Origin of the sequence: Methylobacterium sp. J-092 (genome assembly GCF_022829325.1) — a bacterium.
Taxonomy (GTDB): domain Bacteria; phylum Pseudomonadota; class Alphaproteobacteria; order Rhizobiales; family Beijerinckiaceae; genus Methylobacterium.
Genome location: NZ_JAKSXU010000067.1, coordinates 1 through 54,901 on the forward strand (window position 1 = coordinate 1; position 54,901 = coordinate 54,901).

The 54,901-nt window shown below is 68.8% G+C and carries 56 protein-coding genes, 2 tRNA genes and 4 pseudogenes; 32 read left to right on the top strand and 30 right to left on the bottom strand.

The features are described 5' to 3' along the window. The first annotated feature begins 472 nt into the window (after positions 1-472). Positions 473-1,135: a CatB-related O-acetyltransferase gene (locus MKK60_RS06070; RefSeq protein ID WP_243984376.1), complete on the top strand. Its 663-nt coding sequence runs from the start codon at positions 473-475 to the stop codon at positions 1,133-1,135. A gap of 589 nt (positions 1,136-1,724) precedes the next feature. Here MKK60_RS06070 and MKK60_RS06075 read toward each other — a convergent pair. The 7 genes and pseudogenes from MKK60_RS06075 to MKK60_RS06105 form a co-directional block, all read right to left on the bottom strand. Next, the gene (locus MKK60_RS06075) at positions 1,725-2,717 is read right to left on the bottom strand and encodes an IS481 family transposase (protein ID WP_243984378.1); all 993 of its coding nucleotides are present in this window, start codon (positions 2,715-2,717) and stop codon (positions 1,725-1,727) included. A 147-nt stretch (positions 2,718-2,864) separates the two neighbouring features. Continuing rightward, positions 2,865-3,107 carry a hypothetical protein gene (locus tag MKK60_RS06080; RefSeq protein WP_243984381.1) on the bottom strand — a complete coding sequence of 81 codons (243 nt, stop codon included), beginning with the start codon at positions 3,105-3,107 and terminating at the stop codon, positions 2,865-2,867. 142 nt (positions 3,108-3,249) lie between these two features. Further along, on the bottom strand, positions 3,250-4,053 hold the full coding sequence (locus tag MKK60_RS06085) for an ABC transporter permease (protein WP_243984383.1): 804 nt from the start codon (positions 4,051-4,053) through the stop codon (positions 3,250-3,252). Positions 4,054-4,471: 418 nt separating this feature from the next. Continuing rightward, a pseudogene (locus tag MKK60_RS06090) lies at positions 4,472-5,093 on the bottom strand (transposase); the annotation flags it as partial. A gap of 264 nt (positions 5,094-5,357) precedes the next feature. Then, positions 5,358-6,395, bottom strand: a pseudogene (locus MKK60_RS06095) (IS3 family transposase); the annotation flags it as partial. Positions 6,396-6,404: 9 nt separating this feature from the next. Beyond that, on the bottom strand, positions 6,405-7,217 hold the full coding sequence (locus MKK60_RS06100) for an IS5 family transposase (protein WP_243984385.1): 813 nt from the start codon (positions 7,215-7,217) through the stop codon (positions 6,405-6,407). A gap of 88 nt (positions 7,218-7,305) precedes the next feature. After that, positions 7,306-7,435, bottom strand: a pseudogene (locus MKK60_RS06105) (IS3 family transposase); the annotation flags it as partial. 294 nt (positions 7,436-7,729) lie between these two features. Between MKK60_RS06105 and MKK60_RS06110 the strand changes: the two are divergent. The 5 genes and pseudogenes from MKK60_RS06110 (at position 7,730) to MKK60_RS06125 (ending at position 10,734) form a co-directional block, all read left to right on the top strand. Beyond that, entirely contained in the window at positions 7,730-7,921 is a 192-nt protein-coding gene (locus tag MKK60_RS06110) for a hypothetical protein (protein ID WP_243984387.1), read from the top strand. Between the two features lie 65 nt (positions 7,922-7,986). Beyond that, the gene (locus MKK60_RS28420; protein WP_279603997.1) at positions 7,987-8,385 is read left to right on the top strand and encodes an IS5 family transposase; all 399 of its coding nucleotides are present in this window, start codon (positions 7,987-7,989) and stop codon (positions 8,383-8,385) included. A 54-nt stretch (positions 8,386-8,439) separates the two neighbouring features. Further along, positions 8,440-8,757, top strand: a complete 318-nt coding sequence (locus MKK60_RS28425) for a transposase (protein ID WP_279603998.1) — start codon at positions 8,440-8,442, stop codon at positions 8,755-8,757. A gap of 50 nt (positions 8,758-8,807) precedes the next feature. Next, positions 8,808-9,761, top strand: a complete 954-nt coding sequence (locus tag MKK60_RS06120) for a glycosyltransferase family 2 protein (protein WP_243984390.1) — start codon at positions 8,808-8,810, stop codon at positions 9,759-9,761. A 215-nt stretch (positions 9,762-9,976) separates the two neighbouring features. Then, a pseudogene (locus MKK60_RS06125) lies at positions 9,977-10,734 on the top strand (IS5 family transposase). Between the two features lie 324 nt (positions 10,735-11,058). On the opposite strand, the gene MKK60_RS06130 reads toward MKK60_RS06125, so the two are convergent. Further along, a tRNA-Gln gene (locus MKK60_RS06130) sits at positions 11,059-11,133 on the bottom strand. Positions 11,134-11,208: 75 nt separating this feature from the next. Here MKK60_RS06130 and MKK60_RS06135 point away from each other — a divergent pair. Both MKK60_RS06135 and MKK60_RS06140 read left to right on the top strand, forming a co-directional pair. Continuing rightward, positions 11,209-11,949, top strand: a complete 741-nt coding sequence (locus MKK60_RS06135) for an SDR family oxidoreductase (RefSeq protein WP_243984392.1) — start codon at positions 11,209-11,211, stop codon at positions 11,947-11,949. A 157-nt stretch (positions 11,950-12,106) separates the two neighbouring features. Beyond that, positions 12,107-13,723, top strand: coding sequence for a peptide chain release factor 3 (locus tag MKK60_RS06140; protein WP_243984394.1), 1,617 nt, complete (start codon positions 12,107-12,109; stop codon positions 13,721-13,723). Positions 13,724-13,754: 31 nt separating this feature from the next. Here the strand turns inward: MKK60_RS06140 and MKK60_RS06145 are convergent, their stop codons facing one another. Further along, a complete protein-coding gene (locus MKK60_RS06145; protein WP_243984396.1) occupies positions 13,755-14,207 on the bottom strand; it encodes a response regulator in 453 nt (150 codons plus the stop codon). A 121-nt stretch (positions 14,208-14,328) separates the two neighbouring features. Continuing rightward, complete coding sequence (locus tag MKK60_RS06150; RefSeq protein WP_147725060.1) at positions 14,329-14,796, bottom strand: BLUF domain-containing protein; 468 nt, start codon at positions 14,794-14,796, stop codon at positions 14,329-14,331. A 240-nt stretch (positions 14,797-15,036) separates the two neighbouring features. Here MKK60_RS06150 and MKK60_RS06155 point away from each other — a divergent pair, with 240 nt between their 5' ends. The 4 genes from MKK60_RS06155 to MKK60_RS06170 all read left to right on the top strand — a co-directional run bounded on the left by MKK60_RS06155 (position 15,037) and on the right by MKK60_RS06170 (position 20,718). Then, complete coding sequence (locus MKK60_RS06155) at positions 15,037-16,470, top strand: flagellar hook protein FlgE (protein ID WP_243984399.1); 1,434 nt, start codon at positions 15,037-15,039, stop codon at positions 16,468-16,470. A gap of 45 nt (positions 16,471-16,515) precedes the next feature. After that, the gene (gene flgK / locus MKK60_RS06160) at positions 16,516-18,363 is read left to right on the top strand and encodes a flagellar hook-associated protein FlgK (RefSeq protein WP_243984401.1); all 1,848 of its coding nucleotides are present in this window, start codon (positions 16,516-16,518) and stop codon (positions 18,361-18,363) included. Between the two features lie 10 nt (positions 18,364-18,373). Continuing rightward, entirely contained in the window at positions 18,374-20,191 is a 1,818-nt protein-coding gene (locus MKK60_RS06165; RefSeq protein WP_243984403.1) for a hypothetical protein, read from the top strand. Positions 20,192-20,397: 206 nt separating this feature from the next. Continuing rightward, positions 20,398-20,718 carry a porin gene (locus MKK60_RS06170; protein ID WP_243984405.1) on the top strand — a complete coding sequence of 107 codons (321 nt, stop codon included), beginning with the start codon at positions 20,398-20,400 and terminating at the stop codon, positions 20,716-20,718. Between the two features lie 5 nt (positions 20,719-20,723). Here the strand turns inward: MKK60_RS06170 and MKK60_RS06175 are convergent, their stop codons facing one another. From MKK60_RS06175 to MKK60_RS06185, 3 genes are read right to left on the bottom strand one after another with little or no spacing between them, the layout of a single operon-like run. Further along, entirely contained in the window at positions 20,724-21,197 is a 474-nt protein-coding gene (locus MKK60_RS06175) for a hypothetical protein (RefSeq protein WP_243984408.1), read from the bottom strand. After that, entirely contained in the window at positions 21,187-21,567 is a 381-nt protein-coding gene (locus tag MKK60_RS06180; RefSeq protein ID WP_243984410.1) for a rod-binding protein, read from the bottom strand. The genes MKK60_RS06175 and MKK60_RS06180 overlap by 11 nt, the downstream gene beginning before the upstream one ends. Before the next feature lie 35 nt (positions 21,568-21,602). Beyond that, positions 21,603-22,733: a flagellar basal body P-ring protein FlgI gene (locus MKK60_RS06185; RefSeq protein WP_243984412.1), complete on the bottom strand. Its 1,131-nt coding sequence runs from the start codon at positions 22,731-22,733 to the stop codon at positions 21,603-21,605. 238 nt (positions 22,734-22,971) lie between these two features. Here MKK60_RS06185 and MKK60_RS06190 point away from each other — a divergent pair, with 238 nt between their 5' ends. From MKK60_RS06190 to MKK60_RS06200, 3 genes are all read left to right on the top strand, one after another. Further along, complete coding sequence (locus tag MKK60_RS06190) at positions 22,972-23,397, top strand: flagellar assembly protein FliX (protein ID WP_243984415.1); 426 nt, start codon at positions 22,972-22,974, stop codon at positions 23,395-23,397. Positions 23,398-23,545: 148 nt separating this feature from the next. Next, positions 23,546-23,622 (top strand) — tRNA-Arg (locus MKK60_RS06195). A gap of 296 nt (positions 23,623-23,918) precedes the next feature. Further along, positions 23,919-24,221 carry a hypothetical protein gene (locus MKK60_RS06200; protein WP_147859572.1) on the top strand — a complete coding sequence of 101 codons (303 nt, stop codon included), beginning with the start codon at positions 23,919-23,921 and terminating at the stop codon, positions 24,219-24,221. Between the two features lie 25 nt (positions 24,222-24,246). Here the strand turns inward: MKK60_RS06200 and MKK60_RS06205 are convergent, their stop codons facing one another. Then, a complete protein-coding gene (locus MKK60_RS06205; RefSeq protein WP_243984418.1) occupies positions 24,247-24,681 on the bottom strand; it encodes a hypothetical protein in 435 nt (144 codons plus the stop codon). A gap of 96 nt (positions 24,682-24,777) precedes the next feature. Continuing rightward, entirely contained in the window at positions 24,778-25,101 is a 324-nt protein-coding gene (locus tag MKK60_RS06210; protein WP_243984420.1) for a hypothetical protein, read from the bottom strand. 193 nt (positions 25,102-25,294) lie between these two features. Between MKK60_RS06210 and MKK60_RS06215 the strand changes: the two genes are divergently transcribed. Further along, positions 25,295-25,534 carry a hypothetical protein gene (locus MKK60_RS06215; protein ID WP_147724686.1) on the top strand — a complete coding sequence of 80 codons (240 nt, stop codon included), beginning with the start codon at positions 25,295-25,297 and terminating at the stop codon, positions 25,532-25,534. A gap of 10 nt (positions 25,535-25,544) precedes the next feature. Here MKK60_RS06215 and MKK60_RS06220 read toward each other — a convergent pair whose 3' ends face one another. Further along, positions 25,545-25,787, bottom strand: a complete 243-nt coding sequence (locus MKK60_RS06220) for a DUF6894 family protein (RefSeq protein ID WP_243984422.1) — start codon at positions 25,785-25,787, stop codon at positions 25,545-25,547. 173 nt (positions 25,788-25,960) lie between these two features. Between MKK60_RS06220 and MKK60_RS06225 the strand changes: the two genes are divergently transcribed. The 5 genes from MKK60_RS06225 (at position 25,961) to MKK60_RS06245 (ending at position 29,997) form a co-directional block, all read left to right on the top strand. Beyond that, positions 25,961-26,467: a GAF domain-containing protein gene (locus MKK60_RS06225; RefSeq protein WP_243936612.1), complete on the top strand. Its 507-nt coding sequence runs from the start codon at positions 25,961-25,963 to the stop codon at positions 26,465-26,467. A gap of 158 nt (positions 26,468-26,625) precedes the next feature. Further along, positions 26,626-26,901: a hypothetical protein gene (locus MKK60_RS06230; RefSeq protein WP_147724692.1), complete on the top strand. Its 276-nt coding sequence runs from the start codon at positions 26,626-26,628 to the stop codon at positions 26,899-26,901. A gap of 235 nt (positions 26,902-27,136) precedes the next feature. After that, complete coding sequence (locus MKK60_RS06235; protein WP_243984425.1) at positions 27,137-28,321, top strand: YihY/virulence factor BrkB family protein; 1,185 nt, start codon at positions 27,137-27,139, stop codon at positions 28,319-28,321. Between the two features lie 61 nt (positions 28,322-28,382). Then, entirely contained in the window at positions 28,383-28,814 is a 432-nt protein-coding gene (msrB, locus tag MKK60_RS06240) for a peptide-methionine (R)-S-oxide reductase MsrB (RefSeq protein WP_243984427.1), read from the top strand. A 265-nt stretch (positions 28,815-29,079) separates the two neighbouring features. Continuing rightward, positions 29,080-29,997: a hypothetical protein gene (locus MKK60_RS06245; RefSeq protein WP_243984429.1), complete on the top strand. Its 918-nt coding sequence runs from the start codon at positions 29,080-29,082 to the stop codon at positions 29,995-29,997. 89 nt (positions 29,998-30,086) lie between these two features. On the opposite strand, the gene MKK60_RS06250 is transcribed toward MKK60_RS06245, so the two are convergent. Then, positions 30,087-30,512 carry a L,D-transpeptidase gene (locus tag MKK60_RS06250; protein WP_243934567.1) on the bottom strand — a complete coding sequence of 142 codons (426 nt, stop codon included), beginning with the start codon at positions 30,510-30,512 and terminating at the stop codon, positions 30,087-30,089. 258 nt (positions 30,513-30,770) lie between these two features. Here MKK60_RS06250 and MKK60_RS06255 point away from each other — a divergent pair, with 258 nt between their 5' ends. The 8 genes from MKK60_RS06255 to MKK60_RS06290 all read left to right on the top strand — a co-directional run bounded on the left by MKK60_RS06255 (position 30,771) and on the right by MKK60_RS06290 (position 40,324). Next, positions 30,771-32,162 (top strand): dicarboxylate/amino acid:cation symporter, encoded by a 1,392-nt coding sequence (locus MKK60_RS06255; protein WP_243948967.1) that lies wholly within the window; start codon positions 30,771-30,773, stop codon positions 32,160-32,162. Beyond that, positions 32,159-33,085 (top strand): ROK family protein, encoded by a 927-nt coding sequence (locus MKK60_RS06260; RefSeq protein WP_243984433.1) that lies wholly within the window; start codon positions 32,159-32,161, stop codon positions 33,083-33,085. Before MKK60_RS06255 ends, MKK60_RS06260 begins: the two co-directional genes overlap by 4 nt. Before the next feature lie 69 nt (positions 33,086-33,154). Beyond that, positions 33,155-34,165, top strand: a complete 1,011-nt coding sequence (locus MKK60_RS06265; RefSeq protein WP_243984435.1) for an ArsR/SmtB family transcription factor — start codon at positions 33,155-33,157, stop codon at positions 34,163-34,165. A 56-nt stretch (positions 34,166-34,221) separates the two neighbouring features. Next, on the top strand, positions 34,222-35,142 hold the full coding sequence (gene metF, locus MKK60_RS06270) for a methylenetetrahydrofolate reductase [NAD(P)H] (protein WP_147840880.1): 921 nt from the start codon (positions 34,222-34,224) through the stop codon (positions 35,140-35,142). 167 nt (positions 35,143-35,309) lie between these two features. Continuing rightward, positions 35,310-39,062, top strand: a complete 3,753-nt coding sequence (metH, locus tag MKK60_RS06275) for a methionine synthase (protein ID WP_243984438.1) — start codon at positions 35,310-35,312, stop codon at positions 39,060-39,062. A 64-nt stretch (positions 39,063-39,126) separates the two neighbouring features. Further along, positions 39,127-39,381 (top strand): antitoxin, encoded by a 255-nt coding sequence (locus MKK60_RS06280; RefSeq protein WP_243984440.1) that lies wholly within the window; start codon positions 39,127-39,129, stop codon positions 39,379-39,381. Further along, positions 39,381-39,782: a type II toxin-antitoxin system VapC family toxin gene (locus MKK60_RS06285; protein ID WP_243984442.1), complete on the top strand. Its 402-nt coding sequence runs from the start codon at positions 39,381-39,383 to the stop codon at positions 39,780-39,782. Before MKK60_RS06280 ends, MKK60_RS06285 begins: the two co-directional genes overlap by 1 nt. Positions 39,783-39,877: 95 nt before the next feature. Beyond that, entirely contained in the window at positions 39,878-40,324 is a 447-nt protein-coding gene (locus tag MKK60_RS06290; protein ID WP_147728159.1) for a hypothetical protein, read from the top strand. A gap of 4 nt (positions 40,325-40,328) precedes the next feature. Here the strand turns inward: MKK60_RS06290 and MKK60_RS06295 are convergent, their stop codons facing one another. Then, a complete protein-coding gene (locus MKK60_RS06295) occupies positions 40,329-40,562 on the bottom strand; it encodes a hypothetical protein (RefSeq protein ID WP_243934574.1) in 234 nt (77 codons plus the stop codon). Between the two features lie 179 nt (positions 40,563-40,741). Here MKK60_RS06295 and fae point away from each other — a divergent pair, with 179 nt between their 5' ends. Next, a complete protein-coding gene (fae, locus tag MKK60_RS06300) occupies positions 40,742-41,281 on the top strand; it encodes a formaldehyde-activating enzyme (protein ID WP_147728265.1) in 540 nt (179 codons plus the stop codon). Between the two features lie 9 nt (positions 41,282-41,290). Here the strand turns inward: fae and MKK60_RS06305 are convergent, their stop codons facing one another. From MKK60_RS06305 to MKK60_RS06330, 6 genes are all read right to left on the bottom strand, one after another. Beyond that, entirely contained in the window at positions 41,291-41,674 is a 384-nt protein-coding gene (locus MKK60_RS06305) for a hypothetical protein (protein ID WP_243984444.1), read from the bottom strand. Positions 41,675-41,698: 24 nt separating this feature from the next. Further along, positions 41,699-41,917, bottom strand: coding sequence for a Uma2 family endonuclease (locus MKK60_RS06310; protein WP_243984447.1), 219 nt, complete (start codon positions 41,915-41,917; stop codon positions 41,699-41,701). Between the two features lie 65 nt (positions 41,918-41,982). Then, the gene (locus MKK60_RS06315; RefSeq protein WP_147728264.1) at positions 41,983-42,420 is read right to left on the bottom strand and encodes a hypothetical protein; all 438 of its coding nucleotides are present in this window, start codon (positions 42,418-42,420) and stop codon (positions 41,983-41,985) included. 53 nt (positions 42,421-42,473) lie between these two features. Beyond that, the gene (locus tag MKK60_RS06320; RefSeq protein ID WP_243984449.1) at positions 42,474-45,797 is read right to left on the bottom strand and encodes an error-prone DNA polymerase; all 3,324 of its coding nucleotides are present in this window, start codon (positions 45,795-45,797) and stop codon (positions 42,474-42,476) included. After that, entirely contained in the window at positions 45,794-47,365 is a 1,572-nt protein-coding gene (locus MKK60_RS06325) for a Y-family DNA polymerase (protein WP_243984451.1), read from the bottom strand. The genes MKK60_RS06320 and MKK60_RS06325 overlap by 4 nt, the downstream gene beginning before the upstream one ends. Continuing rightward, positions 47,289-48,065 carry an ImuA family protein gene (locus MKK60_RS06330; RefSeq protein WP_243984453.1) on the bottom strand — a complete coding sequence of 259 codons (777 nt, stop codon included), beginning with the start codon at positions 48,063-48,065 and terminating at the stop codon, positions 47,289-47,291. Before MKK60_RS06330 ends, MKK60_RS06325 begins: the two co-directional genes overlap by 77 nt. 239 nt (positions 48,066-48,304) lie before the next feature. Between MKK60_RS06330 and MKK60_RS06335 the strand changes: the two genes are divergently transcribed. Next, positions 48,305-49,159, top strand: a complete 855-nt coding sequence (locus tag MKK60_RS06335; RefSeq protein ID WP_243984455.1) for a collagen-like protein — start codon at positions 48,305-48,307, stop codon at positions 49,157-49,159. A 182-nt stretch (positions 49,160-49,341) separates the two neighbouring features. Here the strand turns inward: MKK60_RS06335 and MKK60_RS06340 are convergent, their stop codons facing one another. Together MKK60_RS06340 and MKK60_RS06345 are read right to left on the bottom strand one after the other, a co-directional pair. After that, positions 49,342-50,025 (bottom strand): spermidine synthase, encoded by a 684-nt coding sequence (locus MKK60_RS06340; protein ID WP_243984458.1) that lies wholly within the window; start codon positions 50,023-50,025, stop codon positions 49,342-49,344. Next, positions 50,022-51,308 (bottom strand): TIGR03862 family flavoprotein, encoded by a 1,287-nt coding sequence (locus MKK60_RS06345; protein WP_243984461.1) that lies wholly within the window; start codon positions 51,306-51,308, stop codon positions 50,022-50,024. Before MKK60_RS06345 ends, MKK60_RS06340 begins: the two co-directional genes overlap by 4 nt. A gap of 212 nt (positions 51,309-51,520) precedes the next feature. Here MKK60_RS06345 and MKK60_RS06350 point away from each other — a divergent pair, with 212 nt between their 5' ends. Continuing rightward, on the top strand, positions 51,521-52,537 hold the full coding sequence (locus MKK60_RS06350; protein WP_243984464.1) for a TerC family protein: 1,017 nt from the start codon (positions 51,521-51,523) through the stop codon (positions 52,535-52,537). A gap of 9 nt (positions 52,538-52,546) precedes the next feature. Here the strand turns inward: MKK60_RS06350 and MKK60_RS06355 are convergent, their stop codons facing one another. From MKK60_RS06355 to MKK60_RS06370, 4 genes are all read right to left on the bottom strand, one after another. Next, positions 52,547-52,834: a hypothetical protein gene (locus MKK60_RS06355; RefSeq protein ID WP_243984466.1), complete on the bottom strand. Its 288-nt coding sequence runs from the start codon at positions 52,832-52,834 to the stop codon at positions 52,547-52,549. 40 nt (positions 52,835-52,874) lie between these two features. Next, entirely contained in the window at positions 52,875-53,621 is a 747-nt protein-coding gene (locus MKK60_RS06360; RefSeq protein ID WP_243984468.1) for an N-acetylmuramoyl-L-alanine amidase, read from the bottom strand. After that, positions 53,618-54,361 (bottom strand): J domain-containing protein, encoded by a 744-nt coding sequence (locus MKK60_RS06365; protein ID WP_243984470.1) that lies wholly within the window; start codon positions 54,359-54,361, stop codon positions 53,618-53,620. Before MKK60_RS06365 ends, MKK60_RS06360 begins: the two co-directional genes overlap by 4 nt. A gap of 226 nt (positions 54,362-54,587) precedes the next feature. Continuing rightward, positions 54,588-54,806, bottom strand: a complete 219-nt coding sequence (locus MKK60_RS06370) for a hypothetical protein (protein ID WP_243934587.1) — start codon at positions 54,804-54,806, stop codon at positions 54,588-54,590. Positions 54,807-54,901 lie beyond the last annotated feature (95 nt).

Below are 54,901 nucleotides of genomic sequence, written 5' to 3' on the forward strand. Positions count from 1 at the left end.
GCCGGCCCCGTCGGGCTGGCGCTGCTGGCCCTGGTGATCTTCGGCGGCCTGGCCCTGTGGCTGTTCGTGCGCCGCCACGAGACGCGGCTGCTCGCCGAAGCCGAGCGCGCGATCCCCGGCCCGCTCGCCTGAGGCCTCAGCCTCGTTCCTCCCTACCTCAGCCCGCCCGGCACCAGCCGCGGGGGGCTCCATGTGCTTGGACCCTCTCGCCGCACGTGCCACACGGTCGCGATCGCGGTAAGCACCCCGTGAAACCTTAGAGCCCGCTGGCCCCGTGCCGCGCGGGCATTTTTGTCCGGCGCCCGACTTGCAAAAAAGAATGATCAGGTTCTAATTCGATTTGTTCGGACCGGGACGCTTTTGGCGCCGTACCAGGCTTGACAATAATCTGTCTGCGGAGGGGCAACCCGTGTTTATAGGGCAGGACCAATCCTGGGTTAATGGCCGGGCTGATCTAGAGCCGCCCTGCCACATGTTTCGCGGATTTGCCGCATATCCAAGGCAACGTATTGGTGCATACTCCTATTCTTGGTCACACATTACGCCAGAAGTTGGAGAAATTGGACGATATTGCTCAATCGCGGCTGACGTCCAGTTCGGCCACACAGAACATCCCACTCGCTGGATATCTACATCAAGCTTTACCTATGATAAGAGCTTTATGGGGCCAAACAGTTCCGAGGGTATACAGTGCTCCCGCTATACGCCTGCCATGTTGCCTGTCGAAAAGAAGCGCGCCCCTATCATTATCTGTAACGATGTTTGGATCGGTATGCGTTCTTACGTCCGGGGCGGAGTTACACTGAATAATGGATGTATAGTTGGCGCAAATGCTGTGGTCACAAAGGACGTGCCAGCTTACGCCATCGTCGTCGGCAATCCGGCCCGAATCGTCGGCTACAGGTTCGAGAATGCGATAATCGCAGAGCTGTTGGCTCTAAAGTGGTGGGATTATAGTTTTACTGATTTCGAGGGGGTTGATGTTACCCGCCCTGACGCAGCTATCGAGCAAATTCAAAATCTATTAAAATCTGGCATGCAGCCCTATCGACCAATGTTGAGGAAGCTTGCTGGCGATAGCCAGCGCATATGGGACGTTGACGAGACCGAAATTCCTACCATGATCTCCAACTAGAAAATGAAGAGTGCTTCCGCGATAACAATGTCCAGCATGCTTGATGAACTCGGCGCAAAAAAGGTAGCTTGAAGGTATGATTCGAGAGATTGCTTCACCGATCAAACGAGTAACGATTCCGCTGAAATGAACTTGGAAGCCCGCTTCCTTTAGAAATGAAGGCACTCAGCTTCGGTGCGGGGTTTCTGCTCATCAATTTAAACGATTTGCCGGTCGGCTCAGTCGAGGGCGCGAACGAGTGAGGACGACGCTTCAAGCTAGAGCACCACGCTCAAGATGCAGCTCGTGAGCTATCCCGCGCGGGACTGGTCGTTCTCACTTTACCCGAGGGCGAGGTGCCCGGGGCTTCAGCGGTTGGTCTGACGTCGCGCGGCGATACTGTCCTTAAGATGTATCATCCGCGTCAGCATTTCCGCAAGCTGCCGAATCCCGGTGTCCGCGCGCTTCAAACAATGACGCGATCTCGGTCCGATGGCGTAGCATAGCAATTGCCGAGCCCTCTTAAACCCGCCCGGCACTGGCCGCGGCGGGCTTTTTCGTGCCCGCGCCCTACCGCGGGGCCTGCCATACCGGCACGCAGCCGAGTGGGCTAGATGTTTGGTCCCGGCATTTGGTGGAGCGGGTTTGACCTGAAGCGACTGGGCTCGGCGGCCCATGCTTTGCAGATGGCCTCGTAGGGCGTGAGACCCCGCAGGGTCTTCAGGCGGCGGCCGCAATTGTAGGCGCTGACGAAGTCGGCCAGATGGGCGCGGAGCTTGTCGTGGCTGTCATAGTGGTAACGCTTGACCGTCGCGTCCTTGATCGTGCGGTTCATTCGCTCGACCTGCCCATTCGTCCAAGGGTGCCGCGGCTTGGTCAGGCGATGGTCGATATCGTTGCGGGCACAGGCGGACTCGAAGCTGTGCGCTCGGAAGGTTTCTCCAGCTGCAATCGCCTCCTTGATGATGGAGGCGGCCGAGGCAACGTTGCCGGGTGTCGTGAAGTGGGTGCCATTGTCGGTGAGCACCGTGTGCACCTTGTAGGGCACCGCCTCGATGAGATGGCGGAGGAAGTCACCCGCAACCCGCCGCGTCGCCTTCTCGTGCAGCTCGACGAAGGCGAACTTGGTCGTGCGGTCGATGGCGACGAGCAGGTAGAGCCGCCCTTCCGCCGTGTGGACCTCGGCCAGATCGATATGGAAGTAGCCGAGCGGGTAGGCCTTGAAGCGCGACCGCTTGGGTTTGTCACCGTCGACCTCCGGCAATCGGCTGATGCCGTGTCGCTGCAGGCAGCGATGCAGCGATGAGCGGGTCAGGTGTGGGATCGTGGCCTGGAGCGCGTAGAGGCAGTCGTCAAGGGGCAGGAGTGTGTGACGCCGAAAGGCGACCACCACCGCCTCGTCCTCGGGTGACAGCACCGTCGAGCGAGGATCCTTCGGCCCGGTGCGCTGATCGGCGACCGAGGTCCGCTGCCGCCACTTGGCGACCGTCTTCTGGTTGATCCCGTAGCGCTTCGAGAGGGCCCTCAGGCTCGCTTGACTATGCTGGATCGCTCGACGGATCGCCTCAGTCGTCGTGGCGCTGCCGTGAAGAACCTGGCCCAAAGCGCGTCCCTCCACTACGGCGTGAAGACTGCACCATCAAACCCCGGGATCAAACATCTAGCAACCTCGGCGCCCTAGCTTCAGCTGGAGCGCCCTTTATGCGTCTACGGCCTACCGCGCGGCCTGCCACACCGGCAGGCCAACAGGTCACCCCGGCCGGTCCCGGCGGAAGGTCTGGTTTTCGCACCAGATCCAGGTGTCGCCGATCGCCTCGTCGCGGCGCGCGTTAATCATTGAGCCGCCGCAGTAGTCTAAGCGGACCGCGTCGACGGTCGGATGCACGCCGAACAGGTCCGTCGCGGTCCAACCGAGGGTGACGGCTTCCTCACCGAACCGGTCGAGGAAGTCGATCGCGACCTCGCGCTTCTTCTCCCAGCGCGGCCCGATCATGCCGAGGCATGGCGACGTAAGTGGTTCGACGAGGTGTCTAACCGTTGGATACGGAGGACGCCTCGTAAGCCAATCGCTACAACTATGCAGATATTGCGGTCTGAACAGCTCCAATTTCGTGTGATCGCACCCGACGCCAGAGCTAGGTTCTCTTTCGAACGACGTGCTTTTCCAACAATAGTCCGATCGTTAGGAGCGAAAGCGAAAACAAAATAATATAGAAGTAATCGATTGTAACCGGCAGATCGGGATAATATCCGAGCCTAACCCATTCGATGATACCGACGACGGGGCTATACTTAAGTAGGCTATAAATCTGATCCGGAAGAAAATTCGGCAGGAACATGACGCCGCTCGTGACGTAAATCACGATCGTGAACAGGACGCTTCCCATCATCCAGGCCGGGAAAAAGGCGATGATGCTGACGTTGATCGTTCCGAACCCGATGCCGAGCAGGATGGCTGCGAGATAGCCGCACATCGATGTGAACGGATCGATTGGCACAGGATTGACGCCAACTATCACCAGGATTGCAAACACCGTGAGCAAACCGAGGAATCCCGTCACGATCTCGACGAGGATACGGGAGAAGATGACGTCGAAGAGCTTGACCTGAGGGTAGTAGGTCAACGGGCGGTTCGCCATGACGGCCTTCATGACCTCGCGCGAGACGTACTGGAAAACGAGCGCCGGCACCGCACCGCTAGCGAAGAACAACGCGCGGCTGTCACCGATCGGAGCAGGAACGTTGCGCGTCACGTAGATCAGCACGAGCATGAACACGTGCACCACCGGCCAGAGTACGACGATCATGTAGCCCCAATGCGAGCCGCCGAAGCGCGTGCGCATGTCCCGCAACATCAGCGCGTGCAGAACATGGAGGTAGGACTCCATCTGGCTTCTTTGGGGCGGTCTGGAGATCACTTCCCGGTCGGTCGTGGACATGACGTCTCCTAGTTTTCGTGCGCCATCATCCCAATCGAAAGCGCCAAAATTATGGGATCGCAAAAGGCGTCGCCTGGGGTACTGCGCCGGCCGGACGTCGATGTAACAAGCACGACCAACGCGCGCATCGACTTCGGGTGCGCGGAGAGGTGCAACCCGAGGGGATTAATCGCAGTGGCGCGCTGAGTTTCCAGAGCACGCCCGCGGACGGACGACTCATCCGCCACGCTCGACCTGATCCGTCAACGCCCGCGCAGTGATCTGTGCGACCGCGATTCCTTCCTCACGCGAGAGGCGCTTGGTGTTCATCCGCCGGTCAGGCTCGGCGCACACATAGACGTAGAAGATCACCCGCCCGGCCCGGTCGATCACCTGGACCGGACTCGTCGCTGATCTTGATGCGCAGAGGTAGGCGGAGTGCAGCTTCAACGAGCGTCGCCATCGCCTGCAAGTCGCGCATCCGTGTCCGCAGGACGTCCAGACGCTCCGCGATGCGCACCTTGCGCACGCTCGCGACCCCGTCCTCCTGGCGGTCGGCGGTGTCGAGGGCGACGAGGTAGCGTGCAATGCTCGCCTCGACTTGCTCGATGCGGCGCTGGACTACGGCCAGGGTAAAGTTGCGGTCGGGTGTGTCCAACGCTTTGAAGCGGCTGCCTTCGAGCCACGACGCCACCGACCAGCAGGCCTATTTGGCGGTATAGCACTACGAACTGACGGCAGGAGGCCTGGATCGCTGGACCGTTGTCGCGGCGGAAGTCGGCGTTGGTCTTTAAGTCGGGGGTGAGGCGGCCGGTCAGCCACATCAGTTCGACGTTGCGGCCGACCTCGCGCGCCAGACGGCGTCTGGAGGCGACCTGGTTGAGGTAGCCGTAGAGGTAGAGCTTCAGTAGGGTCACGGGATAATAGCCAGGCCGACCCGGCTCGGCAGGCACGACACCAGAAAAATCAAGCACCGCGAGATCGAGTTCATCGACGAATACGTCCACGACGCGCACCGGATTGTCCTCGGACAAACAGTCGTCCAGCCGGTTCGGCAGCAGCGAGACCTGATGGTGATCCGCACCTCAAGCGAACCCGGCCATCCAAGCCTCCACCGTCACACAGAGATTATCAGGACCCCCATGTTCTCTAACAGCCTCAGTGGGAAGCGGACCCCGAATCTTCGTCCTGAAGCAGACGTTCTGCCGGTGACCTAATCTGGTCATCACATCGGTTTTAAACCACATTCGGAGGCAGTCGTTCAGCCAAAAAGCCAGCGCCGAGCATTCTGGCCTGCCCCGTTCGGTGTTTCGGGTTCGAAGTTCGTGCATTGTCGGTCGTGTGACGATGGCAGAACGAGTCGACGGCACTGATCCGCTCGGTTCGGTTGGCCAGGTGACAACCACTGGAGCAGGCGGCTGGTAGCCGAGCGACGAGTGCGGCCGGATGCCGTTGTCGTGCTTCCGCCATTGCTCGATTACGACGCTGGCCTCCTTGAGGATGTAGAACACCTCGCTGTTGAAGAGTTTATCGCGCAGCTTCGCGTTGAAACCTCTCGCAATACCCGTTGTCCCACGGACTGCCCGGTTCGATGTAGGCAGTCGTCAATCCCACCGCCGCGATCCAGTCCTGTACGGCCTTAGCAATGAACTCCGGCCTGTTGTCAAAACGGATATGCCTTGGCACTCCGCACAGACTGAATAGGTCCGAGAGCACGTCGATCACGTCGAGGGCCTTCAGCTTGCGGGATACACGGATGGCGAGGCACTCGTGCGTGAACTCGCTGCGCGGTCCTTCGGTTCATCGATGACGTTCAACATCCGGTACTTGCGTCCGTTGTGGGTGCGGTGCTCAACGACGTCGTAGGACCAGACGTGGTCAGGTCGCTCCGGCCGCAAGCGAAGGCACGAGCCATCGTTGAGCCAAAGGCGTGCCCGCGTTGGCTGGCGAGCCGGGACCTTGGGCCCCTCGCGCCGCCAGATGCCCTCATACTGAGCTTGTCGAAGGATCGACCCGCTTCACGTTCACCGTCCAGCCATCACGCCGGAGCAGGGCCGTGATTCGACGGTAGCCGTAGCGCCCGTACTGCAGCGCCAGAGCGACGATGGCGGCCGTCAAAGCAGCCTCGTCCTCAATCACGACGGCGACCTTGCGCTGGGTCGAACGATGTTGGCCCAGGACACCGCAGGCGAAGCGTTCCGACACACCGTGTTCGGCAATGACGTAGTCGTCACATGCCCGGCGGCGAGCCGGGCTCATAAGTTTCCCGAGGCTGCCTCCTTCAGGATGAGCTTCTCCAGGGTCAGATCCGAGATCGCCCAACGAAGACGCTGATTCTCCGTCTCCAGAGACTTGAGAGTCCGTCCGATAAGTCATGAGGCGCGTCCCAGCCGTCGAACGAGGATCATGACGGCAGCGGCGTAGAGGAAGGCCTGGGCCGAGGCGAGGGTCGCCTCCGGGTCTTTCCAAAGGCGACGGTTGCGGCTGATCCAGCCAAAGAAGCGTTCGACCACCCATCTGCGCGGGTGCACGGCAAAGCCGACTTGATCCTTGGGTTTGCGCACGATGTCGACGGTGATGATCGTTGCAGTCGCGGGCCTGTCGCCGGCACAGCCTGCATCGGCGAAGGCCTTGGCGATGAACGGGAAGGTCCGCCGCGACAGGCGCAGCACCGGTCCGGCCCCATCGCGATCCTGCACGTCGGCGGGCTGTGGGTCGAGGACGAGAGCGCGTCCGTCCGTGTCAACCAGGGCCTGACGCTTGCGGCCTTTAATCTTCTTTCCGGCGTCGTAGCCCCGCGGGCCACCGCTCTCGGTGGTCTTCACGCTCTGGCTATCGAGCACCGCGGCGGTGGGTGAGGCATGCCGACCAGCCCGTTCGCGGTCGGCCATGACGAGCGTGTGGTTGATCCGGCCGAACAGGCCGTCGTCGCGCCAGCGCGCGAAGTAGCCGAACGTCGTGCTGCGTGGAGGAAGATCCTTCGGGATCAGCCGCCATGCAATGCCGCCGCGCAGCACGTAGAAGATGGCGTTCAGGACCTCCCGCGTCGTCCAGACTGGCGGGCGGCCACATGGCGCCGGCTCCGGCATCAGAGGTGCGATCACCGCCCACTCGGCATCTGTCAGGTCGGTTTCATAGCGCAGGCCCGCACGGCTATGCTGCCGCCGGGTGGTCGGGGTCCACATGGCAGATCCAGGTCAGGTTTCAGCACCCTTCTGGAATCACTGCCATCCCGGCCACTCAACCCCTGCCTCAGCCCCTTATCGGACGGGCTCTGAGCCGCTTGACCTTATCGCCCTTCAGGCCACCGAACTCCGAACGCCAGCGATAATACGTGACTTCCGTCACCTCGATGGAGCAGCTTGGCGACGATCTCTTCCGCCGTATGATTCTTCCGTACCATGACAACATCCTCCACATGGCTCGAAGCCATACCTCAGGGAGGACCACTTTTCAGGGGGCAGGCCAATCCTCGCTGCGCGAGTGATGGCGGCCGGTTTGTACGCGGTCGTCCTCTACGTCTACGGTCCGGTTGCGTGGCGCGCTGTGGAAGAACGATCCGATCTCGAGCGACTATCTAATCGTGGGGATTTGGCTGTCCTTCGGCTCTCACCTCAGGCAGACGACCTATAGCATCGCCTAAAGCCTCGCGCCCTCGGACTGGGTCCTTAACAACGAAATCGTCTCGTTCATCATCATGGGCCCGGTCGTCGGTGCCGCGCTCCACATCGACGCACAAGGTAGTCTTGATGGGCAGGTGCCCAGGCGTAATCGCATTGAACTAGGCATCGGCGTTGGGATCGCAACGCTCGTCGTCGGCCTGCTGCTGGTCACCCGGCCCGACATCCGTCCGCTGATCGAACGGACCCGCTCCTACATCGGCAGCTAGGGCATGTCATCGTTTGAACGGATTGGCTTCGCTAGCGTTTTCATTTCTTTGATGCAGGAGGGACGATGCTGAGCGACGCCCAGTGGTTTGAACTGGAGCCCTTGGTCGAGGCCTGCCGGCCCAAGGCCAAGACGCCCCCACAGGATCTCAGGCGCACACTCTCAGCCATCCTCTGGCGGCATCAGAACGGGGCCAAGTGGCGGGCCATTCCAGAGGATCTGGGGCCGTGGTGGCGCGCGGCGCAGATCTTCATCCGCTGGTCGCGTGCTGGCGTCTGGGAGCGGCTGCTCGGCCTCGTGCAAGAGCAGGGCGTCCAGCTTGGTATGGTGTTCCTCGATGGCACCAACGTGCGGGCGCACCAAAAGGCGGCTGGGGCTACCAAAAGGGGGGATCTGGGGCCGAGCGAGACGCTCGTGAAGCGCTTGGCCGCTCACGTGGCGGCTATGGCTCCAAGGCTTGCGTGATCGCCGACGGGCAGGGTCGCGCCATCGCCTTCCGGCTGGCACCCGGTCAGGCTCATGAACTGCCTCACGCCGTCCCCCCTGCTCGACCAACTGACGGGCGTGCCCAAGTGGGTCGCCGGGGACCGCGGCTACACCAGTCACGCCTTTCGCCAGCACATCTGGAACATCGGCGCGCGACCGGCGATCCCACCTCAGCGCAACGAGGCGCCCGTCGCGTGCCCAGACTGGATCTACAACAACCGCAGTCAGGTCGAGCGCCTCTGGGCCAGGCTCAAGGAATGGCGTGCCATCGCCACCCGCTACGAGAAGACCGCCGCCAGCTTCATGGGCGTCCTCTCCCTCGCTGCAGCCCTCGATTGGCTCGAGCGATGACACGCCCTAGTCCACACCGGCGCGCTACGCGGCATCGGCGAGCCGCCGGCATGAAGTCCGGCCCCGAAGGCGCTATCACCGCCGGCTACCACGGGATGGCGGCTCTCGACGGCGCAATCGCTGTGCTGTTGCTGGTGGCGATCATTCAGGATGTGATCGCCTACGGCGCACCCGCTCCCAATGCGAATGCCGGTAGCCGGCACAGTCGACGATGTGCGATATGCGCGCAGTCCATGATTCTGCGAATGGAGCCCTGCGTGATCGGATTAGTGCTCACCATGCATACGCACGACCCCGAGCGTTTGATGCAAAGTGTGCGTGAGAGCGGTGAGGCCGTTCGCTGGTACATCTTTCTGCACAAGCACAATCCAGCATTGGAAGATAAGCTAAAGTCTTTTGCTGCGGCCAACGATGCGCAACTCTACCTTTATCGCGAGAACCGAGGGCTTTCCCGAAGCTGGAACGAGGGCATCCATCAGTCGATGCAGGACGGGTGCGAGCTGACATTCGTTTTGAACGACGATCTGCATTTTGTGCCGGGCGGTTTCGACGCTTTCGTTTCGCATCTACGCGAAGCCAAAGGGTGGTCTTTAGGGTTTATCAATGGGCTTGAGATCGGAGGGGCATCCGCTGGCCAAGTCATCGTTCAAGGTATGGCCTGCTTCGCCATCAGCCACGTGTGTACGGACACGGTGGGATACTTTGACGAGACATTCGTGCCGGCATACTACGAGGACATCGACTATCTGCGCCGCATGCGTCTGGCCGGATGTCAGCAAACCTTCGCTCCAGGCGTGCTGGGAGAGCACTTGCGGATGACGACGCTGGGGTTGAACCCCGATCTCCAAGCCTCCATGAGCGATTGGCACAGCCGAAACGAGGTATACTACACCCGCAAATGGGGACCGCTTCACCACGAGTACTACGACACGCCCTTTGGCGATCCGTCGCTTGGACTTTGCATCGAGTGGTCATCTCGCGCGGACCCGTACCCGGGCCGCTGATCGCTGGCGCCCGGCCTCCATTCTCGCAGAAACGCACCCCGCCCGGCATCGGCCGCGTCGAGCTTTTTGTTTGCTTAAGCCAAGTTGTCGCTGAATGTACGATACGCTCTGAAATTGAGAACAAGGACATCATGAGCGTCATTAGGTCGCGAACTCATAACGGCTGGCACGGTCGCTCGCCCTGATCGTTGATCCTCCAGCATGGAGGATTGTGAATGGCGCGGTTTGACCTGACGGATGCGGAGTGGGCGGCGATCGAGCCGGTTCTGCCGACGGATGTGCGCGGCAAGGATCGGGTGGACGACCGGCGGGTGCTGAACGGCATTTTCTGGCGGTTGCGCACGGGCGCGCCCTGGGCCGACATCCCGGCGCGCTATGGTCCGCACACGACGTGCGGCAACCGCTTTCGGCGCTGGCGCAAGCGTGGGATCTGGGATCGTCTTCTGAAAGCCGTGTCAGAGGCTTACGAGGGTGACCTGCAGATGATCGACGCCACCAGCGTGCGGGTGCATCAGCATGCGGGCTGCGCCAAAAAAAAGACGACCGATCCCGTGGCATGGGTCGCTCGCGCGGCGGCCTGACGAGCAAGATCCACGCTCTGGTCGATGCCGAGGGCCGACCCATCGCCCTCAAGATCACCGAAGGCCAAGCGCATGACGGTCGGGCCGCCGACGACATGCTCGGCGATCTGGGACCTGGGCAGACCCTCCTGGGGGATCGGGCCTACGACAGCGACGCGCGGCGCGAGCGCTTGGCCGAGCAGGGGGCCTGAGCGAACGTGAAGCCGGTGCCCAACCGCAAGAACGTGCCGGCCTTCAGTGCCATCCTGTACAAGTACCGCAATCTGGTCGAGCGGTTCTTCAGCAAGAGCAAACACTTCCGTGCGGTCGCAACACGGTACGACAAGGCCCCGGAAAACTTCCTGGCCAGCGTCAAGCTCGCAGCCGTCCGCGTCTGGCTCAGGACTTTATGAGTCCGCGACCTAGCATGGCAGCTGGCCTTCACCGCGGCTGCAAGATCTACGGTGTACCCGCTCGCGAACCGGAACAGGCTCACGGTCGGGTCGCGCATGAACACGTCGACGGCGGCGTTGACCTCGTCGGAGGCGATCGTCCTGGCCTTGATGAGGTCGCCGGTCGTTGGGTCTGCCATGGGGCGATCGTAAGTCGAGACGGGGGAGGGCGCTACCGTGACCAGCTCTGCGACTGTGCCGACATTCGTGCGGCCGCAAAACATCTTCTGTTCCGTGTTGACCGATTTGTCCTTGCTGCTAAACCCTTGCCGGGCTTGCAGTCCTTGGCTGGGGCGCCAGGATTCGAACCTGGGAATGGCGGTACCAAAAACCGCTGCCTTACCACTTGGCGACGCCCCACCAGAGGACGGCGCTGTCTAGACGCGGATGCGCGGACAGGCAACTGGTTTGACGGGGGCGGTGGAGAGGCGCGCGATGGGCGGCAGGGTGGCTTTGGTGACGGGGGCGGGGTCCGGCCTCGGGCGGGTCGTGGCGATGGCGCTCGGGCGGGCCGGCTATGCCGTCGTGCTGGCCGGGCGGCGGCGCGCGGCTCTGGACGCGGTGGCGGGCGAGATCGGCGCGGCGCTCGTCGTCGAGACCGACGTCACCGATCCGGCCTCGGTGGATCGGCTGTTTTCCCGCGTGGCGGCGGCGCATGGCCGGCTTGACCTTCTATTCAACAATGCCGGGATCTTCACGCCGGCCGCCGCCATCGACGCGGTTTCGCTCGAGGATTGGCGCGCCAGCGTCGACACCAACCTCACCGGCGCGTTCCTGTGCACGCAGGGGGCGTTCCGGATGATGAAGCAACAGGATCCCCGCGGCGGCCGGATCATCAACAACGGCTCCGTCTCGGCCCACGTGCCGCGGCCGCACTCGGCGCCCTATGCGGCCACCAAGCACGCGATCACCGGGCTGACGCGCGCGACCTCGCTCGACGGGCGGCCCCACGACATCGCCTGCGGCCAGATCGACATCGGCAACGCCGCCACCGAGATGACCAACGGGTTCGCCGCAGGCGTCCGGCAGGCCGACGGGTCGATCCGGCAGGAGCCGGTGATGGATGCGCGGCACGTCGCCGAGGCCGTTCTCTACATGGCCGGGTTGCCGCTCTCGGCCAACGTCCAGTTCATGACGCTGACCGCCACGGCGATGCCGTTCATCGGCCGCGGCTGAGCCGGTCGCTTCGCCAGCGCGTCTTTGCCAAGCGGCGGCCGGGCGCCTAGAGGAGGGCGCAAAGGTCGGTCGCCCCGTTCGAAGGGTGTGCAGGCCCGCCCGAAACTCCACGACACCGACCCCGGATGCGGGTCCGAGAGCCGTTTTGACGATGCCGATGCAGCCGCAGACCAAGACCGAGGCGAGACCGCCCGCCGATCCGGTGGCGCGGCGGCGCACCTTCGCGATCATCTCGCACCCGGATGCCGGCAAGACCACGCTGACGGAGAAGCTGCTGCTGTTCGGCGGCGCGATCCAGCTCGCGGGCGAGGTCAAGGCCAAGCGCAACCGCGTCTCGACCCGCTCGGACTGGATGGGCATCGAGAAGGAGCGCGGTATCTCGGTCGTCACCTCGGTGATGACCTTCGAGTACGGCGACTGCGTCTTCAACCTGCTCGACACGCCGGGCCACGAGGATTTTTCCGAAGACACCTATCGCACCCTCACGGCGGTCGATTCCGCGGTGATGGTCATCGACGCCGCAAAAGGCATCGAGGCGCGGACGCGAAAACTGTTCGAGGTGTGCCGGCTGCGGGACATCCCGATCGTCACCTTCGTGAACAAGCTCGACCGCGAGGCGCGCGAGTCCTTCGAGCTTCTCGACGAGATCGAGAAGACGCTGGCGCTCGACGTCGCGCCGATCACCTGGCCGATCGGCCGCGGCCGCAACTTCGCCGGCACCTACGAGCTCGGCGGCAACCGGGTCCGCCGCTTCGACGCGGCCGACGACGCCGGGACGGAAGCGGTCGCCGGCTTCGCCGATCCGCTGTTCGACCGGCTGCTCACCGAGAACGGCGAGGCCGATGCCTGGCGCGAGGAGGTCGAGCTCGCCGAGGGCGGGCTGAAGGCCTTCGATCTCGAGGCGTTCCGCGAGGGCCATCTCTCGCCCGTCTTCTTCGGCTCGGCCCTGCGCAATTTCGGCGTGCGCGACCTCATCGACGGGCTCGCCCGCTTCGCGCCGCCGCCGCGCGGGCAGGATTGCGACAAGCGCACCGTCGCCCCGACCGAGCCGAAGATGACCGGCTTCGTCTTCAAGATCCAGGCGAACATGGATCCGAACCACCGCGACCGCATCGCCTTCATGCGGGTCTGCTCCGGCCAGCTCCGGCGCGGGATGAAGGCGAAGCTCGTGCGCACCGGCAAGCCGATGTCGCTCTCGGCCCCGCAATTCTTCTTCGCGCAGGACCGCGCCATCGCCGACGAGGCCTTCGCCGGCGATGTGGTCGGCATCCCGAACCACGGCACGTTGCGCATCGGCGACACGCTGACCGAGGGCGAGGACATCGTCTTCCGCGGCGTGCCGAGCTTCGCCCCCGAATTGCTGCGCCGGATCAAGCTCACCGACGCGATGAAGGCGAAGAAGCTGCGCGAGGCGTTGCAGCAGATGGGCGAGGAGGGCGTCGTCCAGGTCTTCGTGCCGCAGGACGGCTCGGGCGCGATCGTCGGCGTGGTCGGCGCGCTGCAGCTCGACGTGCTGAAGGAGCGGCTCCAGGGCGAGTACGGCCTGCCGATCGACTACGACGCGACGCGCTTCTCGGTCTGCCGCTGGGTCGCGTCGGATTCGGAGGCCGAGCTTGACAAGTTCATCGATTCGCACGGCTCGGCCATGGCGAAGGACCTCGACGGCGCCCCGGTGTTCATGGCGACCACCGCCTTCTCGCTGCGCTACGAGGAGGAGCGCTACCCGGCGGTGCGCTTCACTGATATCAAGGACTACCAGAAGCGCCAGGCCTGAGCGCCGGCGCGGATCGGCCGCCGGCGCAGGATCAGTACTTGCCCAGCATCGGGAAATCGACGCTGAGCGTCGATTCCGAGGCCATCGGCGCCTCGCGCTTGCGCGGCTTGCGGTTGAGGACCTGCTTCAGCTTGGTCTTCAGCACCGCCATGTCGAACGGCTTGAGGATGAAGGCGTCGGCCCCGGCCTGGTGGGCGACGTTGATGTCCTCGAAGTTGAACGACGTCTCGGTCAGGATGAAGGGTGTGTTCATCAGCGCGTCGTCGGCGCGGATCTCGCGCAGCAGGCTGATGCCGTCCATCGGCTCCATGTCGAGGTCGGAGATGACGAGGGCGTATTTCCGCTCGCGCAGCCGCTCCAGCGCCACGACGCCGTCGGTCACGCCCGCGACATCCGGGAAGCCGATGCGATTCATCAGCATCACGATGAGGCGCAGAAGCTTTTCCTGGTCGTCAATGATGAGGATCGGTGGCGTCTCGGTCATGACATCGTCTGCGGCATGGAGCGGGCCGTGGGTTCAAGGTCCGATCGCGAGATTGGGTGAAAGGGATGAAAAAACTGCTCTCTTCCATCCCGGAGATTGCACCGGAATGAAATGACCCGCCTTAGATGAAGAGGTGGTCGATGCCCTGCTTGGACATCTCCTCGGCCTGAAGCGCGAGCGCCAGCGCGTGGATCGAGCTCGCCTTGGGCGTGCCGCGCTGGAACATCGGCAGCAGGTTCGCCTTGGCGAAGTGCGGGTCGGTCGTCGACGAGCGGATGCTGCTGCGGCAGGAATTGACGAACTCGCGCTTGGTGATCTCGCGCCATTCGCAGATCTGCACGTCGCGGTGGCGGTCGTCGGCGAAGATGCGGTTGAAGGTCTCGTGCACCGAGGTGCGCTCGCCCTCGATCACCTGCGCGGCGAAGTTCTGCTCCACCAGCAGGAAGCTGGTGATCACCGAGAACTCGTTCTTTTTCTGCGCGTGCCGGGTGATCTCGCCGACCTGGCCGGTGCGGACCTGCACGTCCGACGACAGGGTCAGGCGCGAGAAGTAGATCAGGTGGACGAGGCTCGTTCGCTTGGCACGCATGTGGGTCCCGAGTCCCGCGGACGACGTCGGGTTCTACCGCGCCAACGATAAGGGCCGGTAAACGCTGCCGCAGCCGGCAGAAGCTGCCGGGTCGGCGGACCGGAACGGTGGGTTTCTGCCGGGTTCGGCGACGGCGGCTCAACGATATCAAGGGCTTGGCCCTGGCACGGCGGTTGCGCGCCGATCCCCGATCAGGCGACCGCCACATGCGCGTCGCCGACCCGGGAAAGACGGCGCGCCATGGACATCTTCACCGCGTTGCAGACGGCGGTCTCGGGCCTGAAGGCCCAGTCCTACGCCATCGACAACATCTCCGGGAACATCGCGAACTCGCAGACCACCGGGTACAAGCGCATCGACACGAGCTTCGTCGACCTGCTCGCCGAGCAGACGCCGAAGCATGAGGTCGCCGGCACGGTGCTGGCCCAGTCGCAGCTGACCAACAGCCTCCAGGGCAACATCGCCTCGTCGACCGTCGCGACCAACATGGCGGTCAACGGCGACGGGTTCTTCACCGTCCAGGCCAAGACCGGGGACGCCAACGGGCAGGCCGCCTTCTCCGGCACGCCGGTCTATACCCGGCGCGGCGACTTCGCCCCGGACAAGGACGGCTTCCTCGTCAACGGCGCCGGGAGCTACCTGCAGGGCCAGAACTACGATGCGGTGACGGGCCAGGTCTCGAGTTCCGGCCCGATCAAGATCGCCAACCAGACGCTGGCGGCGAAGCCGACCACCACGATCACCTACGGCGCGAACCTGCCGGCGACGCCGGCCACGACCAACGCGTCCAAGGCCGGCGGATCCGCGCTCTACACGCCGGAGGACGCCAACGGGCTCCCGGACACCAGCGCGCTCGTCACCGCGACCGACGGCACCGCCACGGCGAACAAGCAGGTCAGCGCCGGAAACGCTCCCGCGTTCGTCAACAGCAGCATCGCCGGCCCGTCGCTGACCGCCTACACCACGACCGGCGCACCGGTTCAGGTCACCACCCGCTGGGCGAAGATCCAGGACGCCAAACTCGCGGATGCGACCACGACGCCGGCGACCGCGGCCCAGCCGGCGATCTGGAACCTGTTCTACGCCGCCGACAGCTCGGCCGACCAAACCAAGAGCGCCTGGACCAACGCGGGCAGCGGCTTTACCTTCGACAGCAGCGGACAGCTGATCCAGCCCTCCGGCGGCGACGCGACGATCACCGACATGACGGTGAACGGGACCAATCTCGGCAGCATCAACATCGCCTTCGACAAGACCACGCTGACCCAGTACGCCGCCGCGTCCGGCGCGGTGACCACGAACGCCCTTACGCAGGACGGCTACGCAGCCGGAACCCTGAACTCCGTCTCGGTCGGGACCGACGGCAGCATCATGGCCGCCTTCTCGAACGGCTCCTCGGTGAAGCTCGCCTCGGTCGGCATCGCGCGCTTCATCAATCCGGACGGGCTCAAGCCGCTGTCGAACGGGACCTACGCGCAGACGCTCGATTCGGGCGTGCCGCTGGCCGGCCTCGACGGGTCCACGATCGTGGGCGCCAGCGTCGAATCGTCGAACACGGACATTGCAAGCGAATTTTCAAAGATGATCGTCACCCAACAGGCGTACTCGGCCAACACGAAGGTGATGTCGACCGCGCAGACGATGATGTCGGACCTGCTCAATATCATCCGCTGAGGTCATGTCATCCGCACGCGGCAGTGAGAGAGGACCTCCGGCGCCATGGCTCTGAACGCCCTCCAGACGGCCACCGCCGGCCTCAAAGCGACGCAGACCGCCATCGGTCTGGTCTCGCAGAACGTCGCCAACGCGAGCACCGCCGGCTACGTCAAGCGGACGATCACCACAATCTCGTCCGGCGTCGGCAATTCCGGCGTGTCGACCGGGACGATCACGCGCAGCTTCGACGCCGCCGCCCTGAAGCAGCTCCGCCTCGAGACCGCCGGCTCCGCCTATACCAGCACCAGGGCCGACATCGCGGGGCAGGTCGACACGCTGTTCGGCACGCCGGGCAGCGCGACCGCGCTCGACGGTTTGGTCAACACCTTCACCGGCTCGCTTCAGACCTTGGCCGCGAACCCGACCTCGGCCGCCGCCCGCACGACGGTGCTCAACGCCGCCTCGGGCCTCGCCGGCAGCATCAACGGCATCGCGACGAGCGTCCAGGCCCTACGCAGCGGCATCGAGGCGAGCCTCGGCACCCAGACCGCCAGCGCCAGCACGCTGCTGAGCGGCATCGCCGCCCTCAACGTGAAGATCCAATCGACCACGGACGATTCCACCCTGGCCGACCTGCAGGACCAGCGCGACCAGAAGATCACCGAGCTGTCCGGCTACCTCGACATCCAGACCGCCGACCAGCGCGACGGCACCGTCTCGATCTCGACCAGCTCCGGCGTGAACCTCGTCGCCGGCGGCACGGCGGCGACGCTCAGCTTCGACGGCCGCACCACCCTCGGGCCCAACTCGGCCTATTCGAACGATCCATCGAAGCGCAGCGTCGGCACCATCACGGCGACGACGCCCGGCGGCGGCAAGATCGACCTCGGCGAGCCGGGCGTGCTGCGCTCCGGATCGATCGCCGCCAACCTCGAGCTGCGCGACACGACGCTGCCGCAGGTGCAGCGCCAGCTCGACGACCTCGCCGCCGGGATGGCAAGCGCGCTCACCGACACCAGCACGACCGGCACCGCCAGCGGCGCGGGCACGGCGATCGACCTCACCGGGATGCAGCCCGGCAACACGCTGACCCTCACGGTGAAGGCCGCGAACGGGTCGATGCGCAACGTCATCCTGATCGCGTCGAAGGGCGACTCGACGTCGGTCGACCCGAGCCTGACCGACGACGGCACCGCGCTGGCGCAGACCTTCGACGTCACCAAGGGTCTCGCCGGCGTCCAGCTTGCGCTGGGGAAGCTCGGGGGCGGCTATGGCTCGGCGCTGTTCGCGACCGCCAGCGGCGCGACCGTGACGGTGTCGGGCAGCGGCGGTATCAGCGTGGTGGCCGCCACGGCGACGAAGACCGCCCCGACGAGCGCGACCGACTTCTCCACCGCCTACCCGCAGATCGCGCTGTTCGTCGACGGATCGGGCAAGGGCCTGTTCACCGGGTCGTTCGATGCCGGCTCGCAGCTCACCGGCTTCGCGCAGCGCATCACCGTCAACCCGGCCCTCGGCGCCAACACCGCGGCGCTGACTGCGCCGGGACCGGCGCACACCGGGTCGAGCGCCACGCGGGCGCAATTCGCCTACGACGCGCTGACCACCGCGCAGCAGACCTTCTCGTCGTCGAGCGGGATCGGCGGGGTCGCCGCGCCCTACGCGACCAGCGTGACGAGCTTCGCGCAGGACATCATCGCCGCGCAGGGAGCGGCGGCGGCCAACGCGTCCAGCCTCGATTCGGGCCAGAGCGTCGCGCTCTCGACCGCTCAGGGCCGGTTCGCGAAATCGGCCGGCGTCAGCGTGGACGAGGAGATGTCGAACCTCATCGCCCTGCAGACCGCCTATTCCGCGAACGCCCGGGTACTCACCGCCGCCCGCGACATGCTCGACACCCTCCTGCGGATCTGAGGGACAGCCCATGACGACGATCAGCCCCTTCGCCGCCGGCAGCTACCTGACGACGCGGTCGACCTCGCAGCTCCTCGCGATGAAGAGCCAGCTCGACGCCCTGACGACGCAGCTCTCCACCGGGCGCACGGCGGAGACCTATGGCGGCCTCGGCGCGGGGCGGAGCAGCAGCCTCACGGCGCGCGCCACGCTGAGCGCGCTCGACGGCTACGATGCCGGGATCGACGCCGCGCAGACGCGGGTCCAGCTGGCCTCCACCAGCCTGCAGCAGATCACGACGCTGACGAGCGACCTGCGCCGCGGCATCGCCACGAATCCCCAAGGCGTCGGCACCACCGTCACCGCCCAGCTCGGCCGGGCCGACCTCGACGGCGCCGTCGACGCCCTGAGCCAGAGCTCGGCCGGGCAGTACCTGTTCGGCGGCCGGACCACCGACACCGCGCCGGTGAAGTCGACCGACATCATCCTCAACGGCGACAGCACGACGACGCCGAAGCAGGACGGCCTCGCGACCCTGGTCGCGCAACAGAAGGCGGCCGACCTGGGCTCCGCCGGGCTCGGCCGGCTCCAGCTCGGCGCGACCAGCGCCGGCAACACGTTCCAGCTGTCGGAGGACCAAGCCGACACCACCGGCGAGACGCGCGCGAATTTCGGGTTCCGCCTCGTTTCGGCGACCGCCACCGGCGCGATCACGGCCGCCGCGACGAACACCGCCACGCCCGCGACGGTGACCGGGCTCGATCATGCGCCTGCAGCCGGAGAGAGCTTCCGCGTCACGGTCAATCTCGCCGACGGCAGCCAGAAATCCTTCGACCTCACGGCGTCCGCATCCGTCCCGGCGGGTTCGACCACCGCGTTCGGCCTGTTCGGATCGCCTGCCGCCGCCGCCGCCGGGCTGAACGCTTTCGCCGCAACGCAGGGCGGCACCGTCGCCAGCGTCCAGAGCGGCAACACACCGGCCCTGAACGCGACCTTCGGCGGCGGCGCCTATGCGGCCTACGACATCGGCCTGTCGGGCCAGCCCAAGGTCGGCGACAGCATCACGATCGAGCTGGCGCTGCACGACGGCACCAAGACCAGCGTGACGCTCACCGCGGCGGCGAGCGGCACCACGGCCACGACCGGCACCTTCGCCATCGGCGCCGACGCGGCAACCACCGCGGCCAACATGAAGACGGCGCTGGCCACCGCTTTGGGGGCGGCCGCCGCCGGCCCGCTCTCGGCCAGCTCGACCACCCGCGCCGCGGAGGACTTCTTCTCGGCCTCGACCGCCTCCGGCCAGACGCCCAAGCGCATCGATACGTCCGGCGCGACGCCGACCTACAAGGACGCCGCCTCGACCAACACCGTGATCTGGTACCAGGGCGACGCCGCGAGCACCGATCCGCGCGCCACCGCCTCGGTCCGTGCCGGCGCCAATCTCGACGTCCCGGTCGGCGCGCGCGCCAACGAGGTGCCGATCCAGAAGGCGCTCGCGGGCTTCGCCGCGCTCGCCGTCGACGGCATGGCCGATCCGAGCGGCAGCACCGTCACAGGCCGGTACGCGGCCCTGACGAGCCGGACCTCCACCCTCCTGGGCAAGGCCTCGGACGATCCGAGCCTCGAATCGATCGCCGTCGATTTCGGCCTGGCCGCCAGCACCCTGACCTCGGCAAAATCCCAGAACGCGGCGACGCGGCTGACGCTGCAGAACACCGTCGACGGCGTCGAGAGCGCGCCGATCGAGGAGGTCGCCTCCAAGCTGCTGGAGATGCAGAACCGGCTCCAGGCGAGCTACCAGATCACCTCGTCGCTCTCGAAGCTGTCGCTGGTGAACTACATGAGCTGACGCCGGCGCAGCGGGACGGATTGATCGTCCTCGATCCGGCGGGCTATCCTGCTTCGACATGGCGCGGGCACCCGCCCGCTCACCATCGGATCGCGCACGCCCCCGCATGGCCCGACGCGCTGGGCAGGGGACGTGCGGGCCGATCGAACCGCCCAGGGGCCGCGATGCGTGAACAGGGAAGGCCGGCGGCGGGGCAGGGCCTCATCATGCGATCGCATCGCATCGCCGGCGTCATCCTGATCGCCGCGATCGGGCTGTCGCCGTGCGAGGCCCGCGAATGGGAGAAGGCGCCGCCCAAGGCGACGTCTCAGCCGTGCCCGGGATACGGCAGCGGTTTCGTGCGTGCACCGGGCAGCGCGACCTGCATGCGCCTGTCGGGCCGCGTCCGCGCCGGAGCCGACCTGAGCGCCGGCCGCAAGGTCGCCGTCGCCCCGATGGCGGCGGGGCGCTTCGCGATCGACACCCGCACCGAATTCGATCTCGGGCCGGTCCGCACCTTCGTCCGGATCGGCAACGGACGGCCGTGACAGATCTACAGGGTGCGTGAGAACGAGAGCGGCTCGCTGGCGTTGCCGCGGCCGTAGGGGGAGGGCGCCCGCGACGGCTGGCCGTAGACGCTCGGGGTGTTGGCGCGGCCGAGGTCGGCGGCGAGCGACTTGATCAGCCCCTCGGAGACCGTCCGCGCCGTGCCGAGCACCGCCTGGTTGGCCTCGACGGCCTGCGCGAAGCGACGATGGGCGCCCTTCAGCAATTCGACGCCCGCCGGCGCGAAGCGCGCCAGCGCGACCGCGTTGGCCTTGGCCACCTCGAGCCCCTGAAGGTAGGCGCCTGCCAGGGCCGCCTTGGCCTCCGCCTCGGCCAGACCCTCGCGCAGGCGGCCGACGCGGACATGGCCGGTCTCGGCGGTGAGCACGGATTCCAGCGCCTGCATGGTGGACATCACCTCGGCGACGAGGGCGTCGGCGCCGGCACGGTCGGAGACGCGGAAGGCGGGATTAAGCGGCATGGGCCGCCCCCGCGCCGGCAGCGGCGCCGCCCTGCATCTTCATCATCTCGGAAAACACCTGGTTGGCGATGCCGACGCCGCCGCTCTTCATGATCTGGCCGGCATATTCCTTGGTCAGCATCGAGCGGTAGACGCCGCCGCCGGTGCCGTTCTCCCCGAGGGGCCCGTCGGTCCCCTCCGACTGGGTCAGCCGGTCGAGGGACGATTCCAGGAACATCGACTCGAAGTCGTTTGCGGTCTTGCGCGCCTTCTTCGTGGCGGCCTCCGTCGAGGCCTGGGCGGTCTTCGAGGTGGTGTCGGCCACGGCGCCGGTGATGGCCTTGCCGACGCCGATGGCGGCGGAGACCGCGAAGGTTGCGAGCGGTAGCATCGTCTAGTGTCTCCGGAGCTTGGGGGAGGGGGGCATCACATCAGCTCGATGTCGGCCTGCAGCGCGCCCGCGGCCTTGATCGCCTGCAGGATCGAGATCAGGTCGCGCGGGCCGACGCCGAGGGCGTTGAGGCCGTCGACGAGGTCGCGCAGGGTCACGCCCTCCTTGACCAGGGCGAGCTTGTTGCCGTCGCCGGTGTCGACCTTCACGCCGGTGCGCGGCACCACCGTGGTGCGCCCGTTCGAGAGCGGGGCCGGCTGGCTCACCTGCGGCTGCTCGGTGATCGTGACGGTGAGGTTGCCCTGGGCGATCGCCACCGTGGAGACGCGCACGTCGCGGCCCATCACGATGATGCCCGAGCGCTCGTCGACCACCACCCGGGCGGTCTGGTCCGGCTCGACCTTGAGCTGCTCGATCTCGGTGATCAGGCGGATCATGTTGCCGTTGTACTTGGCCGGGATCTGGATCGTGACCGTGGCCGGGTCGGTCGGCTCGGCGGTGTCGGAGCCCATGAAGTCGTTGATCGCGGCGGCGATCCGCTTCGAGGTGGTGAAGTCGGGGTTGCGCAGCGACAGCCGCAGCGAGCGGGCGTCGGTGAGCTTGAACGCGATCTCGCGCTCGATGTTGGCGCCGTTGGCGATGCGCCCGTTGGTGGGCACGCCGCGGGTGATCTTGGCGGCATCGCCCTCCGCCGAGAAGCCGGCGATGGCGACGGAGCCCTGCGCCAGCGCGTAGACCTCGCCGTCGGCGCCGAGCAGCGGCGTCACCAGCAGAGTGCCGCCCTGGAGCGACTTCGCGTCGCCGAGCGACGAGACGGTGACGTCGATGCGGGTGCCCTGCGCCGCGAAGGGCGGCAGGCTCGCCGTCACCATCACCGCGGCGAGGTTCTGCGTGCGCATCGTCGCGCCGCGGGTGTTGACGCCGAGGCGCTCCAGCATCGCCTGCAGCGACTGCTTGGTGAAGGGGATGTTGTTCAGGGTGTCGCCGGTGCCGTTGAGCCCGACGACGATGCCGTAGCCGACGAGCTGGTTTGCGCGGACCCCCTCAATCTGCGCGAGGTCCTTCACCCGCGACAGCGCCATCGCCGCCGTGCCGCCGAGCACGAGCAGGGCGGCCGCCAGGACGAGGCGCAGGAGATCGCAGATCTGGGCGTGGCGCTGGGGCATGCCGGGCTTTTCGGGGTTGCGGACCCGCACTCTCCTGCCAGCGCCGTGCCAGGTGGCCGAAAAGTGCAACCCGCTGAAAACGCTGGCCTCTCTTCGGACGCGGCGCCTTCGGGACCGATCGTGAGCCGCGCGTTCCCTGCCGACCCGGCAGCTTCTGCCGGGGCTTTTACCGCTCGTTAACCGTGTCGAACCGACACTCGGCACGGGCCCCTCCGGCCCGTCGGGAGCGATCGAAGCGATGCGTGTCGAGAATCGTCCGGGACCTCTCGGGACGACCTCCGTCGGAGGCACGCGCAAGGCCGAGTCCGGCCCGAGCTTCCAGGTCGGCTCCGGGCCGGGTGCCCAGCGCACCGCCGGCACGGGCGCGACGACCACGCTCGCCGGCCTCGATGCGATGCTGATGCTGCAGGGCGAGCCGGACACCCCGCACGAGCGTCGCCGCCGCTCGGCGCGGCGCGGTCACGACCTGCTCGACGGCCTCGACCGGCTGAAGGCCTCCCTCCTGTCCGGCCGCGTCGCCACCCACGAGCTGCTGGTCATCGCCGGGCGCCTCTCCGAGCGCGCCGAGACCTGCGGCGATCCCCGCCTCGACGGCCTGATCGCCGACATCGAGCTGCGCGCCGCCGTCGAGCTGGCCAAGGTCGAAGCCGCGCGCGGCGTCTGACGCAAACCATCGGGGCTCGCGTCGAGCGCAAGACGCGACCCGACCGCGGCGCAGCACCGCGCGTTCGCTCCGGCGCGACCTGCGAACCGGTGACGCCCAGGGTTGACCGCAGGATGGACCCATGGCTCATACCGTCGTCGGCACCCCTGACTCCGTAGCTCAGCTGGATAGAGCAGCCGCCTTCTAAGCGGCAGGTCGTTGGTTCGAGCCCAACCGGGGTCGCCACCACTCCGTACGGCCGCAGACGGCGCGAGACGCTGTCGGCATCGGCACCCGATCATCGTCCGGTTCTTCGATTCGGCATCGCGTCGCCTGCCGCCTCTGCCCCGCACCGCATCGTCGACCAGGGCATCTCCGATACCCCCTTCGGACGATCGGGACCGTTGCAAGGGTTCCGCGTGAGGAAGCCCTGCGGGACTTCGCGATCAATTGCAGGATCGACAATCATCAAAAATTAAGACAAGTCCGCCGCGATTGCGTTACTTGGGTCTCGTCAACTCAGTTCCGACTTGGAGGCACCAATGATCCCTTATCGCGTGAGCGTGCTGGCACCCAACGCCGACGACGACCGAAGCCATAAGGTGATGGTGTTCGGCACCTATGCCGACACCGATGGCGAGGCCTTGCGGACCGTGTCCGGCGCGATGCCGGACGGGTGGCGGGTGGATCGCATTGCCGGTCTTCTGTCTCGGGCCGAGGTCGAACAGCTGCGCCTCGCTCACGGCGAGGTCCGCGAAGTCTCGTCCTTCACCATCGATGGCTTGCTGACGCCCGAGGATGCGCTCTATGCCAGCCAGGAGCGTTCGCGGCCCGAAGCGCCGTGAGTGCCCGGTGAGCCGGATGGCGGGCTCATCGCGGGGCGAACACGGTGATGTTGCTGTTGAGCTGATACGTTCCGGTCGGCGGCGTGTTCACGAAGCGCAGGTAGATCGGGCTCTCGCCGAGGATCGCGCCGAAGGACGGCGTGACCGGCATGGGAAAGCACTTGGCGAGGGCCGCGTCGGCCGCCTCCTGATAGTGCCGCTGCGCCTCGGCATCGCCCTTGAGCTGGCGCGCGATGATGCGCGGCGTGCCGCGGATCGCCCCCGTCTTGTCGAGGCCGAAGCGGTAGGCGAGGAGCGAGCCGTCCGTGCCCGCCGGCACCGTCCAGCACGTCGCGAGGGCGGACCGCATGTCCGCCCAGTTGTTGGCTCGCGCTCGCGCTTCGGGTTCCGCCCCGGCCGGCCCGGCGATGCTGCAGAGCACCGCCGCGGCGGCGGCGAGACGGGCGGGGACCTTTCGCATCGGCGAGCGCTCCTGTGGGAAAGGCGCCCCTTCGCGCCATCCGCGTCAACGTGCCGAAGGCCGCTCGGGCTTCACGTCCGTCGCGTTCCGCGCGCCTCACCGCTTTCCCCCTCGGATCAGCCGGAGACCGCCCATGCCCGGCGGCAGGTCGGGCGGACCCGCCCGGTCGAGGTCCGGAAAGTGGGCCTGGCACCTTGGCACGTACTGGTTGCCCCTTCGCGCGCCCGGTCGTTCCCGCCAGGGGCAATCGAGGGCGATGCGCTCCAGCACGTCCGCCAGCGAGGTCTCCGGGCCGAACTTCGCCGCAAGGCGCGCGAGCCGGTAGCTCCTGCTCCGGTGCGGGCACAGGGTGCAGGCCACCCGGACGACGATGAAGGGGTAGGCCGCGAGGCATGGGACCTCTGGCCGTCTCGGTGGCACCGCATCGACTCCCTGGCTCAACCCACGGTGAGAACGAACAAGGAACGAGGCATGCCACCGTTGGTTCGGTCAAGCTCGCTCCCGACATGCCTCCGGAATCTGTCCCGGGCTTGGCCGCAGGGCGGGGCGGCGACCGGGTGGCGAACTGGTCCGGCGGATGCTTAGAGACCCGCCCGCCACCGCAGGGATGCCGATGCACTGGCCCGCCGCCTACGCCGACTTCAACGTCTTCCGTCGCCGCCGGAGGCCCGAGCTGCGCTGCGCCGTCCGGCAGGATCGTCCGGTCCCGCGCTTCATCGACGGCGCGATCTGGGAGTTCAGCGGCACGGTGGTGGGCGAGCGGCCGCCGGCCGGCTTCCAGTCGCTGGAGGCCCATGAGGCGATGCTTTCGGCCGGCTACTACCTGTTCCGGTCGCCCGGCGCGCGGAACTGATGGCGGCCCTTCACACCGCGCCCACCTCCTCGAGATCGAGCGTGAGGGTGGCCCGCATGACGACCTTGCCGTTCTGATCCCGGACGATGGCGAGGTAGTCCTGTCGGTCCGAGACGGCGTCGAGCAGCTGGGCCACCCGCCGCATCACCTGAACCAGCCGCGCCTGCGCGGCCGCGATGTCGGGGAGGTCGAAGCCCTGCGTGTCGCGGACGAAGTTCGTTCCGTCGTGAAGGTCGATGTAGAACAGCGGCATCGCGCGCACCTGCCGTCGGCAAGCCCGCTCCGTACTACGCAGGGGGTGGCGTCCGGTACGGATACGTGGTCGCAGGTCGCACCCGGACCGTGGCGTCGTCGGCCGCGGTGAAACCTCCGCAGGATGCTTCGCATCGCGTGCACGGGAGCCGCTTGGCTGATAGGGTGCGCGCCATGGATGATGCACGCCTCGAAGAGGCTCGCGCCCGGCTCCTCACGGTCTCGTCGCTGCCCGACCTGGTGGCCGCCCTGCGGGACACCGCCCGTACGATCGCCGGCGCCGACGGCATCTCGGTGGTGCTGCGGGACGGCGAGTTCTGCCACTACGTCGCCGAGGACGCGATCCGACCGCTGTGGAAGGGGCGCCGCTTCCGGCTGCAGGACTGCATCTCCGGCTGGGTCATGCTGAACAAGCGCCCGGCCGTCGTTCCCTACATCGAAGGCGATCGTCGCCTGCCCGTCGAAGCGTATCTGGCGACGGCGATGTGCAGCCTGGTGATGATCCCGATCGGCGTGCCGGAGCCCGTGGCGGCGCTCGGCGCCTACTGGAGCGCCTGGGTCGAGCCCGACGACGCCACGGTCTCGCGCCTGCAATCGCTCGCCGACATGGCGACGGCAGCCCTCGCGCGCATGCGCCCGGTGGCAGGCGGCGCCCTCCTGGAGCCAGCACTCAGCGCCTGAGCAGGCCCGCCCGCATCGGCGTCCCGACGCGTCGCGCAGGATCGAAGCCATGGGCTGCCGGGACGATCCCCGAAGAACGCCCGCGCTGTGCCGGAACGTCGCACCCCGACCCTGGGTTAGCAAACGCGTGGTTCACGCCGAAACCAGGGAGAAACGCCATGAAAATCCTCACGCTGGCTCTCGCCGGCACGCTGATGCTCGGGTCCGCCGCCATCGCGGCGGAGGGCGGCTCGGGCACCACCAAGTCCGGGACCATGAACAGCACCGGCCCGAACGACGCCGGTGCCGGGTCGTCCCCGGGGGCGGCCGGAAGCGGCCCGACCACGGGCGACAAGAGCCGCTCCGGAACGTCCAACAGCACCGGCGCCAACGATGCCGGGGCCGGCTCGACGCCCGGCGCATCCGGGAAGGGCACCGCCGCACCGACCCGCTGAGCCGCGGTCGACCTGAATCGGGTGCCGGGCTCCAGCCCCGGCATCCGCCTGCGATGAGACGCGCCGCCGGTGCGGACTCGACGAACGGTCGAACCTTCGCCACCCCCGCGTGCGATCGTGAAAGCCCGATCCGCCCCGCGGAAGACCGGCCGGCGCGGTGGGCGCCGGGGAACGCACCGCAGCAGCCGACGTTCTAGCCGGGAAGCGCGGCTGTTCGCGCCCGGGTTCTCTTAGAATGTCTACGCCCAACCCCGGTCCGAGGAGCCCGTCGTCGGAGGACGGCTCGGTCGTCTGGATCCTGATGCTGGGATCGGCGCTGATCGCCCTCGTGGCGGCGCAGACCCGGAAAGGCACGCCGGCGGTCCAGCCCGCGGCCGAGCGGGTGGTCGAGCGGCGTCCGCCGCAGCGGGTGGCGCCGAGCGGGCAGGCGGGAGCGCGCTCGCATTCCGGCCGGGCGGCCCAGCGCATCGCCGAGACCCAGCCCGAGCGCGGCCGCGCCGCGACCAACCCGACCGAGATCACCGCCGCCGGCTGGAAGGACGTCGCCGTGCGCACCTTCCTCGAGTTCAACAAGGACCGGGTCCTGTCGGTGGCGGCGGGCGTCACCTTCTACACCCTGCTCTCTCTGTTTCCGGCGGTTGCGGCGCTCGTCTCCTGCTACGGCCTGTTCGCCGACGTGAACGTGATCAACGATCACCTCGCCAGCCTCCAGGGCGTGCTGCCGTCCGGGGCGATCGAGATCATCGGCGACCAGGTCAAGCGCATCGCCGCCAAGGGCGGCGGCACCCTCGGGCTGACGTTCTTCACCAGCCTGGTGCTGTCGCTGTGGAGCGCCAACGCCGCGATGAAGGCGATGTTCGACGCGCTCAACGTCGTCTACGAGGAGGAGGAGAAGCGCAGCTTCGTCATGCTGAACCTGCGCTCGCTCACCTTCACCGTCGGCGCCCTGGTGTTCACGATCTTCGCACTCGCCTCGATCGTGGTGCTGCCGGTGGTGTTCAACTTCATCGGCATCAGCGCCGGCGCCTGGTACGTCGCGGCCCTGCGCTGGCCGGCCCTGGTCCTCGTGCTGCTCGGTGGCCTGTCGCTGCTCTACCGCTACGGCCCAAGCCGCGAGCGCGCGCGCTGGCGCTGGGTCGGCGTCGGCAGCGTGGTCGCCGGCCTGCTCTGGCTCGTCGCCTCGCTGCTGTTCTCCTGGTACGTGGCGAGCTTCGGCAACTACAACGAGACCTACGGGTCGCTCGGCGCGGTGATCGGCTTCATGACCTGGATCTGGATCTCCTCGACGATCGTGCTGCTCGGCGGCGAGATCAACGCCGAGATCGAGCATCAGACCGGGCACGACACCACGACGGGCGCGGCGCTCCCGCTCGGCGAGCGCGAGGCGCGCATGGCGGACACCGTCGGCGCGGCGGCGTGACGGGCTCGCAGCGTCAGCCCTCCGGCCCCATATCGGGCGGATCATGCATGCGGAGGACGCGATGAGCGGATCGGACACGATGTCGGCGCCGGAGACCCGGACCGAGGCCGAGTGGCGAGCGGTTCTCTCGCCCGAGCAGTATCGGGTGCTGCGCGAGCACGGCACCGAGCGCGCCGGAACGAGCTGCCTGCTGGCCGAGAAGCGTCCCGGCACCTTCACCTGCGCCGGCTGCGGCACGCCGCTCTTCGTCAACGAGACCAAGTTCGAGTCCGGCACCGGCTGGCCGAGCTTCTTCGAGCCGCTGCCCGGCGCGGTGGAGACCCGGGTCGACCGCAGCCACTGGATGGTACGCACCGAGGCGCATTGCGCGCGCTGCAAGGGGCATCTCGGCCACGTCTTCGACGACGGCCCGGCGCCGACCGGCCTTCGATACTGCATGAACGGAGCATCCCTGGCGTTCACGCCGAAGGAGCCCGGGCCGGACTCGGTTTGAGGCAGGATAGTAAACGCTATCCAAGGTCCTGCGCCGCCGCGGTCTTGATTTCGGCGGCTTTTTGCTTAGTCCCTGAGTGATCGATGGGCAGCGAAGGCCCTGTCCGAAGCGGACGTGACGCGTGCGCCGCCAGGATCGACCCGCGGGACGGCCTCGCGCTCTGCGTGTGGCGCGGCCTTTCCAGCGGTCTTCGTCGCACGGAGCAGAACGGGCCGAACGGCCGGCGGTCACCGACCGCCGGAGCGTCCTTGAGCGGAGGTTGAGTATGAGCGTCGTCCGGCGGTTTCTCGTGGCACCGGCCCTGGTGCGTCTGATCCGCAAGGAGCGCGGCGGCGCCCGTATCACCGAAGGCTACTTCGCGCCGCAGGGCGGGCGGACCTCGTTCGTCCGGGTCGACGGGCAGCAATGCCATCTCGTCCTGATCACCAAGGATGCGGAGGGCGCCTCCGCCGAGGAGCGCACGGACGTGCCCCGCGCGCACGGCGACGCGCTGCTCGACGTCTGCTCCGGCAAGGCCGCCTACGACCGTACGGCGGTGTCGCTCGGGACGAAGGAGGCGGTGATCGACCGCTACGTCAGCCCGGGCAGCCTGGATCTCGTCACCGTCACCTTCGACGAGGCCGGCGAGGCGTCGGCCTTCACCGCGCCGACCTGGTTCGGTCGCGACGTGACCGAGGATGCCGCCTATGACCGCCAGGCGCTGGCGCTCCAGGGCATTCCCTCCACCGGCGAGATCGGCCTGAGCAACGCCGCCCTCGATGCCGTCCTCGACCTGATCGAGCCGCGCTTCGGCTTCGGCCGCTACGGTGCCAACACGCGCTCGGGCGAGAAGCCCGCCGAGAAGGACGGCGTCGTCGACGCGCTGCGCCGGATCGCGGGCACCGGTGCGCCGGCCGCCGCTCCGGTGGCCGCCGCCGTCGCCGCGGCTCCCGTCGTCGAGGCGCCGCCGCCCGCGCCGGAACCGGCCGCAGCCGAGCCGACGCCGGAGCCTGCAGCCGTCCACGCACCGGAGCCGGAAGCCGCCGAGACGCCGCCTCAGGATGCGCGGATCGACGACGTGATCGAGAGCCTGTCCCAGGCCCTCGGCGCCGCGATCCAGCAGCCGCAGGAGCCCGCCTCCGACGATCCGGCCTCGACCTTCGAACGGTGGACCGTCCGCCCCCGGCGCACGCAGCAGACCTGAGCGTCTGCCGCTTCGGACGCCGACGTCACCGACCTTCGAGGACCGCCGTTGCCCCCGCAGCGGCGGTCCTTCGCGTTCGGCGGGCGACCTCAGTTGCGGATGATCACGCTGGCGCCGCCATGGCTGCGGGCGAGGCCGAACAGCCGGCTGGCATGGCCGGGCGCGAGGCGGATGCAGCCGTGGCTGGCGCGCCGTCCGAGATGGCCCACCGCGTAGGTGCCGTGGATCGCGTAGCCGCCCCGGAAGAACATCGCGTGCGGCATCGGCGAGCCGTGATACTTGTGCGAGCGCCACATCGGTGCCATCAGCCCGACCCGGAAGTTGCCGTTCGGGGTGACGTAGCCGTTCCGTGCGGTCGAGACCGGCCAATCGTGCGAGAGCGCCCCGTCGACGTAGACGCGCATGCGTTGGCGCGACTGGTCGATCTGGGCGACGATGCCGGCGCTCGCGGGAACGACGAGGGCCAGGCTCAGGAGACCGCTCGCGGCGGTGAGGACGGCACGGACGAGGGGCACGACGAAGCTCCGGTGCTCGGAAAGGTCGGCCGACGGACGCGGACGTCCGGCGTCGACTTCGACGCGACCGCGATGACTTCAGTGCCCACTGTACTCTGCCGCGAAAAGACCGTTTTTCCTGTAGGAACAGGTTTTTGTCACACCTTCGGCGTGTCGAAATACTCAGCCGCCGTTGAGGCCCGAAGCCAACTTCGCTAGCCTCCGGCCAAATGGGAGGGTGCACGGCAAGCGTGCACGGGCGAGATCATGGCGCAGGCGATGCACGGTTCGACGAACGTAGCGGTGACCGAGAAGGCGATACGCCCGGATCCCTGGTACAAGGTGCTCTACATCCAGGTGCTGATCGCGATCGCGCTCGGCATCCTGCTCGGCTACCTCAGCCCCGATTGGGGCAAGTCGATGAAGTGGCTCGGCGACGGCTTCATCGCCCTGATCAAGATGATGATCGCGCCGATCATCTTCTGCACCATCGTGCACGGCATCGCCTCGATCGGCGACCTGAAGAAGGTCGGCCGCGTCGGCCTCAAGGCGCTGATCTATTTCGAGGTCGTCTCGAGCTTCGCGCTGCTGATCGGCATCATCGTCGGCGAGGTGGTCCGGCCGGGCGCAGGCTTCGGCGCCGACCTGTCCAAGCTCGATGCCAAGGCGGTCGAGGGCTACGCCAGCAAGGCGGCCGCCGACTCCACCGTCGCGCACATCCTCGGCCTGATCCCGAAGAGCTTCTTCGACGCGATGGCGACCGGCGACCTGCTCCAGGTGCTGCTGATCTCGATCCTCACCGGCTGCGTGCTGACCGGGATGGGCGCCAAGGGCGAGGCGATCACCCACGGCATCGACGCGGCCGGCCAGGTGTTCTTCCGCATCATCGGGCTGATCGTGAAGCTCGCTCCCATCGGCGCGTTCGGCGCGATGGCCTTCACGGTGGGCCAGTACGGCATCGGCAAGGTCATCGACCTCGCCTGGCTGGTCGGCACCTTCTACACCACCTCGCTGCTGTTCATCTTCGTGGTGCTCGGCGGGATCGCAGCCTTCTGCGGCTTCTCGATCTTCAAGTTCCTCGCCTACATCAAGGACGAGCTCCTGATCGTCCTCGGCACCTCCTCGTCGGAGACGGTGCTGCCGCACATGATGACCAAGATGAAGCGCCTCGGCGCCTCGGATTCTGTCGTCGGCCTCGTGATCCCGACGGGCTACTCGTTCAATCTCGACGGCACCAACATCTACATGACGCTCACGACGCTGTTCCTGGCGCAGGCGGTGGGCGCGGACCTGACCTTCGGGCAGTACGCGACGATCTTCCTCGTCGCGATGCTGACCTCGAAGGGCGCCTCGGGCGTCACCGGCGCGGGCTTCATCACCCTGGCGGCGACGCTGGCCGCGATCCCGGGCACCCCGGTGCCGGTGGCGGCGATGACGCTGGTGCTCGGCGTCGACAAGTTCATGTCCGAGTGCCGCGCGCTGACCAACCTGATCGGCAACGGCGTCGCGACCGTGGTCGTCTCCCGCTGGGAGGGCGAGCTCGACAAGGCCAAGCTCAACCAGGTGATGGCGCACCCCGTGTCGATCGGCACGCACATCTCCGACGAGACGCCCGAGCCGATGACGGTCGAGAGCGGTCCGCGCGCGCCGAAGGTCGCCGCCGCGGAGTGAGCGCATCGCATACCGGGGCGGCCCACCGCCTCGGCATCGATCTCGGAGGCACCAAGACCGCCGGCATCGTCCTCGATGCCGGCGGTCGCGTTCTGGCCGAGGCCCGCCTTCCGACACCCCGGAACGATTACGCCGGCACGGTGCGGACGATCGCGGACCTCGTCGCCAGGCTGGAGGCGGAGGCGGGCGGCACCTGCACGGTCGGCGTCGGGATGCCGGGCGCGATCTCGCCGGCCACCGGCCTCGTGAAGAACGCGAACTCGCACTGGCTCAATGGGCAACGGTTCGGTGCCGACCTCGAGACCGCGCTCGGGCGGTCCGTCCGCATCGAGAACGACGCGAACTGCCTCGCCGTGTCCGAGGCGGTCGACGGCGCAGGCGCCGGGGCGAGCCTGGTCTGGGCGGTGATCCTCGGGACCGGCGTCGGATCGGGCATCGCCTGGGATCGGCGCCCGCTCGCCGGCCGCGGCCGCATCGCCGGGGAATGGGGCCACAACCCGCTGCCGCGGCCCGGCGACGACGAGCGGCCCGGCCCGGCCTGCTATTGCGGACGTCGCGGCTGCATCGAAACCTGGGTGTCGGGGCCGGGCCTCGCGGCCGACCACGCCCGCCGCACCGGGATCGCAGTTTCGGCCGAGGCGGTGGTTGAGGCGATGCGCGAGGGCGACGTCGTCGCGAAAGCGACCTTCGCCGCCTATCTCGACCGGCTCGGCCGCAGCGTCGCGCACGTGGTCAACATCCTCGATCCCGACGTCGTTGTGATCGGCGGCGGGCTCTCGCGGGTCTCGGAACTGATCGCCGGCCTGCCGGCGGCGACCGCACCGCACGTCTTCTCGGACCGCTTCAACACGCCGATCCGCGAGAGCCTGCATGGCGACGCCTCGGGCGTGCGCGGTGCAGCTTGGCTGTGGAACGCCGGATAGCCCGGCGCTCGCCCGCGACGCGCGAAAAGGCACTTGTCACCGGCCGCGATCGGACATAAAGATATCTTTATGTCTAACGATCGCGCCAGCCCGACGGCACCGGTCTCCTTCCCCGACGCGCTGGGCGTGTTGCGGGCGGCGGCGGAGGAGACGCGCCTGCGTATTCTGGCGCTGCTGTCCGAGGGCGAGCTCTCGGTCTCCGACCTTACCGACATCCTCGGCCAGTCCCAGCCGCGGATCTCGCGCCATCTCAAGCTCCTGGTCGAAGCCGGGCTGATCGAGCGCCACCGCGAGGGGGCATGGGCGTTCTTCCGGCTCGCGGAGACCCGCGCCGGCCTGGTCGACCCGCTGATCGCCGGCCTGTCGCGCGACGGCGCGCCGTTGTCCGAGGATCGCGCTCGCCTCGACGCGGTCCGCAGCCAGCGGGCGGAAACCGCAAAGAGCTTCTTCGCGCGGCTGGCACCGAAATGGGACGAGCTACGCTCGCTCCACGTGCCCGAGGCCACCGTCGAGGCGGCGGTGCTGGCGGCTTTGGGCAATCGTCCGGTCCGCAGCCTGATCGATCTCGGGACCGGCACCGGGCGGATGCTCGGGCTGCTGGCGCCGCTCGCCGGCCGGGCGACCGGGCTCGATTCGAGCCACGCCATGCTCTCGGTCGCGCGCGCCAACCTGGAACGGATGGGGTTGGCGCGGGTCGACCTGCGCCAGGGCGACATCCACGCCCCGCCCTTCGCCCGCGGCAGCTTCGACCTCGTGGTGGTGCATCAGGTGCTGCATTATCTCGACGAGCCGGCGCGGGCGCTGCGCGAGGCCGCCCGCCTCGTCGCGCCGGGCGGCCGCCTGCTGGTGGTCGACTTCGCCCCGCACGACCTCGAGTTCCTGCGCGAGTCGCAGGCCCACCGCCGTCTCGGCTTCGCCGCCGATCAGGTCTCGGGCTGGCTGTCCGAGGCCGGGCTCGACACCGTGGTGACCCGCGACCTTGCGCCGACCGAGCAGGCCCAGCTCACCGTCACCCTCTGGCTCGCGGCGGACGGCCGTGTCGCCCCCGAAGCCACCCAGCCCGAACGCGCCGTCGCCTGAGGCGGCCGACGCCCTTCCACGATCGTCTGAACCGAACGACATTGAGGACGAAGCCCATGCCGAACGCCAACCGCCACCGCGCCAGCCGCGACGGGTACCACCCGATCCGCGTCTCGATCGAGTTCTTCCCGCCGAAGACCGAGGAGATGGAGAAGATCCTGTGGTCCTCGATCGAGCGGCTGGCGCCGCTTGGGCCGAAATTCGTCTCGGTGACCTACGGGGCCGGCGGCTCGACCCGCGAGCGCACCCACAACACCGTGGCCCGCATGGTGACCGAGACCGGCCTCAAGCCGGCCGCCCACCTGACCTGCGTGGACGCGACCCGCGACGAGATCGACGCGGTGGTGCAGTCCTACTGGGATGCCGGCGTGCGCCACATCGTGGCGCTGCGCGGCGATCCCGCCGAGGGCGTCGGCCACGCCTATCGCCCGCATCCCGGCGGCTACGCGCAGACCTCGGACCTCGTCGCCGGCATCAAGCGCATCGGCGACTTCAAGGTCTCGGTCTCGGCCTATCCCGAGAAGCACCCCGAGGCCGCCTCGCTCGACGCCGACATCGACGCGCTGAAGGCCAAGGTCGACGCCGGCGCCGACCAGGCGATCACGCAGTTCTTCTTCGAGAACGACGTCTACCTGCGCTACGTCGACAAGGTGCGCGCCGCCGGCATCGACATCCCGATCATCCCCGGCATCCTGCCGGTGCAGAACTTCAAGCAGGCCGCCAACTTCGCCCGCCGCACCGGGGCCTCGGTGCCGTATTGGCTGGCGGCGCGCTTCGACGGGCTCGAGGGCGACGTCGAGACCCGGCGGCTGGTGGCGGCGGCGGTGGCGGCCGAGCAGGTGCTCGACCTCGTCGACGAGGGCGTCAACGACTTCCACTTCTACTCGATGAACCGCTCCGACCTCGTCTACGCGATCTGCCACCTGCTCGGCCTGCGCGCCCAGGCACCGAAGGTGGCGACGGCGAAGGCGGCCTGATCGATCGACCTCCCGTCATCCCGGGGCGCCGCGGGCGCGCCCGGGATCCAGACGCGCGAACCTTGCCGACAAGTCTTTGACGGCAGCCGAAACCGGCCTTCCGGACCCGTTGCGGTTCTGGATCCCGGGCTCCGCTGCGCGGCCCCGGAATGACGAGTGACACATCCATGACCGACCTTCGTCCCGTCGACGGCACCGAGATCGAAGCCGCCCTGCGCCAGCGCGCGCGGGAGAAGATCCTCGTCCTCGACGGGGCGATGGGCACCGTGATCCAGCGCCTCGGCTACGGCGAGGCCGACTTCCGCGGCGAGCGCTTCAAGGACCACGCCCACGACCAGAAGGGCAACAACGACCTGCTGATCCTGACGCAGCCCGATGCGATCCGGCAGATCCACCTCGACTACTTCCTCGCCGGCGCCGACGTCTGCGAGACCAACACCTTCTCCGGCACCACGATCGCGCAAGCCGATTACGGCATGGAATCGGTGATCCACGAGCTGAACGCGCAGGGCGCGCGCCTCGCCCGCGAGGCCGCCAAGCTCGCTGAGGAGCAGGACGGCCGCCGCCGGTTCGTCGCCGGCGCCGTCGGCCCGACCAACCGCACGCTCTCGATCTCGCCGGACGTGAACAACCCCGGCTACCGCGCCGTGACCTTCGATCAGGTCAAGCAGGCCTATGCCGAGCAGGTCCGCGGCCTGATGGACGGCGGCGCCGAGCTGATCCTGATCGAGACGATCTTCGACACGCTGAACGCCAAGGCGGCGATCGCCGCCACCTGGCAGGTGTTCGACGAGCGCGGCGTCACCCTGCCGATCCAGATCTCCGGCACGATCACCGACCTGTCCGGGCGCACCCTGTCGGGCCAGACCCCCGAGGCGTTCTGGAACGCGCTGCGCCATTGCCGGCCGCTGACCTTCGGCCTCAACTGCGCGCTGGGCGCCCGCGAGATGCGCGGCCACATTTCGGAGCTGTCCCGCGTCTGCGACACGCTGGTCTGCGCCTACCCGAATGCCGGCCTGCCCAACGAGTTCGGCCTCTACGACGAGAGCCCGGAGGCGATGGCCAAGCTCGTCGCCGAGTTCGCCGAGGGCGGCATCGTCAACATGGTCGGCGGCTGCTGCGGCACCACGCCGGACCACATCCGCGCCATCTCCGAGGCCGTCGCCGGCAAGACGCCGCGGGTAATCCCCGAGATCGCGCCGCTGATGCGCCTGTCCGGCTTGGAGCCGTTCACGCTGACGAAGGAGATCCCCTTCGTGAACGTCGGCGAGCGCACCAACGTCACCGGCTCGGCCAAGTTCAGGAAGCTCGTCACCGCCGGCGACTACGCCGCCGCCCTCGACGTCGCCCGCGACCAGGTCGCGGCCGGGGCCAGCATCATCGACGTCAACATGGACGAGGGCCTGCTCGATTCCGAGAAGGCGATGGTCGAGTTCCTCAACCTGGTCGCCGCCGAGCCCGACATCGCCCGCGTGCCGGTGATGGTCGATTCCTCGAAGTTCCACGTCATCGAAGCCGGCCTGAAGTGCATCCAGGGCAAGGCGATCGTGAACTCGATCTCGATGAAGGAGGGCATCGAGAAGTTCGTTCACGACGCGAAGGTGTGCCGCTCCTACGGCGCGGCCGTGGTGGTGATGGCCTTCGACGAGGACGGCCAGGCCGACACGCTCAAGCGCAAAGTCGAGATCTGCACCCGGGCCTACAAGGTGCTGACCGAGGAGGTCGGCTTCCCGCCCGAGGACATCATCTTCGATCCGAACGTGTTCGCGGTCGCGACCGGCATCGAGGAGCACAACGGCTACGGCGTCGCCTTCATCGAGGCGACCCGCATCATCCGCGAGACGCTGCCCCACGCCCACATCTCGGGCGGCATCTCGAACCTGAGCTTCGCCTTCCGCGGCAACGAGCCGGTGCGCGAGGCGATGCACGCGGTGTTCCTGTACCACGCGATCAAGGTCGGCATGGACATGGGCATCGTCAACGCGGGCCAGCTCGCGGTCTACGACCAGCTGCCGGCGGAGCTGCGCGAGCTGTGCGAGGACGTGGTCCTGAACCGGCGCGACGACGCCACCGATCGCCTTCTGGAGGCGGCCGAGCGCTTCAAGAGCGGCGCCTCGGCCCAGGCCAAGACCGCGGACCTGACCTGGCGCGAGGGCACCGTCGAGAAGCGCATCGAGCACGCGCTGGTCAACGGCATCACCGAGTACATCCTCGCCGACACCGAGGAGGCCCGCCAGGGCGTGGCGCGGCCGCTCCACGTCATCGAGGGCCCGCTCATGGCCGGCATGAACGTGGTCGGCGACCTGTTCGGCTCGGGCAAGATGTTCCTGCCGCAGGTGGTGAAGTCCGCCCGCGTGATGAAGCAGGCGGTGGCCTACCTCGAGCCGTACATGGAGGCGGAAAAGCTCGCCAACGGCGGCGACGGGCAGCGCCGCGCCGCCGGCAAGGTGTTGATGGCCACCGTGAAGGGCGACGTCCACGACATCGGCAAGAACATCGTCGGCGTGGTCCTGGCCTGCAACAACTATGAGATCATCGACCTCGGCGTGATGGTGCCGGCGACCAAGATCCTCGAGGTCGCCAAGCGCGAGAACGTCGACATCGTCGGCCTCTCCGGGCTGATCACGCCGTCGCTGGACGAGATGGTGCACGTCGCCGCCGAGATGGAGCGCGAGGGCTTCGACGTGCCGCTGCTGATCGGCGGCGCCACCACCAGCCGCGTCCACACCGCGGTGAAGATCCACCCGTCCTACCAGCGCGGGCAGGCGATCTACGTCACCGATGCCAGCCGCGCGGTCGGCGTGGTCTCGAGCCTGATCTCGAAGGAGACCCGCGGCGGGGTGATCGAGAAGGTGCAGGCGGAATACGCCAAGGTCGCCGATGCCCACGCTCGCTCGGAGCTCGACAAGCAGCGCCTGCCGCTGGCCAAGGCCCGCGCCAACGCGTTCAAGATCGACTGGACCGATTACGCGCCGAAGAAGCCGAGCTTCACCGGGACTCGCGTCTACGGCTCGTACGAGGTGGCCGACCTCGTGCCCTACATCGACTGGACGCCGTTCCTGCAGACCTACGAGTTCAAGGGCCGCTACCCCGCGATCTTCGAGGACCCGAACCAGGGCCCGGCGGCCAAGGCCCTGTTCGAGGATGCGCAGGCGATGCTCAAGCAGATCGTCGCCGAGCGCTGGTTCAACCCGAAGGCGATCCTCGGCTTCTGGCCGGCCAACGCGGTCGGCGACGACATCCGCCTCTACACCGGCGAGAGCCGCTCCGAGACGCTGGCGACCTTCCACGGCCTGCGCCAGCAGCTGTCGAAGCGCGACGGGCGGCCGAACACGTGCCTGTCGGACTTCGTGGCGCCTGCCGAGACCGGGATCGCCGACTACGTCGGCGGCTTCGTCGTCACGGCGGGCCTGGAAGAGGTGCGGATCGCCGAGAAGTTCGAGCGCGCCAACGACGACTACCGCTCGATCCTGGTCAAGGCGCTCGCCGACCGCATCGCCGAGGCGTTTGCCGAGCGCATGCACGAGCGCGTGCGGCGCGAGTTCTGGGGCTACGCGGCGGACGAGACCTACACGCCGGAAGAGCTGGTGCGCGAGGAATACGACGGCATCCGCCCGGCCCCGGGCTACCCGTCGCAGCCCGATCACACCGAGAAGGTCACGCTGTTCGACCTGCTCCAGGCCGAGCGCCGCATCGGCGTGAAGCTCACCGAATCCTACGCGATGTGGCCGGGCTCGTCGGTCTCAGGGCTCTACATTGCCCACCCGAAGGCGCACTACTTCGGCGTCGCCAAGGTGGAGCGCGACCAGGTCGAGGACTACGCGATGCGCAAGGGCATGGACCTGCACGCCGTGGAGCGCTGGCTCGGGCCGATCCTCAACTACGATCCGGCGCGGTACCTGGCGGTGGCGGCGGAGTAGGCCGCCTCGACTTTGCGGCTCCGGCCTCCCGATCTATCCTCGTGACGGACATCGGGAGGTCGGCATGTCGAACATCGCGAAGATCATCCGATCGGACGGGGAGGAGGCGGTACAATTGCCGCCCGGTTTCCAGTTCGAGGGCGACACGGTGCGGATCCGACGCGACGGCGAGGCGGTCATCCTCGAACCGATCGTGAATGAGTGGGCTTGGCTCGAAGCGATCGCCGTCAAGCTCGACCCTGACGTCCTCGATGCCATCCTGGAAGCCACGGATGTAGATGTGCCGCAGCAAGACCGCCCGGCGCTCGACGAACTCTGATGCTCTATCTGCTTGATACCAATGTCGTAGTGGCTTTGCTGAAGCAACGACAACCGGTTTGGGAGCGGTTGCGAGCACATCGGCGGCGCGATTTCGGCGTTTCGGCGATCGTTTCGCACGAGTTGTTCTTCGGCGCCTATCATGGTGATCGCCAAGACGAAACGCTCGCCGGGATCGATGCCCTGCGCTTCCCCGTGATCGATTTCACCGTCGCCGACGCCCGCAAGGCCGGCGAGATCCGTGCGGTCCTCGCCGCGGCCGGAACGCCGATCGGCCCCTACGACGTCCTGATCGCCGGGCAGGCACTCGCGCGCGACGTGACGCTCGTCACCCGCAACGTCCGCGAATTCTCGCGCGTCCCCGGCCTGCGGGTCGAGGATTGGGAAGGCGGCGGCGCATAAGCCGGCGCCTGTGTCCCGGCGGAGCTTGACCGGGCGGCCGTCGCGGCTTCAATGCCCGTGCGGGTCGTCCGCGGGTCGGTTGCGTGGAGACGGGTATGAAGCGGCTGGCGTTTGTCATCGCCGTCGCGACGGGCCTCGCGGTCACCGGATGCACCGGGTTTTCCCACATCTCCAAGACCTATGTCAGCCTGACGCCCCAGGTCGTGACGATCTCCTGCAACGACCCGTACGAGGTCTACGACCAGCGCCAGCAACGACGGATGCTGATCGTCTCGAACGCGGTACGCGAGTTCACCGGCTGCGGCATCGGCGACCGCTATGCCGACCGCGACCCCGGCGAGACGCGGGCGGCGCGCTTCCGCCTGGCGGCGCGGACCTACCTCGACGAGACGGTGCGCGAGGATTGCAGGATCACCGGCGAGACGGTGTTCACCGACCTGCAGACCGAGTTCGTCTACGCCTGCGGCGCCCCGATCGAGCCGCGCACCGCGAAGGTGCCGCGCCTGCCCGGGCGCACCAATCCCGGCATCGGGCTGCGTTGAGCCGCTATCGCTTGGCGGGCTGCGGGAAGCTGCGCTCGGCGGCGTCGCCCGAGGCGGCGAGCAACGTGCGGGCGAAGGCGCGCGCCTCCGCCCGGCTCAGGCTGAGGATGGCGGTGACCGGCTTGCCGTCGAGGTCGGGCAGCCCAAGCTCGAGGCGCACGCCGTCGCCCGCCGCCGCCGCGGACAGGCTCCAGCCGCGTTCGCCCGCGGGGCCCGGTTCCTGCTCCGGATCGCTCATCGTCGTGCATTCCCGTTCGGTCGCCGTCCTGCATGACCGATCGCGCCCGCGGAGGCCAGAGCCGGCGCCGGGCTTTATCGAGGCGGCCGCCCGGTCCGGCGGTTGACGAAGCCCTCCGGGGATGATGTCTGCGCGGCCGACCGCGCCTCGCCGGGGCGCCGCTTCCAAGGCCGAGAGACATGTCCGAGATCTGGTTCCGCACGGGCGAGGCGACGGTGCTCGCCGCCGAGGGGCAATACACCGACGCGATGCCCGAGGTGCTGATCGGCTCGACGCGGGGCCCGGTCGGCCAGGCCTTCGCCGGCATGATGGGCCAGGTGCAGGGCCACACCCGGATGTTCGTGGTGCGCGACCTCAACCAGCTCGTGCGCCCGGCGACGATGATGACCACGAAGGTCACGATCCACACCGCGGAATACGCCGAGCTTCTCGGCGGCGTGGTTCAGGCCGCAACCGGCGACGCGATCGTCGATTGCGTGATCGAGGGCATCCTGCCCAAGGACGGCTTGGACGAGCTGTGCATGATCATCATGATCTGGCTCGACGAGCGCTGCGGCGCCGATCCGAACGTGGACCGCAAGGACCTCTACCGCACCAACTACGAGGCGACGAAGCTCGCCATCGGCCGCGCCATGCGGGGCGAGCCGACGATCGAGGAGCTGATCGCCAACCGCAAGACGGTGAAGCACTACGCGCTCGAGGACGTCGTCGAGTACTGAGGCGAACGCTCAGGCCGTCCTCCGCGCGCGTGCCAGGGAGGTGCGCGCGTAGAGGTCGACGACCCGGCAATCCAGGCCGGCGGCGGGCAGGATCAGGCGCTCGCCGGGATCGGTCAGGCGTCGCGTGATCCAGCCGCCCGCGTCGCGGATGGCGACCGTCACCGCGACGACCCACTGCTCGATCAGCAGGACGACGTCGCACATCGGCAGGGCCTGGTAGCCCGCCAACTTGATCGCGATCTTCCCGCGGTTCGAGCTCGAGGGCTTCCGGCGGTCGCTGGGGGAGATGATCTCGGCGGCGAGGTAGCAGGTCCCGGAAACGCTTCGGCCGGGCTCGACGTCGGATCGATCGATCACGGCGGCGTAGGGAACGTAGGCGTTCCCCTCGATCACCGGCCGCAGGTCGATCGCCGGGTTCTACAGGACCACCCGGTCCGAGCCGATCCGTTCGAGGCCCTCACTCAGCCGCCGGTCGAGGTTTCCGGCGATGATCTGATGATCGATGCTCGGCTGCGCCTGCATGACGAAACGCCCTTCGATGAGTTCCCATTTCTCCTCGTCGGGGCGGGACGCGACGAAGTCCCAGAAGCTTCGATGCGCGTCGAGGCGGGAAGCATCCGTCAGCAAGGCGGGCATGATAGGCTCCGTGCCGAGAACGTCTGCGAGAGATCGGCCCGACCGCACGACCGGTCAAGCGCATGTCAGCCCGGCGGGATGCGGCCGACCGAGCAGAGGGTGCGGATCGAGCCGGTGCTGTCGGTGTAGCAGCTCGCCGACCAGCCGTTCTGCTGGACGAACGACTTGCGCCGCTCCGAGAGCGCGGTGGCATGCGCCGTGGCGATGATGGCCTGGACCGCGCCGGCCGACTCGCCGACGAGCAGCTCGGAGGCGATCGACAGGTCGCGGAAGAAGGCGGCCGACGGCGTCGTCTCGCCGGAGCTCGCCTGGACGATCGGCTCGGCCCGGCAGGTCAGGTCGAGCTTGATCGCGCCGGGCACCCGGATGTCGATGCTGGGGCCGGCGCGGCGCCCGACCTTGCCGCCTGTGGCGGCGGCGATCCTCTGGGCGAGGCCGTCGCATTCGTCGGCGCGGGCAGCGGCGGGGATCAGCAGGAGGCAGGCGAGGGCGAAGCGAAGCATGGCCGCACCATACGCGCAGCCGGTCGGCTGTCGAGGCTCGGCGCGCGGCGCCCTCAATGGAAATCCCGGCTGCGATAGGTCCGCCGGTCGGTGGGAGCCCCGAAATCGTTGGTCTCGGGTGGCAGGCGCACGCCGCCGGCGCGAAGCTCGAGCAACTCCTCCGTCAGGTCGCGGAACCGCTCGGCGACGAGGTGGACCACGCCCTCGGCCCGCTGCACCCGGCCCTGCACCGCGAGGAAGCGGGCGTTCATCGCGGCGCGGCGGTTGGCCTCGAACACCTTCTTCCAGACGATGACGTTGGCGATGCCGGTCTCGTCCTCGAGGGTCAGGAACACCACGCCCTTGGCGGTGCCGGGCCGCTGCCGCGTCAGCACCAGCCCGGCCACGGTGACGCGACCGTTCTGGGGAAAGCCGGGATCGTGGTGCTCGCGGGCCGGGACGGCGCCGATCCGGGCGAGCCGGGCGCGGAAGAACGCGACCGGGTGGCCCTTCAGCGAGAGCCCGGTGGCGGAATAATCCTCGGCCACCTGCTCGGAAGCCGGCATCGGCGGCAGCGCCACGGTCGGCTCGTCGCGGAAGAGCCCGTCGTCGGCATGGAAGGCGAAGAGCGGCAACGGCGCCTCCAGCAGGTGCGCGCGCCGGCCGAGGGCTTCGTCCGGCACGGGCTTGGCGATGCGACCGCCCTCCAGCGTCCGCACCATCCACAGGGCCGCCCGCCGGTCGAGGTCGAGGGAGCGGAACGCGTCGGCCTCGGCCAGCCGCTCCAGCGCGTTGCGGGGCAGCGCCAAGGCCGCCTGCAGGCCCTCGATGCTGGCATAGCCGTTGGCCCGCAACGCCACGAGCCGGCGCATCGCAGCCTGCGGCAGCCCGGTGATCTGCCGCAGACCGATCCGCACCGCGAGCCGCTTCGGCACCCCGGGCGGGGGAGCCTCCGCGGTTGGCTCCAGGGTGCAGTCCCAGTCGCTGGCGTTGACGTCGGGCCCGCGCACCTCGACGCCGTGGGCGCGGGCGTCGCGCACCAGCTGCGCCGGCTGGTAGAAGCCCATCGGCTGCGAATTGAGGATCGCGGCCAGGAACACGTCCGGGTGCCGGCATTTCAGCCAGGCCGAGGCGTAGACCAGCAGCGCGAAGCTCGCCGCATGGCTCTCCGGGAAGCCGTAGGTGGAGAACCCGCGGATCTGCGCGAAGCAGCGCTCGGCGAAGTCCCTCGGGTAGCCCCGTCCGGTCATCCCGCCGATGAACTTCTGCTCGAAGCCGCCGATCGTGCCGACGTGCCGGAAGGTCGCCATCGCCCGGCGCAGGCCGTCGGCCTCGGCCGGGGTGAAGCCGGCCGCGGTGATCGCGATTTGCATGGCGTGCTCCTGGAACAGCGGCACGCCGAAGGTCTTTTCGAGGACCTTCTCCAACTCGTTAGCCGGCCCGTGATCGGGGTGGGGGGCCGGGTATTCCACCGGTTCGGCACCCGACCGCCGCCGCAGGTAGGGGTGCACCATGTCCCCCTGGATCGGGCCGGGGCGGACGATCGCGACCTGCACCACGAGGTCGTAGAATGCGTTCGGCTTCAGCCGCGGCAGCATCGACATCTGCGCCCGGCTTTCGACCTGGAACACGCCGACGGAATCGGCCTTCGACAGCATCGCGTAGACCTCCGGATCCTCCGGCGGCAGGTCGGCGAGGGTCGGGTAGTCGAGGCCGTAGTCGCGGGCCAGGAAATCGAGCCCGCGGCGGATGCAGGTGAGCATGCCGAGCGCCAGCACGTCGACCTTCATCAGGCCGACCACGTCGATGTCGTCCTTGTCCCATTCGATGAAGGTGCGGTCGGGCATCGCGGCGTTGCCGACCGGCACGGTCTCGTCGAGCCGCCCGCGGGTCAGAACGAACCCGCCGACATGCTGCGACAGGTGGCGCGGGAAGCCGATCAGCGAGACCGCGAGGTCCACCGCCTGCCGGATCGCCGGGTTTCCGGGATCGAGGCCGGCCTGGGCCACGTGCTTGTCCGGCAGATCCTTGCCCCACGACCCCCACACGGTCTCGGCGAGCGAGGCGGTGATGTCCTCGGTCAGCCCCAGCACCTTGCCGACCTCGCGGATGGCCGAGCGCGGGCGGTAGTGGATCACCGTCGAGCAGATCGCCGCGCGCTCGCGGCCGTACTTGCCATAGAGGTACTGGATCACCTCCTCGCGGCGCTCGTGCTCGAAGTCGACGTCGATGTCGGGCGGCTCGTCGCGGTTCTCGGAGATGAAGCGGGCGAACAGCAGGCGGATCTGGGTCGGGTCGACCGCGGTGATGCCGAGGCAGAAGCACACGGCGGAGTTGGCGGCCGAGCCGCGGCCCTGGCACAGGATGCCCCGGCCGCGCGCGAACTCCACGATGTCGCGGATGGTGAGGAAGTACTGCGCGTAGTGCATCTTCGCGATGAGGGCGAGCTCCCCATGAAGGGTCCTCTCGATGTCCTCGGGGACGCCGTCGGGGAAGCGCCAGCGCGCGCAGTCCCAGACCCGTTCCTCCAGGTAGTCCTGAGGCGTCCGGTTCGGCGGCACCGGCTCCTCGGGGTACTCGTAGCTCAGCATCCCGAGGGAGAAGCCGCAGGCCTCCGCGATCTCGACCGTGCGGGCGAGCGCCTCCGGATGGTCGGCGAACAGCCGCGCCATCTCCGACGGTGGCTTGAGATGGCGCTCGGCGTTGGCTTCCAGGCGGTAGCCGGCCTCCGCGAGGGTGCAGCCCTCGCGGATGCAGGCGATCACGTCCTGCAGCGGACGCCGGTCGGGATGGTGGTAGAGCGCGTCGGACACCGCGACCATCGGCGCGCCGAGGCGATGCCCGAGTTCGGCGAGGAGGCCGAGACGCCGGCGCTCGTCGCCGCGGTGGCGGTGGCTGGCACCGAGCCAGACCCTTCCGGGGGCGGCGGCTGCCAGCGCCTCGACCCGGGCGGAGAAGGCCGCGGGCGGCACCAGCCGCCGGCCGGGGGGCATCGCGATGAAGACCTGGCCCTCGGCCGCCTCCAGCATCTCCGCGAAGGAGAAGCGGCATTCGCCCTTGCGCGCCCGCCGGTTGCCCGAGGACAGCAGCCGGCACAGGCGGCCGTAGCCCGCCCGATCCATCGGGTAGGTCACCGCCTCGAACCCGTCCTCGGTGACGAGCCGCACCCCCGGCAGGAACGGGATGTTCCAGATGTCCTTCGCGCCCGGTCGCTCCGGCTTCACCCGCGCCGCCGCATAGGCGCGGACCACCCCGGCGAGGGTGTTGCGGTCGGCGATGCCGATGGCGCGGAGCCCGTAGGCGATCGCCTGCTCGACGTATTCCTGCGGATGCGAGGCGCCGCGCAGGAACGAGAAGTTGGTCGAGACGGCCAGTTCCGCGTAAGCCGCCGCCGTCACGCGAACAGCCCGTGCACGAACCAGGCGGCCGGCCGGTCGGCCAGGTTCGGGCCGTCGCGGTAGAGCCAGAGCCGGCGGCCGGATTCGCACTCGACGACGTAGTAGTCGCGCGGGACGCCGGACTCGCGCCACCATTCGGGCTCGATCCGTTCCGGCCCTTCCGAATGCGCGATCCGATGGAGGCGGGAGCGCCAGCGGAAGCGGCGCGGCGGCCCCTCCGGCACCAGGGCGATCACATCCTCGGCCGCCTCGCCGCGGTCGAACAGCACCAGCGGCCGGGGACCGATGCCGGCATCGGGATCGGGCCAGTGCAGGACGACGCGCTCGATGCGCCAAGGTTCGGTGCGCCAAGGTTCGGTGTGCCAAGGGGCGATGCGGTCGGCGCGCTCGGGCACGTGGCTCGCACGGGGGCTCAGGCGGATCACGGGTCGGCCGAAGCGCTGGCGCAGGGCGTCGGCGAGGCCGGCGGTCCGGTCGTCCTGAGGGGCGGGGCCGGTGGCGAGGGTAGCCTGGCGGCCGGGCATCGGGCCGGTGGCGGACACGTCCAGGCGGACCGTCTCGAAGCCGAAGCCGGCATCCAGGCCAGAGCCGAGCCGGTCGAGCCGAAGCTGCAGCAGGCGCGCGACATGGTCGGGGCTGCGGCTCGGCTCGGACAGGCCGAGGTCGAGGGCGCGCACCACGTCGTCGACCCGGTGCAGCGACAGGCGAAAGCCGCGGGCGCCGAGCCCGTCCGCCTCGAGGCGCGGCGCGATCTCGGCCATCAGCCGCCGCACCGTGGCGACGATGATCTCCTGGCTGCCGATCGGATCGAGGAAGCCGCGGGCGGCGCCGTAGCGCACGGGCTCCGTGACCGGGACGAGCGGCTCCGGCCGGCACCCGGCCGCCTGGTCGAGGCGAACGAGCAGCGCCGCGCCGAAGCGGCGGGCCAGCGGCGGGCGCGGCGCGTCGAGGACGGCGCCGATCCTGCGCAGGCCGAGCCGCTTCAGGGCGACGGCGACGGCTGGCTCGCAGCGCAGGGCCTCGACGGGGAGGGGCCTCAGGGCCTGCTCGGTCCTCTCCGATGGGACGCACATGGTCTCGCCGCGCCCGTATCGCGCGAGGGCGAAGGCCGCGCCGGGCGTGTCGGCGAGCGCGATCCGTGCCGGGATCCCGGATCGCGCGAGGCGCGCGGCGAGGTCCGCGACCAGATCGGCTTCGCCGCCCAGGAGGTGGGCCGCCCCCGTGACGTCGAGGTACAGGCCGTCGCAGGCCTCGGCCGGGCCGAAGGGGACGACGCACGGCGTGTAGCGCTGCGCCCAGAGGCAGAGCCTGGCGAACGCCGCCGCGTCGGCGGCCGGATCGGCCGGGTAGACGTGGAGCGGGGTCGAGATCCGCGCCCGCACGCGGCCCAGCGGCTCGCCGCGTCGCAGGCCGAGGGCGGCTGCGGCGGGGTTCACGGCGGTGAGCCGCAGGCCGCCGGCCCCGGCGGCGGCGATCACCAGGGGGACGCCGTCATCCGGCGCGGCTCCCGCGCGCATCAGGCGCGCGACGGGCCAGTCCGTCAGGCAGATCGAAACGATGCGCGGCATGATCCCACTCCAGGAGCCAGTCGCCCGGCCGGCCGTTGCGGCAGCGGTCGAGCCGTGCGCGCCAACGGGGACGCAGGGTGCAGCCGAACCGGTCGCGCGCCGCGCCGCCGGCCGCGATCCGCCAGCGCGTCGCCGCGCCGTTCGGCAAGTCGGCCCGGCCGGGCCGCAGGATGAGGAGCAGGGGCGGCGCGGTGCCGAAGGATCCGGCGGCCAGCTGCAGGCGCCGGCCCGGCTTCAGCGGAAGCCCATCCGCGACGAGCCCGGCCACCGCCGCGAGGTGCCCGGCGCGCAGCGTCTCCTCGAGGGCACCGAACACGGAGGCGTCGGCCTCGGCCTCCAGCAGCAGCAGGCGCCCCGGATCGAGCCCGAGCCCGGTGAGGCCGTGGCCGTAGGGGATGGGATGGCCGGGGGCGACGACGAGGAGGGCGTCGCCCGCCCCCCGCGCGAGATGGCGGGCGACCAGGGCCAGCACGAAACCGAGGGCCGAGGCTTCGTCGCCCGCGCCCTCCGGGGCGACCTCGTGCAGGAGGCCGAGGCCGAGGCCTCCGCCGGGAAGCCGCGCGTCGAGGTCGGCGACGCCCAACGGCAGCACGCCGCCCGCGCCGGGGCGCCGCTCCGCGTCGAGGCGGGCCCGCAATTCCGCGAGCCGTTCCGCCGTGGACGGTCCCTGCTCATCCGGCTCGTCACGCGACCGCTCCATCCCGTCCCAGCTCCGACATGACGTCAGATAGGAACAAAACAAGAACACTTTCAAACGGTTTCGCACCGCCCGAAAATAGTCCCGCCGGGGCAGCAGCTTGGCCTGTGGACGGGTGTGGAAGGGTGTGGAAGGGTGTGGATCGGCTCCATTTGAAGGCGGCCATGGCCAGGGTTGACCCCGGTGGCAGCCGGGCGGCAATGTCCCGCCGCCGCGCGATCCGGCGGCGGGGAATGTTCGACATGATCCTTCATCGCGCGCGCTTCGCCACGCTGATCGCCGGATGCCTCGTCCTCGCCGGCGGCGCGCAGGCCCAGCAGCCGGCGGCGCCGGGACTCGATGCGCCCGCCGCGTCCGCACCGGCCCGCCAGCGTGCGCGTCGGGCTCAGGCGCCGTCCCAGCCGATCATGGTCTACGACGCCCGCATCGAGGCCGGCGACCTGCGGATCTCGGGTTCGGTGCGCAAGGGCGGCGCCGTCGTCGTGATGGACGAGGACGTGTCGGTGATGGCCGATTCCCGCGGCCGCTTCCTGTTCCGTCTGCCCTACCGACCGGGCAGCTGCGTCGTATCGCTGAAGAGCAACGAGGACGAGCGCGAGGCCGTGATCGCCAACTGCGCCCCCGAGGGACAGGCCGGCGCCAAGGGCGAGACCGGGGTGCGCGGCGAGCCCGGCCCGCAGGGCGTGGCGGGGCTTCCCGGCCCGGCCGGACCGGCGGGCGAGGCCGGCCCGAAGGGCGAGACGGGTCCCAGAGGCGAGACGGGTCCTAAGGGCGAGACGGGTCCGAAAGGAGAGGCGGGCCCCAGAGGCGCGGCCGGCCCCCAGGGAGATGCGGGACAGAAGGGGGAGGCCGGCCCGGCGGGACCTGCCGCCGCCGCGCTCCCTGCCGCGGCCCCCGCAACGCCGTTCCGGGCGGTACGGAGCGAGACCTGCCCGGCCACCGGCTGCGAGATCGCCTGCGCGGGCGGCGAGGTCTTCGTCTCGGCCTACTGCCTCAAGGCCGGCACCCCGGTCTTCTCGCAAGGCACCGACGGGACGGCGACCGCCTCCTGCCCACCGGAAGCCGCCGGCATGGTCGGGTTCTGCGCGCGGATGTGACGGTCGCGTCACCGGATCGATCACGCGAGGCACGGCGCGCTCCCTCTTCCAGAGGGGCGGGGTGAGGGGCGTGACTTCTCCGCAAAGCTCACGCCCCTCAACCTGTCCTTCTCCTTATGGGAGATGGGACCCGCGCTTCGAACCGTCCGGTCGGTCGCGGAGGGGAAGGAGCCATCCGGGCCTCAGCCACGGCCGGAACGTACGGCGAGCCAGATCACGTGGCGGGCGCCACCCTTTCGGCCGTTGGCGCGGGTGGCGACCTCCTCGACGCTCAAGCCCGCATCGTGCAGGCGGCGGCCGAAGCTGCGGTCCGGCCCCGCGGACCAGACCGCGAGGATCCCGCCCGGACGCAGGGCGGCATAAGCGGCGCCGAGGCCGGCCGGATCGTAGAGCCGGTCGTTGGAGGCCCGCGTCAGGCCGTCCGGCCCGTTGTCGACGTCGAGCAGGATCGCGTCCCAGGCGGCCGGACGCTCGCCGATCGCGCCCGCCACGTCCACCTCGCGCAAGGTTACGCGGGGATCGTCGAGGATGCCGTCGAACACGCCGGCGAGGGGTCCGCGCGCCCAGGCGGCCACAGCGGGCACGAGCTCGGCCACCGTCACCGCCGCTCCGGGAGGCAGCGCACCGAGCGCGGCGCGCAGGGTGAAGCCCATGCCGAGCCCGCCGATCAGCACGTGCGGCGCCCTGCGCGATGCGATCCTGCCGCAGGCCAGGGTCGCCAGCGCCTCCTCCGAGCCGCTGAGCCGGCTGTTCATCAGCTCGTTCTGGCCGAGCATGATCGCGTACTCGGTGCCCCGCCGCCGCAGCCGCAGGGTGCCGCCGTCGCCGGGGATCGAAGCGGTGTCGAGGTTCTCCCAGGGGATCATGCGGCGCTCACGTCCTCTCGTCCGGCAAGCCACGCCGCCATCCCGGCCGCCGCCGCCCGACCGCTGCTGATCGCGCCCTGGAGCAGGTAGCCGCCGGTGGGCGCCTCCCAGTCGAGCATCTCGCCGGCCACGAACAGGCCCGGCCGCTTCCGAACCATGAAGCCCGCATCGAGCCCGTCGAAGCCGACACCGCCGGCGGTTGAGATCGCACGCTCGATCGGAGCCATCGCGTGCAGGCGCAACGGTGCGGCCTTGATCAGCCCGGCGAGCGCATCCGGGTCGGCCGGCAGCGCGACGCCCGCAGCCTCGCGCAGCACCCCTGCCGCCGCCGGCGACAGGCCGGCCCCCTTGCGCAGGCGGGTCGCCATCGATTCGCCGGGCCGCGGGTCTGACAGCCGGTCAGCGAGGGCGCTCGTGCTGAGGTCGGGACGCAGGTCGAGCACGAGGCGGGCGGCGCCCTTGCCTCCCGCGTCCTTCCCGCTCCTGTCCTGGCGCTCGATCATCGCGCGCAGGGCCCGCGACACCGCGTAGATCGCACCGCCCTCGATGCCGTCGGCGGTGATCAGCGCCTCCCCCCGCACGATCACGCCGTCGGCGGTCAACCCGATCCGCTTCAGGGGCTGCCCGGCGAAGCGCTCGCGGAAATGGTCCGACCACGCCACCGCGAAGCCCGCATTGGCCGGGCGCAGGGGCGCGACGGCGACGCCGAGATTCGCCAGCATCGGCACCCAGGCTCCGTCAGAGCCGAGGCGGGGCCAGCTCGCGCCGCCGAGCGCCAGCAGCACCGCCTTCGGCCTCGTCCAGCTCTTCCCCTCCGGCGTCTCGAACACCAGGGTGCCGTCCTCGACGGCCACGAGCCGGTGCCGGGTGCGGATACCGACGCCCGCGCCCTCGAGGCGGCGCAGCCAGGCCCGCAGAAGGGGCGAGGCCTTGAACGCCTTCGGGAACACCCGCCCGCTCGATCCGACGAAGGTCGGCTCCCCCAAGCCATCGCACCAGGCCCGCAACGCATCCGGCGGGAACGCCGCGATCGCCCCGGCCAGGCTGCCAGACGGGTGGTAGCGCCGCAGGAAGTCCGGGACGGGCTCGCTGTGGGTCAGGTTCAGGCCCCCGCGGCCGGCGAGCAGGAATTTCCGGCCGACCGACGGCATCCGGTCGTAGATCGCGACCCGGTGCCCGGCCGCGGCCAGCACCTCGGCCGCCGCCAGCCCGGCGGGGCCGCCGCCGACGACCGCGACCTCGTTCGGGGAGGCGTCGTCCTGCGCCACGTCGTCGTCTCGCATGTCCATCGCAGCGGAAGGCGTCCGATCGTCCCCGCTGTCAAGGCATGCCTGCATGGACCGGCATCGCTCGAGCCCGCCCTTGATTCGCCGCGTTCGGGTCTTTAACTGCCGCTCATCGGCTGCGGGCCCCTCTGGCGGGATGCTCTCTCAAGATGCTTCCGTGATGTCGGAGCCGATGCTTTCCTTGCAAAAGAAGCATCACGGTCCCGCTCATGGTCGATTTCCTGTACGTCGAGTGGCTCGGCAAGCCGATCTGGATGTGGCTCGGGTTCCACGCCCTTGTCGCCGCCCTGCTCGCCTTCGATCTCGGCCTGCTCCATCGCGACAAGGAGCACGAGATCGGCGTCAAGGAGAGCCTTCTCCTCACCGCCTTCTACTTCAGCCTCGGCCTCGCCTTCGGCGGCTGGATCTGGTGTTACCTCGGCGCGCAGCCCGCCCAGGAATACGTCACCGGGCTCGTGGTCGAGAAGTCGCTGTCGATGGACAACGTCTTCGTCATCGCGGTCATCCTGTCGGCGCTCGGCATCCCGCTCGCCGCCCAGCACAGGGTGCTGGTCTGGGGCATCCTCGCCGCGGTGCTGCTGCGCGGGCTGATGATCGGGCTCGGCGCCGCCCTGGTGCATCAGGCCGCCTGGGTGCTGTCGCTGTTTGCCGCCTTCCTGATCTATGCCGGCCTGAAGATGCTGTTCTCCAAGGAGGAGGACGCCGGCGACTTCCAGGATCACGCCGCCGTGCGGTGGCTCAGGGCGAAGCTGCGGATCACGCCCGAGCTTCACGGCCAGCATTTCCTGGTGCGGAAGACCGATGCCAGGACCGGCAAAACCGCCCTGTGGCTCACTCCGTTGGCGCTCGCCCTGGTGCTGGTGAACGGCGCCGACGTGATCTTCGCGGTCGACAGCGTGCCGGCGATCTTCGCGATCACGACCGACACCTTCGTGGTCTACACCTCGAACATCTTCGCGATTCTCGGCCTTCGCGCGCTCTACTTCGCGCTGGCGGCGATGGTCGATCGCTTCGCCTACCTCAAGACGGCGCTCGCCTTCATCCTGATCTTCATCGGCACGAAGATCGTCGTCGCCGACACCTTCGGCCTCGTCCACGTGCCGCCGTGGGTGTCGCTGGCGGTGACCGTGGTGCTGCTGACGATCGGCATCCTCTACAGCCTGTGGCGCACACGGGGCGAGGCGCATGCGGATGCGCGCGAAGCCGAGCTCCACGGCCGGGCCTGAGCCCGAGGGTCAGCCGCCCCGGCGGTAGACGCCGCTGAAGCTGACGTTCATGCTGCCGCAAACCATGTCGCGGCAGGCGGGCGCGAGGCTCGGGCAGGTGGGGTCCGCATCAGCCGACTCGAGGAATGGCACGCGCCCCTCCGACACGACCCGTGTGATTTGGAGCGGCCGGCCGAGATCCGGCAGGTTCGGACGGGTCGCAGCGGGCGCAGCCGAACTCATCGACGCCGTCCCGCCCGCATTCTGGGCCGAGGCCGGGGCGGCGAGGGCGGCCGGCAACGCGAGTCCGGCCGACATGGGAGGGAGGCGATCCGGCGATCGCGCCCTGACGGCCGTCTCAGCTTGGCCGCGACGCGATCAGGTCGCGCAGGGTGGTGATGGTGGAGGCGTCGGCGATGCCGTCGACCCGCGCCTGACGGAAATGGCGCTGGAACGCGGTGACGACGTCCCGCATGTGGCGATCGAATGTGCCCGTCACCGGCTGCTCGTAGCCGTAGAGCGCGAGCATCGCCTGCAGCGCCTCGATCGGCTGCCCGGCATCGCCTTCGGCGAAGAAGCGCCCGTCGCGCATCGGCACTTCCGGCACGTGATGGCCGACGCCGTCCGCCGCGAGCCGGCCCCAAGGGAAAGTCTCGCCCGGATCCTCCTTGCGGCCGGGCGCGACGTCGGAATGCGCCAGCACCCGGTCGGCCGGGATCGCCCAGCGCGAGACGATGTCGCGCGCGAGCGCTGTCACGGCGGCGATCTGCGCCTCCGGGTAGGGCGGCAGGCCGCCGGCATGGCCGGGATGGACGATCTCGATGCCGAGCGAGCGAGAGTTCACGTCGCGCTCGCCGCGCCAGGACGCCCGCCCCGCATGCCAGGCCCGGCGGCTCTCCGGCACCATCTGCCAGATCGCGCCGTCCTCCAGCACGACGTAATGGGCCGAGACCTCGGCGATCGGGTCGGCGAGCCGCTGCATAGCGGCGGCCGCGCTCGTCATGCCGGTGTAGTGCAGGATCAGCATGTCCGGCCGCGGGCCGAGGCGCTCGGCGTGGTTCGGCGAGGGCTGGATGCGGGTGGCGAGCGGACTGTCCGGTGTCATGGCGAACCGCCCTCCACCGCGGCGGCGCCTTCCGCGAGGATCCTGTCGTGGGCCGCGTTGATCGCGGCGAGGCGCTTGGTGGCGATCGCCACCGCCTCGGGCGGCAGGCCGCGGGCGATGGCGCGGTCGGGGTGGTTCTCGGCGACGAGCTGGCGGTGGCGCGCCTTCACCGCAGCCGGGTCGGCGCCGTGCTCGAGCCCGAGGACGAGGTAGGGGTCGTCGGCCAGCCGCACGTGCCGGGCGGCGATGCGGCGGAACGCGGCGTCGTCGAACCCGAAGATCTCGGCCACCGCGCGGAGATAGGCCTCCTCCGCCTGATGGATCGCGCCGTCGGCGGTGGCGATGTGGAACAGGCCGTCGAGGACGTCCTCGAGCAGCGACGGCTCGTCGTGGAAGGCGTTGGCGAGCTGCCGCGCATAGGCCTCGTAGCCGTTGGTCGTCCGCTTCGCGAGGTCGAACAGCCGGGTGACGCGGGCGCGCTCCGCCTCGCCGACCTGCACGACCTTGCCGAAGGCCTCGACCTCGGACGGGGTCACCACGCCGTCGGACTTCGCCATCTTGGCGGCGAGCGCGACGAGGCCGGTGGTGAAGACCACGTCGCGCGGCATCGGCCCGAACAGCGCACCCTCGCGGTCGACGAGGTAATGGCCGGCGAGGCCGCCGACGAGCCCGCCGAGCGGGCCGCCGATGGCGAGGCCGATCCCGGCCCCGCCGATCTTGCCCCAGATCCCCGAGCTCATCGGGACCCGGCGGGGATGTTTCGGAGATGCGGAACGGTCACCGGCAAGCCTCTTCGCGGTGCCGCCGGGGACCCTGACGGGATCCGGCGACGACAAGCCGCCGGGGATACAGGCTCGACCGGAAACGCGGAAGGGCCGGAGCGCTCGGCTCCGGCCCAGACCTGAAACGAAGAAAGGGCCGGAGCGCTCGGCTCCGGCCCTTCGACGTTCGGTCGGCGGCGGGGCCTCAGCGGCAGTACACGTCGCCGTAGGCGTCGCGGTAGGTGCCGTAGGGGCAGCGCGGCGCGGTGGAGGCGCCGACGATGGCGCCGCTCGCGCCGCCGATCGCGGCACCGGCGAGGGCGCCGAGACCGGCGCCGCCGAGGGCGCGGTCCTGCGGCGTGTTGCAGGCGCCGACCGAGAGGGCGAGGGTGCCTGCGAGGGCGACGGCGATGAGCTTCTTCATGAGTCCGTGACTCCCTTGTGCATCCGGTCCGGCATTTCGCCGTGGTGATAGTGCGGTCCGAGCTTAGCCTTATCGGCCATGAAATGCACTTGCCA

Excerpts from the sequence above, each read along its gene's own strand:
- MKK60_RS06180 (WP_243984410.1), bottom strand. The coding sequence starts at position 21,567 with ATGCTACCGCTCGCAACCTTCGCGGTCTCCGCCGCCATCGGCGTCGGC.
- MKK60_RS06215 (WP_147724686.1), top strand. The coding sequence starts at position 25,295 with ATGCACTGGCCCGCCGCCTACGCCGACTTCAACGTCTTCCGTCGCCGC.
- MKK60_RS06365 (WP_243984470.1), bottom strand. The coding sequence starts at position 54,361 with ATGAGCTCGGGGATCTGGGGCAAGATCGGCGGGGCCGGGATCGGCCTC.
- MKK60_RS06170 (WP_243984405.1), top strand. The coding sequence starts at position 20,398 with ATGCGATCGCATCGCATCGCCGGCGTCATCCTGATCGCCGCGATCGGG.
- MKK60_RS06120 (WP_243984390.1), top strand. The coding sequence starts at position 8,808 with ATGAAGTCCGGCCCCGAAGGCGCTATCACCGCCGGCTACCACGGGATG.
- MKK60_RS06100 (WP_243984385.1), bottom strand. The coding sequence starts at position 7,217 with ATGTGGACCCCGACCACCCGGCGGCAGCATAGCCGTGCGGGCCTGCGC.
- MKK60_RS06110 (WP_243984387.1), top strand. The coding sequence starts at position 7,730 with ATGGGCCCGGTCGTCGGTGCCGCGCTCCACATCGACGCACAAGGTAGT.
- MKK60_RS06245 (WP_243984429.1), top strand. The coding sequence starts at position 29,080 with ATGAGCGTCGTCCGGCGGTTTCTCGTGGCACCGGCCCTGGTGCGTCTG.
- MKK60_RS06285 (WP_243984442.1), top strand. The coding sequence starts at position 39,381 with ATGCTCTATCTGCTTGATACCAATGTCGTAGTGGCTTTGCTGAAGCAA.
- MKK60_RS06080 (WP_243984381.1), bottom strand. The coding sequence starts at position 3,107 with ATGATCGGGCCGCGCTGGGAGAAGAAGCGCGAGGTCGCGATCGACTTC.
- msrB (WP_243984427.1), top strand. The coding sequence starts at position 28,383 with ATGAGCGGATCGGACACGATGTCGGCGCCGGAGACCCGGACCGAGGCC.
- MKK60_RS06355 (WP_243984466.1), bottom strand. The coding sequence starts at position 52,834 with ATGTCGGCCGGACTCGCGTTGCCGGCCGCCCTCGCCGCCCCGGCCTCG.
- MKK60_RS06335 (WP_243984455.1), top strand. The coding sequence starts at position 48,305 with ATGATCCTTCATCGCGCGCGCTTCGCCACGCTGATCGCCGGATGCCTC.
- MKK60_RS06290 (WP_147728159.1), top strand. The coding sequence starts at position 39,878 with ATGAAGCGGCTGGCGTTTGTCATCGCCGTCGCGACGGGCCTCGCGGTC.
- MKK60_RS06070 (WP_243984376.1), top strand. The coding sequence starts at position 473 with ATGTTTCGCGGATTTGCCGCATATCCAAGGCAACGTATTGGTGCATAC.
- MKK60_RS06315 (WP_147728264.1), bottom strand. The coding sequence starts at position 42,420 with ATGCTTCGCTTCGCCCTCGCCTGCCTCCTGCTGATCCCCGCCGCTGCC.
- MKK60_RS06310 (WP_243984447.1), bottom strand. The coding sequence starts at position 41,917 with ATGCCCGCCTTGCTGACGGATGCTTCCCGCCTCGACGCGCATCGAAGC.
- MKK60_RS06295 (WP_243934574.1), bottom strand. The coding sequence starts at position 40,562 with ATGAGCGATCCGGAGCAGGAACCGGGCCCCGCGGGCGAACGCGGCTGG.
- MKK60_RS06370 (WP_243934587.1), bottom strand. The coding sequence starts at position 54,806 with ATGAAGAAGCTCATCGCCGTCGCCCTCGCAGGCACCCTCGCCCTCTCG.
- MKK60_RS06350 (WP_243984464.1), top strand. The coding sequence starts at position 51,521 with ATGGTCGATTTCCTGTACGTCGAGTGGCTCGGCAAGCCGATCTGGATG.
- metH (WP_243984438.1), top strand. The coding sequence starts at position 35,310 with ATGACCGACCTTCGTCCCGTCGACGGCACCGAGATCGAAGCCGCCCTG.
- metF (WP_147840880.1), top strand. The coding sequence starts at position 34,222 with ATGCCGAACGCCAACCGCCACCGCGCCAGCCGCGACGGGTACCACCCG.
- MKK60_RS06280 (WP_243984440.1), top strand. The coding sequence starts at position 39,127 with ATGTCGAACATCGCGAAGATCATCCGATCGGACGGGGAGGAGGCGGTA.
- MKK60_RS06230 (WP_147724692.1), top strand. The coding sequence starts at position 26,626 with ATGAAAATCCTCACGCTGGCTCTCGCCGGCACGCTGATGCTCGGGTCC.
- MKK60_RS06235 (WP_243984425.1), top strand. The coding sequence starts at position 27,137 with ATGTCTACGCCCAACCCCGGTCCGAGGAGCCCGTCGTCGGAGGACGGC.
- MKK60_RS06145 (WP_243984396.1), bottom strand. The coding sequence starts at position 14,207 with ATGACCGAGACGCCACCGATCCTCATCATTGACGACCAGGAAAAGCTT.
- MKK60_RS06140 (WP_243984394.1), top strand. The coding sequence starts at position 12,107 with ATGCAGCCGCAGACCAAGACCGAGGCGAGACCGCCCGCCGATCCGGTG.
- MKK60_RS06330 (WP_243984453.1), bottom strand. The coding sequence starts at position 48,065 with ATGGAGCGGTCGCGTGACGAGCCGGATGAGCAGGGACCGTCCACGGCG.
- MKK60_RS06220 (WP_243984422.1), bottom strand. The coding sequence starts at position 25,787 with ATGCCGCTGTTCTACATCGACCTTCACGACGGAACGAACTTCGTCCGC.
- MKK60_RS06205 (WP_243984418.1), bottom strand. The coding sequence starts at position 24,681 with ATGCGAAAGGTCCCCGCCCGTCTCGCCGCCGCCGCGGCGGTGCTCTGC.
- MKK60_RS06345 (WP_243984461.1), bottom strand. The coding sequence starts at position 51,308 with ATGCGAGACGACGACGTGGCGCAGGACGACGCCTCCCCGAACGAGGTC.
- flgK (WP_243984401.1), top strand. The coding sequence starts at position 16,516 with ATGGCTCTGAACGCCCTCCAGACGGCCACCGCCGGCCTCAAAGCGACG.
- MKK60_RS06200 (WP_147859572.1), top strand. The coding sequence starts at position 23,919 with ATGATCCCTTATCGCGTGAGCGTGCTGGCACCCAACGCCGACGACGAC.
- fae (WP_147728265.1), top strand. The coding sequence starts at position 40,742 with ATGTCCGAGATCTGGTTCCGCACGGGCGAGGCGACGGTGCTCGCCGCC.
- MKK60_RS06165 (WP_243984403.1), top strand. The coding sequence starts at position 18,374 with ATGACGACGATCAGCCCCTTCGCCGCCGGCAGCTACCTGACGACGCGG.
- MKK60_RS06135 (WP_243984392.1), top strand. The coding sequence starts at position 11,209 with ATGGGCGGCAGGGTGGCTTTGGTGACGGGGGCGGGGTCCGGCCTCGGG.
- MKK60_RS28420 (WP_279603997.1), top strand. The coding sequence starts at position 7,987 with ATGCTGAGCGACGCCCAGTGGTTTGAACTGGAGCCCTTGGTCGAGGCC.
- MKK60_RS06340 (WP_243984458.1), bottom strand. The coding sequence starts at position 50,025 with ATGATCCCCTGGGAGAACCTCGACACCGCTTCGATCCCCGGCGACGGC.
- MKK60_RS06155 (WP_243984399.1), top strand. The coding sequence starts at position 15,037 with ATGGACATCTTCACCGCGTTGCAGACGGCGGTCTCGGGCCTGAAGGCC.
- MKK60_RS06360 (WP_243984468.1), bottom strand. The coding sequence starts at position 53,621 with ATGACACCGGACAGTCCGCTCGCCACCCGCATCCAGCCCTCGCCGAAC.
- MKK60_RS06185 (WP_243984412.1), bottom strand. The coding sequence starts at position 22,733 with ATGCCCCAGCGCCACGCCCAGATCTGCGATCTCCTGCGCCTCGTCCTG.
- MKK60_RS06325 (WP_243984451.1), bottom strand. The coding sequence starts at position 47,365 with ATGCCGCGCATCGTTTCGATCTGCCTGACGGACTGGCCCGTCGCGCGC.
- MKK60_RS06150 (WP_147725060.1), bottom strand. The coding sequence starts at position 14,796 with ATGCGTGCCAAGCGAACGAGCCTCGTCCACCTGATCTACTTCTCGCGC.
- MKK60_RS06190 (WP_243984415.1), top strand. The coding sequence starts at position 22,972 with ATGCGTGTCGAGAATCGTCCGGGACCTCTCGGGACGACCTCCGTCGGA.
- MKK60_RS06265 (WP_243984435.1), top strand. The coding sequence starts at position 33,155 with ATGTCTAACGATCGCGCCAGCCCGACGGCACCGGTCTCCTTCCCCGAC.
- MKK60_RS06225 (WP_243936612.1), top strand. The coding sequence starts at position 25,961 with ATGGATGATGCACGCCTCGAAGAGGCTCGCGCCCGGCTCCTCACGGTC.
- MKK60_RS06175 (WP_243984408.1), bottom strand. The coding sequence starts at position 21,197 with ATGCCGCTTAATCCCGCCTTCCGCGTCTCCGACCGTGCCGGCGCCGAC.
- MKK60_RS28425 (WP_279603998.1), top strand. The coding sequence starts at position 8,440 with ATGAACTGCCTCACGCCGTCCCCCCTGCTCGACCAACTGACGGGCGTG.
- MKK60_RS06085 (WP_243984383.1), bottom strand. The coding sequence starts at position 4,053 with ATGTCCACGACCGACCGGGAAGTGATCTCCAGACCGCCCCAAAGAAGC.
- MKK60_RS06255 (WP_243948967.1), top strand. The coding sequence starts at position 30,771 with ATGCACGGTTCGACGAACGTAGCGGTGACCGAGAAGGCGATACGCCCG.